Annotated in this window: 49 protein-coding genes (2 of these 49 only partly in view); 32 read left to right on the top strand and 17 right to left on the bottom strand. The window is 64.1% G+C overall.

Annotated features, from left to right (window positions below; all coding sequences use genetic code 11):
• On the bottom strand, positions 1–1,374 hold the 5' portion of the coding sequence (locus tag BTN82_RS04765) for a leucyl aminopeptidase (RefSeq protein WP_075118008.1). It extends 117 nt beyond the left edge of the window; the window shows 1,374 of its 1,491 coding nt (coding positions 1–1,374); its start codon is at positions 1,372–1,374; its stop codon lies beyond the left edge, outside the window.
• Positions 1,375–1,688: 314 nt separating this feature from the next.
• On the opposite strand from BTN82_RS04765, the gene lptF reads away from it, so the two are divergent.
• From lptF to pdxJ, 8 genes are all read left to right on the top strand, one after another.
• Entirely contained in the window at positions 1,689–2,807 is a 1,119-nt protein-coding gene (lptF, locus tag BTN82_RS04770) for an LPS export ABC transporter permease LptF (RefSeq protein WP_075118009.1), read from the top strand.
• On the top strand, positions 2,800–3,861 hold the full coding sequence (gene lptG, locus BTN82_RS04775) for an LPS export ABC transporter permease LptG (RefSeq protein WP_075118010.1): 1,062 nt from the start codon (positions 2,800–2,802) through the stop codon (positions 3,859–3,861). The genes lptF and lptG overlap by 8 nt, the downstream gene beginning before the upstream one ends.
• 168 nt (positions 3,862–4,029) lie before the next feature.
• Positions 4,030–5,829, top strand: a complete 1,800-nt coding sequence (gene lepA, locus BTN82_RS04780) for a translation elongation factor 4 (RefSeq protein ID WP_075118011.1) — start codon at positions 4,030–4,032, stop codon at positions 5,827–5,829.
• 5 nt (positions 5,830–5,834) lie between these two features.
• Positions 5,835–6,689 (top strand): signal peptidase I, encoded by an 855-nt coding sequence (gene lepB, locus BTN82_RS04785; RefSeq protein ID WP_075118012.1) that lies wholly within the window; start codon positions 5,835–5,837, stop codon positions 6,687–6,689.
• Between the two features lie 211 nt (positions 6,690–6,900).
• Complete coding sequence (gene rnc, locus BTN82_RS04790; RefSeq protein ID WP_044461357.1) at positions 6,901–7,590, top strand: ribonuclease III; 690 nt, start codon at positions 6,901–6,903, stop codon at positions 7,588–7,590.
• On the top strand, positions 7,583–8,485 hold the full coding sequence (gene era, locus BTN82_RS04795) for a GTPase Era (protein WP_025806538.1): 903 nt from the start codon (positions 7,583–7,585) through the stop codon (positions 8,483–8,485). The genes rnc and era overlap by 8 nt, the downstream gene beginning before the upstream one ends.
• 153 nt (positions 8,486–8,638) lie before the next feature.
• Positions 8,639–9,328, top strand: coding sequence for a DNA repair protein RecO (gene recO, locus BTN82_RS04800; RefSeq protein WP_075118013.1), 690 nt, complete (start codon positions 8,639–8,641; stop codon positions 9,326–9,328).
• 141 nt (positions 9,329–9,469) lie between these two features.
• Complete coding sequence (gene pdxJ, locus BTN82_RS04805) at positions 9,470–10,210, top strand: pyridoxine 5'-phosphate synthase (protein ID WP_075118014.1); 741 nt, start codon at positions 9,470–9,472, stop codon at positions 10,208–10,210.
• 64 nt (positions 10,211–10,274) lie between these two features.
• On the opposite strand, the gene mltF is transcribed toward pdxJ, so the two are convergent.
• Positions 10,275–11,735 (bottom strand): membrane-bound lytic murein transglycosylase MltF, encoded by a 1,461-nt coding sequence (gene mltF / locus BTN82_RS04810; protein ID WP_075118015.1) that lies wholly within the window; start codon positions 11,733–11,735, stop codon positions 10,275–10,277.
• Positions 11,736–12,021: 286 nt separating this feature from the next.
• On the opposite strand from mltF, the gene purL reads away from it, so the two are divergent.
• Positions 12,022–15,918 (top strand): phosphoribosylformylglycinamidine synthase, encoded by a 3,897-nt coding sequence (gene purL, locus BTN82_RS04815; protein WP_075118016.1) that lies wholly within the window; start codon positions 12,022–12,024, stop codon positions 15,916–15,918.
• A 5-nt stretch (positions 15,919–15,923) separates the two neighbouring features.
• Positions 15,924–16,235: a YqfO family protein gene (gene cutA / locus BTN82_RS04820; protein ID WP_075118017.1), complete on the top strand. Its 312-nt coding sequence runs from the start codon at positions 15,924–15,926 to the stop codon at positions 16,233–16,235.
• Positions 16,236–16,345: 110 nt separating this feature from the next.
• Here cutA and nagE read toward each other — a convergent pair whose 3' ends face one another.
• The 7 genes from nagE to BTN82_RS04855 all read right to left on the bottom strand — a co-directional run bounded on the left by nagE (position 16,346) and on the right by BTN82_RS04855 (position 24,958).
• Complete coding sequence (nagE, locus tag BTN82_RS04825; RefSeq protein ID WP_075118018.1) at positions 16,346–18,073, bottom strand: N-acetylglucosamine-specific PTS transporter subunit IIBC; 1,728 nt, start codon at positions 18,071–18,073, stop codon at positions 16,346–16,348.
• A gap of 29 nt (positions 18,074–18,102) precedes the next feature.
• Positions 18,103–20,625 carry a phosphoenolpyruvate--protein phosphotransferase gene (ptsP, locus tag BTN82_RS04830; protein ID WP_075118019.1) on the bottom strand — a complete coding sequence of 841 codons (2,523 nt, stop codon included), beginning with the start codon at positions 20,623–20,625 and terminating at the stop codon, positions 18,103–18,105.
• A 31-nt stretch (positions 20,626–20,656) separates the two neighbouring features.
• On the bottom strand, positions 20,657–21,679 hold the full coding sequence (locus BTN82_RS04835) for an SIS domain-containing protein (protein ID WP_148169457.1): 1,023 nt from the start codon (positions 21,677–21,679) through the stop codon (positions 20,657–20,659).
• Positions 21,660–22,766: an N-acetylglucosamine-6-phosphate deacetylase gene (nagA, locus tag BTN82_RS04840; protein WP_075118021.1), complete on the bottom strand. Its 1,107-nt coding sequence runs from the start codon at positions 22,764–22,766 to the stop codon at positions 21,660–21,662. Before nagA ends, BTN82_RS04835 begins: the two co-directional genes overlap by 20 nt.
• 70 nt (positions 22,767–22,836) lie before the next feature.
• Positions 22,837–23,568 (bottom strand): GntR family transcriptional regulator, encoded by a 732-nt coding sequence (locus tag BTN82_RS04845; RefSeq protein WP_075118022.1) that lies wholly within the window; start codon positions 23,566–23,568, stop codon positions 22,837–22,839.
• 294 nt (positions 23,569–23,862) lie between these two features.
• Positions 23,863–24,366 (bottom strand): murein L,D-transpeptidase family protein, encoded by a 504-nt coding sequence (locus tag BTN82_RS04850; RefSeq protein WP_075118023.1) that lies wholly within the window; start codon positions 24,364–24,366, stop codon positions 23,863–23,865.
• A gap of 40 nt (positions 24,367–24,406) precedes the next feature.
• Positions 24,407–24,958: an NUDIX hydrolase gene (locus BTN82_RS04855; RefSeq protein WP_075118024.1), complete on the bottom strand. Its 552-nt coding sequence runs from the start codon at positions 24,956–24,958 to the stop codon at positions 24,407–24,409.
• Between the two features lie 147 nt (positions 24,959–25,105).
• Between BTN82_RS04855 and BTN82_RS04860 the strand changes: the two genes are divergently transcribed.
• From BTN82_RS04860 to purT, 5 genes are all read left to right on the top strand, one after another.
• Positions 25,106–25,705: a CoA pyrophosphatase gene (locus BTN82_RS04860; RefSeq protein ID WP_075118025.1), complete on the top strand. Its 600-nt coding sequence runs from the start codon at positions 25,106–25,108 to the stop codon at positions 25,703–25,705.
• Between the two features lie 66 nt (positions 25,706–25,771).
• On the top strand, positions 25,772–26,293 hold the full coding sequence (locus BTN82_RS04865) for a gamma carbonic anhydrase family protein (protein WP_075118026.1): 522 nt from the start codon (positions 25,772–25,774) through the stop codon (positions 26,291–26,293).
• On the top strand, positions 26,293–26,508 hold the full coding sequence (locus BTN82_RS04870) for a DUF1289 domain-containing protein (RefSeq protein WP_075118027.1): 216 nt from the start codon (positions 26,293–26,295) through the stop codon (positions 26,506–26,508). Before BTN82_RS04865 ends, BTN82_RS04870 begins: the two co-directional genes overlap by 1 nt.
• Before the next feature lie 150 nt (positions 26,509–26,658).
• Positions 26,659–27,126, top strand: a complete 468-nt coding sequence (locus BTN82_RS04875; RefSeq protein WP_075118028.1) for a VUT family protein — start codon at positions 26,659–26,661, stop codon at positions 27,124–27,126.
• Between the two features lie 102 nt (positions 27,127–27,228).
• Positions 27,229–28,410: a formate-dependent phosphoribosylglycinamide formyltransferase gene (gene purT, locus BTN82_RS04880; RefSeq protein WP_075118029.1), complete on the top strand. Its 1,182-nt coding sequence runs from the start codon at positions 27,229–27,231 to the stop codon at positions 28,408–28,410.
• 79 nt (positions 28,411–28,489) lie between these two features.
• Here the strand turns inward: purT and BTN82_RS04885 are convergent, their stop codons facing one another.
• The 3 genes from BTN82_RS04885 to BTN82_RS04895 form a co-directional block, all read right to left on the bottom strand.
• The gene (locus tag BTN82_RS04885) at positions 28,490–29,806 is read right to left on the bottom strand and encodes an MFS transporter (protein ID WP_075118030.1); all 1,317 of its coding nucleotides are present in this window, start codon (positions 29,804–29,806) and stop codon (positions 28,490–28,492) included.
• 317 nt (positions 29,807–30,123) lie between these two features.
• Positions 30,124–31,362: a transporter associated domain-containing protein gene (locus BTN82_RS04890; protein WP_075118031.1), complete on the bottom strand. Its 1,239-nt coding sequence runs from the start codon at positions 31,360–31,362 to the stop codon at positions 30,124–30,126.
• A 12-nt stretch (positions 31,363–31,374) separates the two neighbouring features.
• Entirely contained in the window at positions 31,375–32,187 is an 813-nt protein-coding gene (locus BTN82_RS04895) for an inner membrane protein YpjD (protein ID WP_075118032.1), read from the bottom strand.
• A 198-nt stretch (positions 32,188–32,385) separates the two neighbouring features.
• On the opposite strand from BTN82_RS04895, the gene ffh reads away from it, so the two are divergent.
• The 6 genes from ffh (at position 32,386) to BTN82_RS04925 (ending at position 36,460) form a co-directional block, all read left to right on the top strand.
• On the top strand, positions 32,386–33,762 hold the full coding sequence (ffh, locus tag BTN82_RS04900) for a signal recognition particle protein (protein WP_075118033.1): 1,377 nt from the start codon (positions 32,386–32,388) through the stop codon (positions 33,760–33,762).
• A 248-nt stretch (positions 33,763–34,010) separates the two neighbouring features.
• On the top strand, positions 34,011–34,262 hold the full coding sequence (rpsP, locus tag BTN82_RS04905; protein WP_007927680.1) for a 30S ribosomal protein S16: 252 nt from the start codon (positions 34,011–34,013) through the stop codon (positions 34,260–34,262).
• 5 nt (positions 34,263–34,267) lie between these two features.
• Positions 34,268–34,804, top strand: coding sequence for a ribosome maturation factor RimM (rimM, locus tag BTN82_RS04910; RefSeq protein WP_075118034.1), 537 nt, complete (start codon positions 34,268–34,270; stop codon positions 34,802–34,804).
• A complete protein-coding gene (gene trmD / locus BTN82_RS04915; protein ID WP_186828352.1) occupies positions 34,786–35,559 on the top strand; it encodes a tRNA (guanosine(37)-N1)-methyltransferase TrmD in 774 nt (257 codons plus the stop codon). Before rimM ends, trmD begins: the two co-directional genes overlap by 19 nt.
• A gap of 45 nt (positions 35,560–35,604) precedes the next feature.
• Positions 35,605–35,955, top strand: a complete 351-nt coding sequence (gene rplS / locus BTN82_RS04920; RefSeq protein ID WP_009047143.1) for a 50S ribosomal protein L19 — start codon at positions 35,605–35,607, stop codon at positions 35,953–35,955.
• Positions 35,956–36,046: 91 nt separating this feature from the next.
• Positions 36,047–36,460 (top strand): acyl-CoA thioesterase, encoded by a 414-nt coding sequence (locus BTN82_RS04925; RefSeq protein ID WP_075118036.1) that lies wholly within the window; start codon positions 36,047–36,049, stop codon positions 36,458–36,460.
• A 30-nt stretch (positions 36,461–36,490) separates the two neighbouring features.
• On the opposite strand, the gene BTN82_RS04930 is transcribed toward BTN82_RS04925, so the two are convergent.
• Entirely contained in the window at positions 36,491–38,299 is a 1,809-nt protein-coding gene (locus tag BTN82_RS04930) for a cation:proton antiporter (protein WP_075118037.1), read from the bottom strand.
• Positions 38,300–38,405: 106 nt separating this feature from the next.
• Between BTN82_RS04930 and xerD the strand changes: the two genes are divergently transcribed.
• From xerD to BTN82_RS04960, 6 genes are all read left to right on the top strand, one after another.
• Positions 38,406–39,302: a site-specific tyrosine recombinase XerD gene (gene xerD, locus BTN82_RS04935; protein WP_075118038.1), complete on the top strand. Its 897-nt coding sequence runs from the start codon at positions 38,406–38,408 to the stop codon at positions 39,300–39,302.
• A 291-nt stretch (positions 39,303–39,593) separates the two neighbouring features.
• A complete protein-coding gene (locus tag BTN82_RS04940; RefSeq protein WP_075118039.1) occupies positions 39,594–40,325 on the top strand; it encodes a thioredoxin fold domain-containing protein in 732 nt (243 codons plus the stop codon).
• A 127-nt stretch (positions 40,326–40,452) separates the two neighbouring features.
• Positions 40,453–41,757 carry a homoserine dehydrogenase gene (locus tag BTN82_RS04945; RefSeq protein ID WP_075118040.1) on the top strand — a complete coding sequence of 435 codons (1,305 nt, stop codon included), beginning with the start codon at positions 40,453–40,455 and terminating at the stop codon, positions 41,755–41,757.
• 57 nt (positions 41,758–41,814) lie between these two features.
• A complete protein-coding gene (gene thrC, locus BTN82_RS04950; RefSeq protein WP_075118041.1) occupies positions 41,815–43,224 on the top strand; it encodes a threonine synthase in 1,410 nt (469 codons plus the stop codon).
• Positions 43,225–43,351: 127 nt separating this feature from the next.
• On the top strand, positions 43,352–46,924 hold the full coding sequence (locus tag BTN82_RS04955; RefSeq protein ID WP_075118042.1) for an ATP-binding protein: 3,573 nt from the start codon (positions 43,352–43,354) through the stop codon (positions 46,922–46,924).
• An 89-nt stretch (positions 46,925–47,013) separates the two neighbouring features.
• On the top strand, positions 47,014–48,258 hold the full coding sequence (locus BTN82_RS04960) for an EAL domain-containing protein (RefSeq protein WP_075118043.1): 1,245 nt from the start codon (positions 47,014–47,016) through the stop codon (positions 48,256–48,258).
• Positions 48,259–48,266: 8 nt separating this feature from the next.
• Here the strand turns inward: BTN82_RS04960 and BTN82_RS04965 are convergent, their stop codons facing one another.
• Positions 48,267–48,929 carry a response regulator transcription factor gene (locus BTN82_RS04965; protein ID WP_075118044.1) on the bottom strand — a complete coding sequence of 221 codons (663 nt, stop codon included), beginning with the start codon at positions 48,927–48,929 and terminating at the stop codon, positions 48,267–48,269.
• A gap of 396 nt (positions 48,930–49,325) precedes the next feature.
• On the opposite strand from BTN82_RS04965, the gene BTN82_RS04970 reads away from it, so the two are divergent.
• Positions 49,326–49,610: a DUF3509 domain-containing protein gene (locus BTN82_RS04970; RefSeq protein ID WP_075118045.1), complete on the top strand. Its 285-nt coding sequence runs from the start codon at positions 49,326–49,328 to the stop codon at positions 49,608–49,610.
• A 167-nt stretch (positions 49,611–49,777) separates the two neighbouring features.
• On the opposite strand, the gene BTN82_RS04975 is transcribed toward BTN82_RS04970, so the two are convergent.
• Both BTN82_RS04975 and BTN82_RS04980 read right to left on the bottom strand, forming a co-directional pair.
• The gene (locus BTN82_RS04975; RefSeq protein ID WP_075118046.1) at positions 49,778–50,644 is read right to left on the bottom strand and encodes a TIGR02285 family protein; all 867 of its coding nucleotides are present in this window, start codon (positions 50,642–50,644) and stop codon (positions 49,778–49,780) included.
• A 60-nt stretch (positions 50,645–50,704) separates the two neighbouring features.
• The gene (locus tag BTN82_RS04980) at positions 50,705–51,904 is read right to left on the bottom strand and encodes a CaiB/BaiF CoA transferase family protein (RefSeq protein ID WP_075118047.1); all 1,200 of its coding nucleotides are present in this window, start codon (positions 51,902–51,904) and stop codon (positions 50,705–50,707) included.
• A gap of 150 nt (positions 51,905–52,054) precedes the next feature.
• Here BTN82_RS04980 and BTN82_RS04985 point away from each other — a divergent pair, with 150 nt between their 5' ends.
• From BTN82_RS04985 to BTN82_RS04995, 3 genes are all read left to right on the top strand, one after another.
• Complete coding sequence (locus tag BTN82_RS04985; protein WP_075118048.1) at positions 52,055–52,594, top strand: YaeQ family protein; 540 nt, start codon at positions 52,055–52,057, stop codon at positions 52,592–52,594.
• Positions 52,595–52,657: 63 nt separating this feature from the next.
• On the top strand, positions 52,658–54,367 hold the full coding sequence (recJ, locus tag BTN82_RS04990) for a single-stranded-DNA-specific exonuclease RecJ (protein ID WP_075118049.1): 1,710 nt from the start codon (positions 52,658–52,660) through the stop codon (positions 54,365–54,367).
• A 287-nt stretch (positions 54,368–54,654) separates the two neighbouring features.
• Positions 54,655–55,761, top strand: a complete 1,107-nt coding sequence (locus tag BTN82_RS04995; RefSeq protein WP_075118050.1) for an NADH:flavin oxidoreductase/NADH oxidase — start codon at positions 54,655–54,657, stop codon at positions 55,759–55,761.
• 72 nt (positions 55,762–55,833) lie between these two features.
• Here BTN82_RS04995 and BTN82_RS05000 read toward each other — a convergent pair whose 3' ends face one another.
• Entirely contained in the window at positions 55,834–57,453 is a 1,620-nt protein-coding gene (locus BTN82_RS05000) for a glucan biosynthesis protein D (RefSeq protein WP_075118051.1), read from the bottom strand.
• Positions 57,454–57,646: 193 nt separating this feature from the next.
• On the opposite strand from BTN82_RS05000, the gene BTN82_RS05005 reads away from it, so the two are divergent.
• A protein-coding gene (locus BTN82_RS05005) for a GNAT family N-acetyltransferase (protein ID WP_075118052.1) crosses the window boundary here: on the top strand, positions 57,647–57,671 show its beginning. It continues 509 nt past the right edge of the window; only the first 25 of its 534 coding nucleotides appear in the window; it begins with the start codon at positions 57,647–57,649; the stop codon falls past the right edge of the window.

Raw genomic sequence — 57,671 nt, forward strand, 5'->3', positions numbered from 1 at the left:
GTTGTACTGTTTGGCGAAGCGCGACAGGAAGCAGGCCGCGGTGATGGTGCCGGCTTTCGGGCCGCCGATGTTGGCGATGTCGGCGAACGGGCTGTCCAGCTGTTCCTGGTACTCGTCGAACAGCGGCAATTGCCAGGCGCGGTCGTCGGCCTGGACGCCGGCGCTCAGCAGTTGGCCGATCAGCTCGTCGTTGTTGCCCAAGAGGCCCGAGGTGTGGGCGCCCAGGGCGACCACGCAGGCGCCGGTCAGGGTGGCGATGTCGATCACGGCCTGCGGCTTGAAGCGTTCGGCGTAGGTCAGGGCATCGCACAGCACCAGGCGGCCTTCGGCGTCGGTGTTGAGGATTTCCACGGTCTGGCCGCTCATGGTGGTGACGATGTCGCCCGGACGCGAGGCTGTGCCGCTCGGCATGTTCTCGGCGCAGGCCAGGATGCACACCAGGTTGATCGGCAGCTTGAGCTCCAGCACCGCGCGCAGGGTGCCGAACACGCTGGCCGCGCCGCCCATGTCGTATTTCATCTCATCCATGCCGGCGCCCGGCTTGAGGCTGATGCCGCCGGTGTCGAAGGTGATGCCCTTGCCGACCAGGGTGTACGGCTTCTCGGTTTTCTTGCCGCCGTTGTATTGCATGACGATCAGGCGCGGCGGCTGGGCGCTGCCCTGGCCGACGGCATAGAACGAGCCCATGCCCAGTTCCTTGATCTTCTTCTCGTCGAATACTTCGACCTTCAGGCCTTTGAATTCCTTGCCCAGGGCCTTGGCCTGCTCGCCGAGGAAGCTCGGGTGGCAGATGTTCGGCGGCAGGTTGCCCAGGTCGCGGGTGAAGGCCATGCCGTTGGCGATCGCCTTGGCGTGGGTCGCGGCGCGCTCGACTTCGGCTTGCGCGGCCTTGATGGTCAGCAGGGTGACTTTCTTCAGGGCGCGGGGTTCGGCTTTCTGGCTCTTGAACTGGTCGAAGGCGTATTCGCCATCCAGCAGGGTTTCGGCCAGCAGGCGGGTCTTGCCATAGCTGTCGCGGCCCTTGACCACGACTTCGTCCAGCGCCAGCACGGCGTCGCTGCCGCCCAGGCCCTTGAGGGTGCCGAGGATGCCGCTGACGATCTTGCGGAACGGGCGGTCGCCCAGTTCGGCGTCCTTGCCGGTGCCGACCAGCAGCACGCGCTCGGCCTTGAGGTTAGGCAGGCCGTGCAGCAGCAGGCTCTGGCCGACCTTGCCGGCCAGGTCGCCGCGCTTGAGTACCGCGCTGATGGCGCCGGCGCTGAGCTCGTCGAGTTGTTTGGCAACGCTGCCGAGCTTGCGGCCTTCGCCGACGGCGACCACCAGGGTGGCGGTCTTCAACGTTTCCGGGCTAACGCTTTTTACAACCAGTTCCATGTCCGGGTCCCTGAATTAATGGTCAAAGAGCGCAGGGCCGATGCCGTGCGCCGGGCTTGTCGTGTATGCCGCTTTTATTTAAAGGAGAGGCGTCGGCCGCGGGCCGACGACAGGGCCGCCAGTTTGAACCCCGGCAGTCGAGGCTGACAACCCTCGCATGCGCGAACTTCGCCGCTTCAGAGGGCTGCGTGAGCATGCGCAGTGACAGGCGCATGCAATCACAGGATAATGCGCCATCTTTTTCCGCGGCCCGGCTTCATGGGCCGGGTTCGCTTGTTTGGCCGCCTTAGCCTGACAACCCTGGAGTGTCTGGTTTGATCGTCTTCCGTTATCTATCCCGCGAAGTGTTGGTGACCCTGAGCGCCGTGAGCGCCGTGCTGCTGGTCATCATCATGAGCGGACGTTTCGTCAAATACCTCGCGCAAGCGGCCTCGGGCGCAATGGACCCGAGCTCGCTGTTCCTGATCATGGGCGTCCGCATGCCGGGCTTCCTGCAACTGATCCTGCCCCTGGGCCTGTTCCTCGGCATCCTGCTGGCCTACGGTCGTCTCTATCTTGAAAGCGAGATGACCGTGCTTTCGGCCACCGGCATGAGCCAGCAGCGCCTGCTGGGCATGACCATGATCCCGGCGACCCTGATCGCGCTGATCGTCGCCTGGCTGAGCCTGAGCCTGGCGCCCCAGGGGGCCAACCAGTTCCAGCTGATCCTCAACAAACAGGATGCCCTGACCGAATTCGACACCCTGGTGCCGGGGCGCTTCCAGGCGCTCAACGACGGTTCGCGGGTGACTTACACCGAGCAGCTGTCCGACGACCGGACCAACCTCGGCGGTGTGTTCATCTCGGAAAAACGCCTGAACCAGGACAAGAAAGACCAGGGCATTTCGGTGCTGGTGGCGGAGAAGGGGCACCAGGACGTCCGTCCGGACGGCAACCGTTACCTGATCCTGGAAAACGGCTATCGCTACGACGGTAACCCGGGCCAGGCCGACTACCGGATCATCAAGTACGACACCTACGGCGTCTTGCTGGCCAAGCCGGACGTCAGCGACGAGGTTACCGATCGCGACGCCATCCCGACCCGCGACCTGCTCGGCAGCCAGGACCTGCGCGCCAATGCCGAGCTGCAATGGCGCCTTTCCCTGCCGCTGCTGGTATTCATCGTGACCCTGATGGCGGTGCCCCTGTCCCGGGTTAACCCGCGCCAGGGCCGTTTCCTCAAGCTGTTGCCGGCGATCCTCCTTTATATGGCTTACCTGACCATCCTGATCGCGGCCCGCGGCTCGCTGGAAAAAGGCAAGCTGCCGCAGGCCCTGGGCCTGTGGTGGGTGCATGGACTGTTTCTGCTCATCGGCCTCGGATTGCTGTACTGGGAGCCGTTGCGCCTGAAACTGGCGAGTCGCCGCAGCATGAAGGAGGTGGCTCGTGGTTAAGCTCGATCGCTACATCGGCAGCAACGTGCTGCTGTCTATCCTGGCCGTCCTGGGGATCATCCTCGGCCTGGCCTCGCTGTTTGCCTTCATCGACGAGATGGGCAGCGTCAGCGACAGCTACACCGTGCTGGACGTGCTGAGTTTCGTGCTGATGACGGCGCCTCGCCGGCTCTATGAGATGTTGCCGATGTCGGCGCTGATCGGCTGCCTGATCGGCCTGGGCAGCCTGGCCAGCAACAGCGAACTGACCATCATGCGGGCTGCCGGCGTGTCCATCGGGCGGATCGTTTGGGCGGTCATGAAGCCGATGCTGTTCCTGATGGTGGCGGGCTTGCTGATCGGCGAGTACGTCGCTCCCGTCACGGAAAGCCAGGCCCAGGCCAGCCGGGCGCTGGCCCAGGGTTCGGGCGATGCGCAAAGCTCCAAGCACGGCCTGTGGCACCGCCAGGGCGAGGAATTCATTCATATCAACGCCGTGCAGCCCAATGGCCTGCTCTATGGCGTGACTCGCTATCACTTCGACAACGAGCGGCACATGCTGTCCTCGAGCTTTGCCAAGCAGGCGCGGTTCGAAGAGAGCTACTGGCAGCTGACCGACGTCACCACCACCTATTTCCGCGAAGGCCGCACCGAGGTCATCAACACCCCTCAGGAGCGCTGGGACGTGGCCTTGAGCCCGCAACTGCTGAGCACGGTGGTGATGGCGCCGGAATCGCTGTCGATCAGCGGCCTGTGGGGCTACATCCATTACCTGGCCGACCAAGGCCTGAACAACGGCCGCTACTGGCTGGCGTTCTGGGTCAAGGTGCTGCAACCGTTGGTCACCGCGGCCCTGGTATTGATGGCGATCTCTTTCATCTTCGGTCCGTTGCGTTCCGTGACCCTCGGCCAGCGGGTGTTCACCGGCGTGCTGGTGGGGTTCACCTTCCGCATCGCCCAGGACCTGCTGGGCCCGTCGAGCCAGGTGTTCGGCTTCTCGCCGCTGTTTGCGGTGCTGGTGCCCGCCGGTTTCTGTGCTTTGGCCGGGGTCTGGCTGCTGCGCCGGGCCGGCTGACAGGCGCCTGTGACGCCCGTTGTACGAGAAGCGCCCCGGTCGAAAGGCCGGGGCGTTTTGCGTTTGATTGCCGCTGACAGGCGAACGTGACGCTTGCATCGTCTATCAGGTACAATTCCCGGCTATTTTTCGGCGGGCTATGCCTGCAGCCTTTTTGAGTGTTGACCCGTGAGTGATTTGAGTCATATCCGCAATTTCTCCATCATCGCCCACATTGACCATGGCAAGTCGACTCTGGCCGATCGCTTCATCCAGATGTGCGGCGGCCTGGCCGAGCGCGAAATGGAAGCCCAGGTCCTGGATTCCATGGACCTCGAGCGTGAACGCGGGATCACCATCAAGGCCCATAGCGTTACCCTCTATTACAAAGCCCGCGATGGCGTCACCTATCAGCTGAACTTCATCGACACCCCCGGTCACGTCGACTTCACCTATGAAGTCAGCCGCTCGCTGGCGGCCTGCGAAGGCGCCTTGCTGGTGGTCGACGCCGGCCAGGGCGTGGAAGCTCAGTCGGTCGCCAACTGCTACACCGCCATCGAGCAGGGCCTGGAGGTCATGCCGGTCCTGAACAAGATCGACCTGCCGCAGGCCGATCCGGAGCGGGTCAAGGAAGAGATCGAGAAGATCATCGGGATCGACGCCACCGACGCCGTGACCTGCAGCGCCAAGACCGGCCTGGGCGTCGACGAGGTGCTGGAGCGGCTGGTGACCACCATTCCCGCGCCTGTCGGCAACATCGAAGACCCGCTGCAAGCGCTGATCATCGACTCCTGGTTCGACAACTACCTGGGCGTTGTGTCCCTGGTTCGCGTGCGCCACGGCCGCGTGAAGAAAGGCGACAAGATCCTGGTCAAGTCCACCGGCAAGATCCACCTGGTGGACAGCGTCGGCGTATTCAACCCGAAACACACCGCCACCGCCGACCTGAAAGCCGGCGAAGTGGGCTTCATCATCGCCGGTATCAAGGACATCCACGGTGCGCCGGTCGGCGACACCCTGACCTTGAGCTCGACCCCCGACGTCGAAGTGCTGCCAGGTTTCAAACGCATCCAGCCGCAGGTCTACGCCGGCCTGTTCCCGGTCAGCTCCGACGACTTCGAGGACTTCCGCGAAGCCCTGCAAAAGCTCACCCTGAACGACTCGTCGCTGCAGTACACCCCGGAAAGCTCCGACGCGCTGGGCTTCGGCTTCCGTTGCGGGTTCCTCGGCATGCTGCACATGGAAATCATCCAGGAGCGCCTGGAGCGCGAATACGACCTGGACCTGATCACCACCGCGCCGACGGTAATTTTCGAGCTGCTGCTGAAGAACGGCGAAACGATCTACGTCGACAACCCGTCCAAGCTGCCGGACCTGTCGGCCATCGAAGACATGCGCGAGCCGATCGTGCGCGCCAATATTCTTGTGCCGCAAGAGCACCTGGGGAACGTCATTACCCTGTGCATCGAGAAGCGCGGCGTACAGCACGACATGCTGTTCCTCGGCAGCCAGGTCCAGGTGACCTACGACCTGCCGATGAACGAGGTGGTCCTGGACTTCTTCGACCGTCTCAAATCCACCAGTCGTGGCTATGCTTCTCTGGATTATCATTTCGACCGTTATCAGTCGGCTAATCTGGTCAAGCTGGATGTGCTGATCAACAGTGAGAAGGTCGACGCCCTGGCGTTGATCGTGCACCGTGACAACGCCCACTACAAAGGGCGTGCGTTGACCGAAAAAATGAAGGAACTGATTCCTCGGCAGATGTTTGACGTGGCAATCCAGGCCGCCATCGGCGGGCAGATTGTGGCGCGGACAACCGTCAAGGCGCTCAGAAAGAACGTACTGGCTAAATGCTACGGCGGTGACGTTAGCCGTAAGCGCAAGCTGTTGGAAAAGCAGAAAGCCGGTAAGAAACGCATGAAGCAAGTGGGCAACGTGGAAATTCCACAGGAAGCCTTCCTTGCCGTGCTCAGGTTGGATAGTTAGGTCCTATGTCGCTAAATTTCCCGCTGTTGCTGGTCATCGCCGTCGCCGTCTGCGGTTTGTTGGCGTTGCTCGATCTGGTCTTTCTGGCGCCGCGCCGGCGTGCCGCCATTACCAACTATCAGGGCAGCGTCAGCCAGCCGGATGGACTGGTCATCGAGAAGCTGAACAAGGAGCCGATGCTCGTCGAGTACGGCAAGTCGTTCTTTCCGGTGCTGTTCATCGTGTTGGTGCTGCGTTCGTTCCTGGTGGAACCGTTTCAGATTCCCTCGGGATCGATGAAACCGACCCTGGATGTGGGCGACTTCATCCTGGTGAACAAGTTTTCCTACGGGATCCGCCTGCCGGTGATCGACCAGAAGATCATCGAGGTCGGTGATCCGCAGCGTGGCGATGTGATGGTGTTCCGCTACCCGAGCGATCCGAACGTCAACTACATCAAGCGTGTGGTTGGCCTGCCGGGCGACGAAGTGCGCTACACCAGCGACAAGCGCCTGTTGGTCAACGGCCAGTCGGTCGCCGAGCAACTGGTTGGCGCCGAGCCGGGCACCCTGGGCAGCGCGGAGCTCTACAAGGAAAAACTCGGCGCCGCCGAGCACCTGATCCGCAAGGAAATGAGCCGCTACCGGGCGACCCCGGACCGTCAGTGGACCGTGCCCGCCGGGCACTACTTCATGATGGGCGACAACCGCGACAACTCGAACGACAGCCGCTACTGGGATGACCCGAGCATTCCCAAGGACCTGCTGGGCATGGTTCCCGACAAGAACATCGTCGGCAAGGCCTTCGCAGTCTGGATGAGCTGGCCCGAACCGAAACTCAGCCACCTGCCGAATTTCTCGCGGGTTGGCCTGATCAAGTAAATACCCACGGCGCTGTTGAACACAGCGCCGAATGCTTTTCTGGAACCTGTAGAACACCGGCCGCCAGGTTCGGGAACCACGTAGGCGTACCAGAAACAGTATTCAACGATTTTCAGGATGTGGATTTGAACACAGCGTTAATTGCCACAGGCACCTCGTGCCTCGTCTCCAAGGTGGTGAAATTCGACCACGAACTCAGCGTGGGTAAACCGTGAGCGTTTCTTTGAGCCGTCTCGAGCGTCAGCTCGGTTACACCTTCAAGGACCAGGAACTGATGGTCCTGGCCCTCACTCACCGCAGTTTTGCCGGGCGCAACAACGAGCGCCTGGAATTCCTCGGTGACGCCATTCTCAACTTCGTCGCCGGCGAAGCGCTGTTCGAGCGCTTTCCCCAGGCCCGCGAAGGCCAGCTGTCGCGTTTGCGCGCACGCCTGGTGAAAGGTGAAACACTGGCCGTACTGGCCCGTGGTTTCGATCTGGGCGAATACCTGCGCCTGGGTTCCGGCGAGCTGAAGAGCGGCGGTTTCCGCCGTGAATCGATCCTGGCCGATGCCCTGGAAGCGCTGATTGGGGCGATCTACCTGGATGCCGGCATGGAGACCGCGCGCGAGCGCGTGCTGTCCTGGCTGACGTCCGAGTTCGACAGCCTGACGCTGGTCGACACCAACAAGGACCCCAAGACCCGCCTGCAGGAGTTCCTGCAGTCGCGTGCCTGTGAATTGCCCCGCTACGAAGTGGTGGATATCCAGGGTGAGCCCCATTGCCGGACGTTCTTCGTCGAATGCGAAATCACCCTACTGAACGAAAAAAGCCGAGGTCAGGGCGTGAGCCGTCGTATTGCCGAACAGGTAGCGGCCGCCGCAGCACTGATTGCCCTGGGCGTGGAGAATGGCCATGACTGATACAACTGCAACACGCTGTGGCTATGTCGCCATCGTCGGCCGTCCGAACGTGGGCAAGTCCACGCTGCTGAACCATATCCTGGGGCAGAAGCTGGCCATTACCTCGCGCAAGCCGCAAACCACTCGCCACAACATGTTGGGGATCAAGACCGAAGGCGCCGTGCAGGCGATCTACGTCGACACCCCGGGCATGCACAAGAGCAACGAAAAGGCGCTCAACCGCTACATGAACAAGACTGCTTCGGCGGCCTTGAAAGACGTCGACGTGGTGATCTTCGTGGTCGACCGTACTAAGTGGACCGACGAAGACCAGCTGGTGCTGGAGCGCGTCCAGTACGTGCAGGGGCCGGTGATCCTGGCGATCAACAAGACCGATCGCATCGAGGACAAGGCCGAGCTGATGCCGCACCTGACCTGGTTGCAGGAACAGCTGCCCAATGCCGAGATCGTTCCGGTGTCGGCCCAGCAGGGCCACAACCTCGAAGCGCTGGAAGGCCTGATCGCCAAGCACCTGCCGGAAAACGATCACTTCTTCCCGGAAGACCAGATCACCGACCGCAGCAGCCGTTTCCTCGCCGCCGAACTGGTGCGCGAGAAAATCATGCGCCAGCTGGGGGCCGAGCTGCCGTACCAGATCACCGTGGAAATCGAAGAGTTCAAGCAGCAGGGCAAGACCCTGCATATTCATGCGTTGATCCTCGTCGAGCGCGACGGCCAGAAGAAAATCATCATTGGCGACAAGGGTGAGCGCATCAAGCGCATCGGCATGGAAGCGCGCAAGGACATGGAGCTGCTGTTCGACTCCAAGGTCATGCTCAACCTGTGGGTCAAGGTCAAGGGCGGCTGGTCCGACGACGAACGCGCCTTGCGGTCGCTGGGCTACGGCGACCTGTAACCTTTCACGAACGCATTGCGCTCGATCGCGAGCAAGCTCGCTCCTACAAGGTTGAGTGTTCCCATGTAGGAGCGAGCTTGCTCGCGATGAAGGTTTGAAGAACCTTCCCATGGACCTGTCACCTTCTCAATCCCTGAGATCCCTCCGACATCTATGTCCACTAACGCCCCCCTCGGCCAGCCCGCTTACGTCCTGCACAGTCGCGCCTACCGCGAGAGCAGTGCCTTGGTCGACTTCATCACCCCGCAAGGGCGGCTGCGCGCCGTGCTGCGCGGTGCGCGGGGCAAGGCCGGGACCCTGGCGCGACCGTTCGTGCCGCTGGAAGTGGAGTTTCGCGGGCGCGGCGAGCTGAAGAACGTCGGGCGCATGGAGAGTACGGGGATCGCCGCCTGGCTCAGTGGCGAGGCGCTGTTCAGTGGTCTCTACCTCAACGAACTGCTGATCCGCCTGCTGCCTGCCGAAGATCCGCACCCGGCGATCTTCGAGCACTATGCGGCGACCTTGCTGGCGTTGGCCGAAGGTCGTGCCCTGGAGCCCTTGCTGCGGGCGTTCGAGTGGCGCCTGCTGGACGACCTGGGCTACGGCTTCGCCCTGGACACGGATATCCATGGCGCGCCGATTGACGCCCAAGGCATGTATCGCCTGCAGGTGGATGCCGGTCTGGAGCAAGTTCACCTGCTGCAACCAGGACTGTTCAACGGCACCGAGTTGCTGGCTATGGCCGAAGCCGACTGGAGCGCCCCCGGGGCATTGGCGGCGGCCAAGCGCCTGATGCGCCAGGCGCTGGCGGTGCATCTGGGCGGTCGGCCGCTGGTCAGTCGCGAGCTGTTTCGCAAACCCTAGCCAGCCTCGTTGCGCCAACCTGCTCGAAGCCCGGCTCGGCTCGCCATGATCCGAGGGGCGGCGGCCGAACGCCGGCAGTTATTTTCGCGAGCGGACACTATATGCTGTGCACCGAATCTCTAACTCCTCAGGAGCGCTTCCGTGACCACCAGCAACCGCATTCTTCTTGGCGTGAACATCGACCACGTAGCCACCCTGCGCCAGGCCCGGGGCACCCGTTACCCTGATCCGGTCAAGGCGGCGCTGGACGCGGAAGAGGCGGGCGCCGATGGTATTACCGTGCACCTGCGTGAGGATCGCCGGCATATCCAGGAGCGCGATGTGCTGCTGCTCAAGGATGTGCTGCAAACCCGCATGAACTTCGAGATGGGCGTCACCGAGGAAATGATGGCGTTCGCCGAGCGCATCCGTCCGGCGCATATCTGCCTGGTTCCGGAAACCCGCCAGGAACTGACCACCGAAGGCGGCCTGGATGTCGCCGGGCAAGAGGCGCGGATCAAGGCGGCGGTAGAGCGCTTGTCGAAGATCGGCGCCGAGGTGTCGCTGTTCATCGATGCCGACGAGCGGCAGATCGCTGCGTCCCGGCGCGTGGGCGCGCCGGCCATCGAGCTGCACACCGGGCGTTATGCCGATGCGCAAACGCCGAGCGAAGTGGCCGAGGAGCTGCAGCGCGTGGCCGACGGCGTGGCCTTCGGCCTGGCCCAGGGCCTGATCGTCAACGCCGGCCACGGCCTGCATTACCACAACGTCGAGGCAGTCGCGGCGATCAAGGGCATCAACGAGTTGAACATCGGCCATGCGCTGGTGGCGCATGCGCTGTTCGTCGGTTTCAAAGGCGCGGTGGCGGAGATGAAGGCGCTGATTCTGGCAGCGGCCAAGTAAAGGGTTTTGACGTTCATCTCGAGCAAGCTCGCTCCTGCAGGAGCGAGCTTGCTCGCGATGCGGTTTAAAGCGGTGGGGTTTCCTGGGTCGGCTTGGTCTTGTCCACGCCCGGCACATGCAGGTTGCCTTCGGCGACCTGGTCGCCTTCAAGCTGCGGCTGCGTGACCCAGGTCAGGATGTCGTAGTAGCGCCGGATGTTGGCGACGAAATGCACCGGCTCGCCGCCCCGAGCGTAGCCATAGCGGGTCTTGCTGTACCACTGTTTCTGCGAGAGACGCGGCAGCATCTTCTTCACGTCCAGCCACTTGTTCGGGTTCAGCCCTTCCTTTTCCGCCAGCTTGCGGGCGTCGTCCAGATGGCCGCTGCCGACGTTGTAGGCGGCGAGGGCGAACCAGGTGCGATCCGGTTCCTCGATCTTGTCGTCCAGCTGATCCTTCATGTATGCCAGGTACTTGGCGCCGCCCTTGATGCTTTGCTTGGCGTCCAGGCGGTTGGACACGCCCATGGCCTGGGCGGTGTTCTGGGTCAGCATCATCAGGCCGCGCACGCCGGTCTTGGAGGTGACGCTCGGTTGCCACAAAGACTCCTGGTAACCGATGGCGGCCAGCAGGCGCCAGTCGACCTTTTCTTCCTTGGCCGAGGCCTTGAAGTGCTTCTCGTATTTGGGCAGGCGCTGCTGCAGGTGCTGGGCGAAGGTGTAGGCGCCGACATAACCGAGGACGTCCACGTGCCCGTAGTAGCGGTCCTTCAAGCGTTGTAGGGTGCCGTTCTTCTGCACCTTGTCGAGGAACGCATTGATTTCGTTGAGCAGGCTGTTGTCTTCACCGGCGGCCACGGCCCAGCTCTGGTTGCTGGCATCGCCGAGGTCGAAGGCGACGCGGATATTGGCGAAGTACACCTGGTTCATCGCCACTTCGTTGGAGTCCACCAGGGTCAGGTCGATCTGCCCTTCGTCGACCATGCGCAACAGGTCGACCACTTCGACGTCGTCGGACTCTTCATATTGGATGCCGGGGTATTTCAGCTTGAGTTCGGCCAGTTGCTCGGCGTGGGTGCTGCCCTTGAGCACCATGATCTTCTTGCCGACCAGGTCGCTCGCATCGGTGGGGCGGGATTGGCCGTTGCGGTAGATGACTTGTGGGGTGACTTCCAGATACGGGTGGGAAAACCTGACTTGCTGCTTGCGTTTCTCGCTGCTGACCAGACCGGCAGCAGCCAGCACCGGGCCGTTAGGTTTACCCAACTGGTCGAAGAGGTCGTCGAGGTTGTCCGCGGTCTCGATCTTCAGGGTAACCCCCAGATCGTCGGCGAAACGCTTCACCAGCTCGTATTCGAAGCCGGTTTCGCCGTTGCGGTCCTGAAAGTAGGTGGCCGGGCTGTTACGGGTGACCACCCGCAGCACGCCATCCTCCTTTACTCGCTCGAGCGTGCTGGGTTTCTCAACGCAGGCACTGAGCATCAGGAAGAGTCCGGTTGCGATGAGCCATCGGGCACAGCGCGGACGTAAAGCCATAGGGGAAAACATCTGCGCAGTATACGCAAAGCACAACGGCCGCCATATCTCGACAGCGAAGGGCTTGTCTGCTAGAGGTTTCAGGCCCCGGCCAGAGCCCTTGGGAATGGGCCTTCGCACCTGTCGGGCGGGTTGAAATAACCCATCTGAATGGGGTTGATGCGCCTTTGTTATAGAGGGCTGCGCGCGGGCCGACGTCTGGCCGCAGCCAGGCGTAGCGTTTCGGGTGCCGTCGCGGGCGGTTTAGGCTAGAATGCACGGCCTCAAAGCACACCCCCTTCCCGAGGCTGTCCCGAAGATGTTGATCCTGCGCGGCGCTCCTGCCCTTTCTGCCTTTCGCCACAGCAAACTCCTTGAGCAACTGAGCCAGAAGGTTCCGGCTGTCAGTGGCCTGTATGCTGAATTCGCTCACTTCGCCGAAGTTACCGGCGTCCTGACCGGCGACGAACAGCAGGTGCTCGCGCGCCTTCTGAAGTACGGCCCAAGCGTACCGGTGCAAGAACCTGCCGGTCGTCTGTTCCTGGTGCTGCCGCGTTTCGGCACCATCTCGCCCTGGTCGAGCAAGGCCAGCGATATCGCCCGCAACTGTGGCCTGGCCAAGATCCAGCGCCTGGAGCGCGGCATTGCCTTCTATGTGACCGGCGAGTTCGACGACACGCAAGCGCAACTGATTGCCGACGTGCTGCACGACCGCATGACCCAGATCGTGCTGGGCAACCTGGAGCAGGCTGCCGGCCTGTTCAGCCATGCCGCGCCGAAGCCGCTGACCACCATCGACATTCTCGGCGGCGGCCGTGCCGCGCTGGAAAAGGCCAACAGCGAGTTGGGCCTGGCCCTGGCCGAAGATGAAATCGATTACCTGGTCAACGCCTTCCAGGGCCTCAAACGCAACCCGCACGACATCGAACTGATGATGTTCGCCCAGGCCAACTCCGAGCACTGCCGTCACAAGATCTTCAACGCCAGTTGGGATATCGACGGCCAGAGCCAGGAAAAATCCCTGTTCGGCATGATCAAGAACACCTATCAGATGCACAGCGAAGGCGTGCTGTCCGCTTACAAGGACAACGCGTCGGTAATCGTCGGCAGCGTTGCCGGCCGCTTCTTCCCGGACCCGGAGACCCGCCAGTACGGCGCGGTGCAGGAGCCGGTGCACATCCTGATGAAGGTCGAGACCCACAACCACCCGACCGCCATCGCGCCATTCCCGGGGGCCTCCACCGGTTCCGGCGGCGAGATCCGCGACGAAGGCGCCACCGGTCGCGGCGCCAAGCCGAAAGCCGGCCTGACCGGTTTCACCGTATCCAACCTGCAGATCCCGGGCTTCGAACAGCCGTGGGAAAAGCCGTACGGCAAGCCTGAGCGCATCGTCGACGCCCTGGACATCATGATCGAAGGCCCGCTGGGCGGCGCGGCGTTCAACAACGAATTTGGCCGTCCGGCCCTGACCGGCTACTTCCGTACCTTCGAGCAGTCGATCACCACCCCGCGCGGCGAAGAAGTTCGCGGCTACCACAAGCCGATCATGCTGGCCGGCGGCATGGGCAACATCCGCGCCGAACACGTGCAGAAGGGCGAGATCCTCGTCGGTTCCAAGCTGATCGTGCTGGGCGGCCCGGCGATGCTCATCGGCCTGGGCGGCGGCGCCGCTTCCTCGATGGCCACCGGCACCAGCTCGGCCGACCTGGACTTCGCCTCGGTACAGCGCGAAAACCCGGAAATGGAACGCCGTTGCCAGGAAGTCATCGACCGTTGCTGGCAGTTGGGCGACAAGAACCCGATCAGCTTCATCCACGACGTCGGCGCGGGCGGCCTGTCCAACGCCTTCCCGGAACTGGTCAACGACGGCGGCCGCGGCGGTCGCTTCGAGCTGCGCAATATCCCCAACGACGAGCCAGGCATGGCCCCGCACGAAATCTGGTCCAACGAATCCCAGGAACGTTACGTGCTGGCGGTCGGCGCCGCTGATTTCGAGCGCTTCCAGGCCATCTGCGAGCGCGAGCGTTGCCCGTTCGCGGTCGTCGGCGAAGCCACCGCCGAGCCGCAACTGACGGTCACCGACAGCCACTTCGGCAACAGCCCCGTGGACATGCCGCTCGAAGTGCTGCTGGGCAAGGCCCCGCGCATGCACCGTTCGGCCGTTCGCGAAACCGAACTGGGCGACGACTTCGACCCGGCCAACCTGGACATCGCCGACAGCATCGAGCGCGTCCTGCATCACCCGGCCGTGGCCAGCAAGAGCTTCCTGATCACCATCGGCGACCGCACCATCACCGGCCTTGTAGCGCGCGACCAGATGGTCGGCCCGTGGCAGGTTCCGGTGGCCGACGTTGCCGTGACCGCCGCCAGCTTCGACGTCTACACCGGCGAAGCCATGGCCATGGGCGAACGCACCCCGCTGGCGCTGCTGGACGCTCCGGCGTCGGGCCGCATGGCGATCGGCGAGACCCTGACCAACATCGCGGCTTCGCGTATCGGGAAAATCTCCGATATCAAGCTGTCGGCCAACTGGATGTCCGCTGCCGGCCACCCGGGCGAAGACGCCCGTCTGTACGACACCGTCAAGGCCGTGGGCATGGAACTCTGCCCCGAGCTGGGTCTCACCATTCCGGTGGGCAAGGACTCCATGTCCATGGCCACTCGCTGGAACGACAAGGGTCAGGACAAGAGCGTGACCTCGCCGCTGTCGCTGATCGTCACCGGCTTCGCCCCGGTCGTGGACATCCGCCAGACCCTGACTCCGCAACTGCGCATGGACAAGGGCACCACCGACCTGGTGCTGATCGACCTCGGTCGCGGCCAGAACCGCATGGGCGCCTCGATCCTCGCCCAGGTGCACGGCAAGCTCGGCAAGCAGGCGCCGGACGTCGACGACGCCGAAGACCTGAAAGCCTTCTTCGCGGTGATCCAGGGCCTCAACGCCGACGGTCACCTGCTGGCGTACCACGACCGTTCCGACGGCGGCCTGCTGGCCAGCGTGGTGGAAATGGCCTTCGCCGGCCACTGCGGCCTGAACCTGAACCTCGATGCGCTGGCTGAGTCTTCGGCGGAGATCGCCGCCATCCTGTTCAACGAAGAACTGGGCGCGGTGATCCAGGTTCGCCAAGACGCGACGCCGGACGTGCTGGCGCAGTTCAGCGCCGCCGGCCTGGGCGACTGCGTGGCGGTGATCGGCCAGCCGGTCAACAACGGTCACATCAACATCGCCTTCAACGGCGAAAACGTTTTCGCCGGCGAGCGTCGCCTGCTGCAACGCCAGTGGGCTGAAACCAGCTACCAGATCCAGCGTCTGCGGGATAACGCCGACTGCGCCGAGCAGGAGTTCGACGTCCTGCTGGAAGAAGACAACCCGGGCCTGAGCGCCAAGCTGAGCTTCGACGTCAACCAGGACATCGCCGCGCCTTACATCAAGAAAGGCGTGCGTCCCCAGGTGGCGGTGCTGCGCGAGCAGGGCGTCAACGGCCAGGTGGAAATGGCCGCGGCGTTCGACCGTGCGGGCTTCAACGCGATCGACGTGCACATGAGCGACATCCTCGCCGGCCGCGTCGACCTGAACGACTTCAAGGGCATGGTCGCCTGCGGCGGCTTCTCCTACGGCGACGTACTTGGCGCCGGCGAAGGCTGGGCCAAGTCGGCGCTGTTCAACAGCCGTGCCCGCGATGCCTTCCAGGGCTTCTTCGAGCGTAACGACAGCTTCACCCTCGGCGTGTGCAACGGTTGCCAGATGATGTCCAACCTGCACGAACTGATCCCGGGCAGCGAGTTCTGGCCGCACTTCGTGCGCAACCGCTCCGAGCAGTTCGAGGCTCGCGTGGCGATGGTCCAGGTCCAGGAGTCGAATTCGATCTTCCTGCAAGGCATGGCCGGTTCGCGCATGCCGATCGCCATCGCTCACGGCGAAGGCCATGCGGAGTTCGAAAGCGAAGAAGCCCTGCTCGAAGCCGACCTGTCCGGCTGCGTGGCCCTGCGCTTCGTCGACAACCACGGCAAGGTCACCGAACGCTACCCGGCCAACCCGAACGGCTCGCCGCGCGGGATCACCGGCCTGACCAGCCGCGACGGTCGCGTCACCATCATGATGCCGCACCCTGAGCGGGTGTTCCGTGCCGTGCAGAACTCCTGGCGTCCGGAAGAGTGGAACGAAGATGCGGCGTGGATGCGCATGTTCCGTAACGCGCGTGTGTGGGTGAACTAAGGCCTGTGTACAAGCTCAGCTTTTTCGTCCCGCCCAGCCATGTGGAAGGGGTCAAGGACGCCGTATTCGCCGCCGGTGGCGGACGTATCGGCGCCTACGACCACTGCGCGTGGCAGGTGCTGGGCCAGGGCCAGTTTCGCCCGTTGGACGGCAGCCAGCCGTTTATCGGGCAGACCGGCCAGGTCGAGCAGGTGCAGGAATGGAAAGTCGAGCTGGTGGTGGCTGACGAGTTGATCCGTAGCGTGGTGGCGGCCCTCAAGCAGAGCCATCCCTACGAGACGCCGGCTTATGAAGTCTGGCGACTGGAAGACTTCTAAGACCCCGCCATTGAAAAGCCCGCTGAACCGGTAACGGTCAGCGGGCTTTTTTGTGCCTGGGCGCCTTCTTTGCACGCCGCCTACAAAAAGGGCGGCAGTCGTTATTTCCGTCAGACCTTGGCGCTGACCTCGCTGCGGTTGATCAGGGTGTCCAGTGCCAGGCCCAGGCTCGCCGCCTTTTCGCCGACCAGCAGGTGCCAGACGCCGTCGTCCAGCTGGCTCGAGCCCTGGCAGCCGAGGTTCTTCAACTGGCACTCCGACAGCGCTTTGCTGTCGCCCAGTTGCACCCGCAGGCGGGTCATGGCGATGCAGTCCAGTTGCAGCACATTGTCGCTACCACCGAAGGCGTCCAGCCATTTTGAGGCTTCCTGGGGGGCAATGTTCACGGGCACGGGCATCGGCATTTCGCTAGTCGCGACAGCGGGGCTGGCCTGCGCCTGGGCCCTGGCGCTGAAGGGCAGGGCCAGGCGGATCTCGTCGGCGATGCTGTCGGCCAGCGGGCCGACCACCACTTGCAGGCTGCCGCCCTTGCCGGGACGGACCACGGCCATGGCGCCGAGGGCCTTGAGCGCGCTGTCCGATGCCTGGTTGCGGTCGGCCAGCTCCAGGCGCAGGCGGGTGGTGCAGGCCCCGACGGTGAGCAGGTTGCCCGCGCCGCCCAGGGCACGGATATAGGCGTCGGCACGCTGGTTGTCGGTCATGGCGGCTTTTTCGGTGCCCGGGCTGTCTTCGCGGCCCGGGGTTTTCAGGTTGAAGCGCTTGATGCAGAAGTCGAACACCAGGTAGTAGATCGCCGCGTACAGCAGGCCCACGGGGAACACCAGCCAGCCGTTGGTCGAGCGGCCCCAGCCGAGGGCCATGTCGATGGCGCCGCCGGAGAAGGTGAACCCCAGGTGAATGTTCAGCAGGTTGGTCAGGGCCATCGACAACCCGGTCAGCAGCGCGTGCAGCACATACAGCAGCGGGGCGAGGAACATGAAGGCGAACTCGATCGGCTCGGTGACCCCGGTGAGGAACGAGGTCAGGGCCATCGACAGGAAAATCCCGCCCATCACCTTGCGCCGCTCCGGCAACGCGTTGCGGTACATGGCCAGGCAGGCTGCCGGCAGGCCGAACAGCATCACCGGGAACATGCCGGTCATGAACTGGCCGCCCTTGGGATCGCCGGCGAAGTAGCGGGTCAGGTCGCCGGTCACCACCGCGCCGGTGGTCGGGTCGGTGAAGCTGCCGAAAATGAACCAGGCCATGTTGTTCAGGATATGGTGCAGGCCGGTGATGATCAGCAGGCGGTTGAACACGCCGAAGACGAAGGCGCCGAAGCTGCCGCTCTCCATCAGCAACTGGCCGAAGCTGTTGATGCCGTGCTGGATCGGCGGCCAGATCAGGCCGAACACCACGCCCAGGCCGACGGCGCTGAAGCCGGTGACGATCGGCACGAAGCGCCGCCCGCCGAAGAACGCCAGGTACTCCGGCAGCTTGATGTCCTTGAAGCGGTTGTACAGGGCGCCGGCCAGCAAGCCGCTGATGATCCCGGCGAGCATGCCCATGTTGATGCTGGCGTCGAGCACCTTGAGGGTCGCCACCATCACCAGGTAGCCGATGGCGCCCGCCAGGCCGGCGGTGCCGTTGTTGTCCTTGGCGAAGCCCACGGCGATACCGATGGCGAAGATCAGCGCCAGGTTGGCGAAGATGCTCTGCCCGGCATCGTGGATGATCGCGATGTTCAGCAGGTCGGTGTCGCCCAGGCGCAGCAGCAGGCCGGCGATCGGCAGGATTGCGATCGGCAGCATCAGGGCCCGGCCCAGGCGCTGCAAGCCTTCGATGAAGAGTTGGTACATGGCGTGTCTCCCGGTGTTCTTGTTGTTCTTCAGCCCAGGGGCCAGTGTTGGTGGCAGGCATGGCGCACCGCCGAGGCGCTGCTCAGGTTCAGCAGGTCATGGCTGAGGCGGCGGCACTCGCCGGCGTCCAGCTGACGCACCCGGTCCTTTATTTCGCCCACTTGCGGCGGGCTGACCGATAGTTCGCTGACCCCCAGGCCAATCAGCACCGGCGTCGCCAGCGGATCGGAGGCCAGCGCGCCGCACACCCCGACCCAGCGCCCATGCCTGGCCGCGCCGGCGCAGGTCTGGGCGATCAGGCGCAGCAAGGCCGGGTGCAAGGCGTCGACCCGGGCGGCGAGGCCGGCATGGTCACGGTCCATGGCCAGGGTGTACTGCGACAGGTCGTTGGTGCCGATGGAGAGGAAGTCGGCGTATTCGGCCAGTTGCTCGGCCAGCAGCGCGGCGGCCGGGACTTCGATCATCACCCCCAGCTCCGGGCGCTGGCCGATCTCCAGCTCGGCGCACAGGCAATCGATGCGTTCGCGGATATGCAGCAGTTCGTCGAGTTCGCTGACCATCGGCAGCAGAATGCGGCAGCGTTGCAGCGGGCTGACCTGCAACAAGGCCCGCAGTTGCTGGTCCAGCAGTTCCGGGCGGGCCTGGGCCAGGCGAATGCCGCGCAGGCCCAGCACCGGGTTGGCTTCCACCGGCAGCGGCAGGTACTCCAGTTGCTTGTCGCCGCCGACGTCGATGGTGCGGATGATCACCGACTTGTCGCCCATGGCGTCCAGCACGGCCTGATAGGCCTGGCGCTGTTCCTGCTCGTCGGGAGCGGTGTGGCGGTCGACGAAGAGAAACTCGGTGCGCAGCAGGCCGACGCCGTCGGCACCGTTGGCGTGGGCGCCCTGGGCTTCCTGGCTGGAGGCGACATTGGCGGCGACTTCGATCGCCTGGCCGTCGAGGGTCCTGGCCGGCAACTGGGCCTGTTGCTGTTGTTGCTCGCGGCGTTGCTGGCGAAGCAGATGGGTCTGGCGCACCTGCTCGAGGCGCGCGTTGTCCGGCGTCAGTTCCAGGCGGCCGTGATCGGCATTCAGCACCACCCGTTGGTCTTGAGGCACGTCGAGCACTTCCGCGCCCAGGGCCACCAGGCAGGGCAAGCCCTTGCCGCGGGCGAGGATCGCCACATGAGAGGTGGCACCGCCGGCTGCCATGCACAGCCCGGCGGCACCTTGCTCGCTCAGTTGCAGCAGGTCGGAGGGGGTCAGTTCGTGGGCCGCGACTATGGCGCCGGGCGGCAGTTGGTACTGCCAGGCCTCGCCGAGCAGAGCGCGCAGTACCCGCTGTTGCAGGTCGCGCAGGTCGTTGGCGCGTTCGGCGAGCAGGGCGTTGCCCAGTTGCAGCAATATTTCGCACTGCTCGCCGATGGCGTCGCTCCAGGCATGGGTCGCGGCGCGTCCCTGGCCGATGCTCTGGCGGGCGGCGCCCAGCAGGGCAGGGTCTTCGAGCAGGGCCAGGTGGGCGGCGAAGATCGCCTCTTCCTGGCGGTCCTTGCGTTGTCGGGCATGGCTCAGGGTGCCGCGGATGTCGCCGCGAACCTTTTCCAGGGCCTGGTCCAGCGCTTGCAATTGTTCCTGGGGCAGGTGGCCGCCGGTGTCTTCGGGCAGGGTCATGGCGGCCAGGTGGAACAACGGCCCGCAGACCAGCCCGGGAGCGGCGCAGACGCCTTGGATCACCCCGGCTTCGGCGGGGCGCCGGGGCGCGGCGGCTTTCAGGGCGGGCGCCGCGGCGTGGGCGTCTTCGGCCAGCGGCGTGGTCAGGGCGTCGAGCAACGCCAGCAGCGCAGCCTTGCAGTCCTTGCCCTGGCAGCTGACGCGCACTTCGTCTTGCTCGCCGACCCCGAGGCCCATCAGGCTGACCAGGCTGTCGCAGGACGCCGACTTGCCGTTGAAGTGCAGTTGCGCCTTGCTGCTGAAACCTTGCGCCGTCTGGCGGATCAGCGCCGCCGGCCGGGCGTGCAGGCCACCTTGGTGATTGACCCGGGTCTGGCCTTCGGCTTCTTCGCTCGAGGTGTCTTGCGCTTGCGGCGTGCCGCCGTTGCCCGCGCGGGGAACGATGTGCAGCAGCGGTTCGCCGACTTTCACCGATTTCAGGGTGATGGGCAGGGTCTGGAACTGTTCGCCGTTGGTCAGGATCATCAGGCTGATCAGGCTTTTGCTGTGCCGGGCGACCTTGTCGATATCGAAGCGCAGCAAGGCTTGCCCGCTGCTGACCCGGGCGCCTTCCTGCACCAGCATGGAAAAACCCTCGCCCTGCAACTGGACGGTGTCCAGGCCCAGGTGCAACAGCAGCTCCGCGCCGTTGTCGGCGCGCAGGGTCACCGCGTGGCCGGTGCGCGCGGCGTGGATCACCACGCCGGCGCAGGGCGCGTGCAGGGTGTTGTTCAGCGGATCGATGGCGATCCCGTCGCCCATGGCGCCGCTGGAAAACACCAGGTCGGGAACCCTGGCGAGGGTGAGTACCGGGCCGCTCAAGGGAGCGCCGAGCATCAGGTCTTTATTGTTGTTGTACATGGCGCAGTACTCGTCCGTTACAGGAAAAGGCTCAGTGGGTGCGGGTCACTTTGCTCAGGTGGCGCGGCTGGTCCGGGTCCATGCCCCGAGCTTCGGCAAGGCTGGCGGCCATGCGGTAGAAGCTCTGGATCGCCAGGATCGGGTCGAGCGCCGGATGTTCGGCTCGGCTCAGGGTCAGGTCGCGTTCGGCGATGTCGTCCGGCGCGGCCAGCAACACCCGGGCGCCGCGTTGGCGCATGTCCGCGGCCAGGCTCAGCAGGCCACCCTGTTCGGCGCCGCGAGGCGCGAACACCAGCAGTGGATAGTTGTCGCCGATCAGCGCCATCGGGCCGTGGCGAACTTCCGCGCTACTGAAGGCTTCGGCCTGGATCGCCGAGGTTTCCTTGAGCTTCAGCGCCGCTTCCTGGGCGATGGCGAAGCCGGCGCCACGGCCGATCACCATCAGGCGCTGGCAATCGCGCAGGGCCTCGACGGCCAGGCTCCAGTCCTGGCGGGCCGCCTCGCGCAGTCCCTGGGGCAGGGCGAGGCAGGCGTCCAGCAACGGTGCGTCCTGTTTCCAGTGGGCGATCAGGCGGGCGCTGGCGCTGAGGGTGGCGATAAAGCTCTTGGTTGCCGCCACGCTGCGTTCGGCGCCGGCATGCAGCGGCAGGCAGAATTCGCTGGCGGCTTCCAGTGGAGTGTCCAGCGCGTTGACCATGGCCACGCTCAGGGCGCCGCGCTTGCGCAGCAGGCGCACGCTGTTGACCAGGTCGGGGCTCTGCCCGGACTGGGAGAAGGCGAACACTGCCTGGCCGCTGACCCGCAGCGGCGCCTGCTGCATGGTCACCACCGACATCGGCAGCGACGCGACCGGAATCCCCAGTTGCTGCATGGTCAGGTAGGCGAAGTAGCTGGCGGCATGGTCGGAGCTGCCGCGGGCGACGGTCATGACCACTTGCGGTGGCTGGCGGTTGAGGCGCCCGGCGACTTCGAGCAGTTGCGGGTCCAGTTGCGATAACTGGCCTTCGACGACCGCGGCAGAGGACAGCGCCTCTTCAAGCATTTTTGAAGTCAATGTCTTCTCCTTCGACCATGACGGCGGTCAGTGTGAGTGAGCGATCCAGGCACACGCAGTCGGCCCAGCTGCCGACCTGCAAGCGCCCGCGTTCGGTGAGGCCGAGGTAGTCGGCGGGAAACTGCGACAGGCGCTGCGAGGCTTCGGCCAGGGGCAGGCCGATCTTCACCAGGTTGCGCAGCGCCTGGTCCATGGTCAGGGTGCTGCCGGCCAGGGTGCCGTCGGGCAGGCGCACGCCGCCCAGGCATTTGGTCACGGTGTGGCTGCCCAGCTTGTATTCGCCGTCGGGCATGCCGGCGGCCGCGGTGGAGTCGGTGACGCAGTACAGGCACGGGATCGAGCGCAGGGCCACGCGCATGGCGCCGGGGTGCACATGCAGCAGGTCGGGGATCAGTTCGGCGTACTGGGCGTGGGCCAGGGCCGCGCCGACGATGCCTGGCTCGCGGTGATGCAGCGGGCTCATGGCGTTGTACAGGTGGGTGAAGCTGGTGGCGCCGGCGTCGAGCGCGGCCACGCCTTCTTCGTAGCTGCCCAGGGTATGGCCGATCTGCATGCGGACGCCGCGGGCGCTGAGGGCACGGATCAGGGCGTCATGGCCGGCGATCTCCGGGGCGATGGTGATCACCCGGATGGGCGCCAGGCGCAGGTACGCCTCGACTTCGGCCATCAGCGCGGTGTGGGCGAAATTGGGCTGGGCGCCGAGCTTGCCCGGGTTGATGTACGGGCCTTCCAGGTGCACGCCGAGCACCCGGGCGCTGCCGCTGGGGCGCTGTTCGCAGTATTCGCCGATGTCCGCCAGGACCCGGGTAATGTCCTCGGTCGGCGCAGTCATGGTGGTGGCCAGCAGCGAGGTGGTACCGAAGCGCACGTGGGTGCGGGTAATGGTCTCGAACGCCGGGGCGCCTTCCATGATGTCCTTGCCGCCACCGCCGTGTACATGCAGGTCGATGAAACCTGGCAGCAGGTAGGGCAGGTCGTTGCCAGCCGGGTCGCAAGGGCTGCCTTCGATGCCTGTGACCTTGCCGTCCCGGTGGTGCAGGCGGCCGCGGATCCAGCCTTGCGCGGTGAGGATGTTGTGTTCGGACATGGGGTGCTCTCTGGGGCTTGTTCTTGGCGAATCGGCGGCCTGGCTCAGCGACCGGATTCAGCGATCGGGCTTAACGGCGTAGCTCGGCCACGAAGTCGTAGTAATCGTTGCGGCAATAGGTGTCGGTGACTTCGATCGGGGTGTTGTCCTCCAGATAGCCGACGCGGGTCATCAGCAGCATCGCGGTACCGGGGGCGATGCCCACCAGGGCGGCGAACTCGTCGCTGGCGTTGATCGCCTGGATGTGCTGCAGGGCGCGGACCACCGGGCGGCCGATGCCGTCGAGGTATTCGTAGAGCGAGTCGCCCACCGCATTCGGCTGGGCAATGATCGAGGCCGGCAGGGTGCTCATCTCGATCGCCATCACGGTGTCGTCGGCTTTGCGCAGGCGCTTGAGGCGCGCGACCTTGTCGTTCGGCGACAGGCCCAGGCGGATCAGTTCTTCGTGGGTCGGCGTGGTGATTTCCCGCTCCAGCCACTGGGAGCCGGGCACGAAGCCCTTGAGGCGAAGCATTTCGCTGAAGCCGGACAAGCGCGATAGCGGTTGTTCCAGGCGTGGGGTGATGAAGGTGCCGGAGCCTTGGCTGCGACGGATCAGGCCTTGCTCGAACAGTACTTCCAGGGCTTTGCGCGCGGTCACCCGGGAGATGTTCAGCATCTCGCTCAAGTTGCGTTCCGAGGGCAGGGCCTGTTCGGCTTTCCACTGGCCGGCATGGATCGCGGCTTCGAGGTTGCGCGCCAGTTGCAGGTACAGCGGGGTCGGCTGGGTGTCGTCGGGGCGCAGGGCCAGGATGGCGTTCATCTGTTGGTTTCCGATGCGTTATTGGAGTGTTTTTGCCCGGTAATGAGGCAAAAACTAATACCACTTAAATACCATGTCAATCTCGGTATTTCAGGCTTGGCAAGCTAAATAGGGCGGTTTTTTGGCGTTTATGAGGGGTAAGGGAAGAAGTGGTATTAGAGCGGTCTGGTGGGCGGCGAGAAAATTACTGGTGCGGCGACGCTTCGGCGGCGAATTGGTATTCACCTGCCGAAGCCGGAGTGACCTGCAACTTTTTTTGTAACGGGGAGGGTGGAGCGGTTTTTCTACGGGGAATCAGGGGCGGATTTCGATCATCGTGCCGTCCGGGACCAGGCCCCAGACTTCGCGCATATCGACGTTGCGCATGGCGATGCAGCCGTCGGTCCAGTCCAGGGTATGGAAGTACTGCTCCGGGTAGTCTTCGCTGTCCGGAGTGCCGTGGATCATGATCATGCCGCCGGGTTCCACGCCTTCGCGGCGCGAGCGCGCGGCGTCGCTGATATTCGGGTAGGAGATGTGCATGGCCAGGTTGAAGCGGTCGCTGGTCTTGCGCCAGTCCAGCCAGTAGAAGCCTTCCGGCGTGCGTTTGTCGCCTTCCATGAGCTTGGCGCCCCGGGGCTGCTTGCCCAGGGAAATGCGGTAGGTCTTGAGGGGTTTGCCGTCGTTGATCAGTTGCAGCTGATGGGCCGACTTGAGGACCAGGACTTTTTCGATGACCTTGCCGTCCAGGGTTTCCACCGTGGAGGCTTGGGATACGGCGACGACCGAAAAGCAGAAGAGGGCAAGCAACCAGCGCATTGAAACGATATCCCTAAGAGGTCGCGGACGTTTTATGGGGTTAAGTGATGGCAGGCTGAGCCAGGGGCGGAATGGACTCGGAGCGCACAGGGTATTCCTCGTTCCGCCGGTCAGCGAAGAAGCATTCTAAGGTACGCCCGACCGTGCGGAAAGCCAGCTCGGACCAAGGGATGTCGGCTTCCTCGAAAAGCCGCACTTCCAGGCTCTCGGCGCCGGCGGCGAAATCCTGGTCCGCCAGCTCGGCGCGGAAGAACATATGCACCTGGCTGATGTGCGGGACGTCGATCAGGGTATAGAGGCTCAGGTTGCGCACACGGGCGCAGGCTTCCTCGAAGGTCTCGCGAATGGCCGCCTGTTCGACGGTTTCGCCGTTCTCCATGAAACCGGCCGGCAGCGTCCAGTAACCGCGGCGTGGCTCGATGGCACGCCGGCACAGCAGCACCTGGGTGCCCCAGGTGGGCAGGCAGCCGGCGACGATGTTCGGGTTCTGGTAATGGATGGTCTGGCAGTGGTCGCAGACAAAACGCAGGCGCGAATCGCCTTCGGGAATGCGCTGGGTGACCGGGTGACCGCACTGGCTGCAGAATTTCATGCTGGGTATCCGAAAAGGCTGCGCCTATCTTGGCGTGCACGGGGCTTTGTCGGCAAGTTGTCGTTACGCGACATGGCGCGGTTTCGGGGGTTGGGCGGTCAGTTGGTTTGGTGCATGATGCAGGGTAGCCACAGACCGAGAACACTCATGCTGGACGAGCTACTGCACCGGGTAAGCAACCACACGCCGCGAACGCTGGAGACGGACCGCCGTTTCCCCGAGGCTGCGGTACTGGTGCCCATCACCCGCAGTGACGAGCCCGAGCTGGTGCTGACCCTGCGAGCCAGCGGCTTGTCCACCCACGGCGGCGAAGTGGCTTTTCCCGGCGGGCGTCGCGACCCCGAAGACCCCGACCTGATTTTTACTGCCTTACGCGAGGCTGAAGAGGAAATCGGCCTGCCGCCGGGCCTGGTGGAGGTGATCGGCCCCTTGAGCCCGCTGATTTCCCTGCATGGGATCAAGGTCACGCCCTATGTCGGGGTGATTCCCGACTATGTCGAATACCTGGCCAACGATGCCGAGATCGCCGCGGTATTCAGCGTGCCGCTGGAGTTTTTCCGCCAGGACCCGCGTGAACACACCCACCGCATCGACTATCAGGGCCGCAGTTGGTACGTGCCGAGCTACCGCTTCGGCGAGTACAAGATCTGGGGCCTGACGGCGATCATGATCGTCGAGCTGATCAATCTGCTGTATGACGCCAAGATCAGCCTGCACCAACCGCCGAAGAGCTTTATCAATATCTGAGCCATCGCTTCGTATGGCGTGAACCCTGCTGTGTCTGTGAGCCTGCCTGGCCCTGAGGATAAACACATGAAATACCGCTTGGGCGATGCCCGCGTCGAAACCCACCCGCAAAGCTGGGTCGCCCCCAATGCCACGCTGGTGGGCAAGGTCAAGCTGGAAGAGGGTGCCAACGTCTGGTTCAACGCGGTGCTGCGCGGTGACAACGAGCTGATCCTGATCGGCCGCAACAGCAACGTGCAGGACGGCACGGTGATGCACACCGACATGGGCTTTCCGCTGACCATCGGCACCGGCGTGACCATCGGCCACAACGCCATGCTGCATGGCTGCACCGTCGGCGACTACAGCCTGATCGGCATCAACGCGGTGATTCTCAACGGCGCGAAGATCGGCAAGAACTGCATCATTGGCGCCAACTCGCTGATCGGCGAAGGTAAGGAAATTCCCGACGGTTCGCTGGTGATGGGCTCGCCGGGCAAGGTGGTGCGCGAATTGACCGAGCAACAGAAGAAAATGCTCGAGGCCAGCGCCGCGCACTATGTGCACAACTCCCAGCGCTATGCCCGCGACCTGGCCGAGCAAGAATAATGACCGAACCCGAAAAGCCCGTGCGTTCGCCCTGCGTGAGCATTTGCGCGCTGGACGATGACGACATCTGCACCGGCTGCCAGCGCACGGTCGACGAGATCACCCGCTGGAGCCGCATGGACAACGCCGAGCGCCGCGCGGTGCTGGCGTTGTGTCATGAGCGGGCCAAGGCCAGCGGGGTGTTGTGGATGATCGGTACCCAGTCCGGTCATTGAGGTTTATCGCGAGCCATCGAGCGTCGACCGGCTGCTCCTGCAGGTTCGGCGCAATCCCTGTAGGAGCGAGCTTGCTCGCGATAGCGATATCTGGTCCGACGCACCCACCTGAAGTACCCTGTGCGCCTTACTGACAGGTACTTTCGCCCCATGCTCTTCCTGATTGCCTACATCGGCAGTGTCGTGCTGATCAACTACGCCTTTTCCACCGCTCCGCACCTGGACATCATCTGGTCGGCCTGGGGCGGGTTGGTGTTCGTCCTGCGCGACATGGTGCAGACCCGTTTCGGCCACGGCGCGATCATCGCCATGCTGGTGGCGCTGGTGCTGTCCTACGTGACCTCCGACCCTGCCATCGCCCTGGCCAGCGCCACGGCGTTCGCGGTGTCCGAGTGCATCGACTGGCTGGTGTTCAGTATCACCAAACGCCCGCTGCACGACCGCCTGTGGATAAGTTCGGCACTGAGCATTCCCCTGGACACCTTTATCTTTTTTGGCCTGATCGATGCCCTGACCCCAGGCGTGATCCTCACGGCGCTGGGCTCCAAGTTCGCCGGCGTGACGGTGGTCTGGCTGGCCATGGCCTGGCGTTTGCGCAAGGCGGCGTGCGCGAGCTGAGGCCAACGGGCGCGGTTCATGTAAAATGCCGCGCTTTCTTCCCCATGGGCCGTCCGCCTGTTGCGCGGCCCTCGACGATCCGCTCCTTTTGAGGACCTTCAGATGACCCGTATCGGAACTCCATTGTCGCCAACCGCGACCCGCGTCTTGCTGTGTGGCTGTGGTGAGTTGGGCAAGGAAGTGGTGATCGAGCTGCAACGCCTGGGCGTCGAAGTGATCGCCGTGGATCGCTACGCCAATGCGCCGGCCATGCAGGTCGCCCATCGCAGCCATGTGATCAACATGCTCGACGGCGCCGCCCTGCGTGCGGTGATCGAAGCCGAGAAGCCGCACTTCATCGTGCCGGAAATCGAAGCCATCGCCACCGCCACCCTGGTGGAGCTGGAGTCCGAAGGTTTCACCGTGATCCCCACCGCTCGCGCCGCGCAGTTGACCATGAACCGCGAGGGCATCCGTCGCCTGGCGGCCGAAGAGCTGGACCTGCCGACCTCGCCGTACCACTTTGCCGACACCTTCGAGGACTACCGCAAAGCCGTCGAGGACCTGGGTTTCCCGTGCGTGGTCAAGCCGGTGATGAGTTCCTCGGGCAAAGGCCAGAGCCTGCTACGCAGCGTCGACGACGTGCAAAAGGCCTGGGATTACGCCCAGGAGGGCGGGCGTGCCGGCAAGGGCCGGGTGATCATCGAGGGGTTCATCGATTTCGACTACGAAATCACCCTGCTGACCGTGCGTCATGTGGGCGGTACCACCTTCTGCGCGCCGGTCGGCCATCGTCAGGAGAAGGGCGATTACCAGGAATCCTGGCAGCCGCAGGCCATGAGCCCGAAAGCCCTGGCCGAATCCGAGCGCGTGGCCAAGGCGGTCACCGAAGCCTTGGGCGGTCGCGGCCTGTTCGGCGTCGAACTGTTCGTCAAGGGCGATCAGGTGTGGTTCAGCGAAGTGTCGCCGCGCCCGCACGACACTGGCCTGGTGACCCTGATTTCCCAGGACCTGTCGCAGTTCGCCCTGCATGCGCGGGCGATTCTCGGCTTGCCGATCCCATTGATCCGTCAGTTCGGCCCATCGGCCTCGGCGGTGATCCTGGTGGAAGGCCAGTCGACCCAGACCGCCTTCGCCAACCTGGGCGCGGCCCTGAGCGAGCCGGATACCGCCCTGCGCCTGTTCGGCAAGCCTGAAGTCAACGGCCAGCGCCGCATGGGCGTGGCCCTGGCGCGGGACGAATCGATCGAGGCCGCCCGGGCCAAGGCGACCCGCGCTTCCCAGGCGGTGGTTGTCGAGCTGTAAAAAAAGCATCGCGAGCAAGCTCGCTTCTACAAGGGGTATACCGAACCTGTAGGAGCGAGCTTGCTCGCGAAGCCACCTTTCAAACGACCTGGTTCAGGTCGTTATTGCGCGTTTCCTTCAGGCACAGCACAGCGATCAGGCTGAGCACCGCTGCCGCCGACACATACCCGCCAACCCAGCTCAATCCACCCATCGCCACCAGTTTCTGGGCGAAGAACGGTGCCGCCGAAGCGCCGACGATACCGCCCAGGTTGTAGGCCGCCGACGCGCCGGTGTAACGCACGTGGGTCGGAAACAACTCCGGCAGCAGGGCGCCCATCGGGGCGAAAGTCACCCCCATCAGAAACAGCTCGATGCACAGGAACAGCGCTACGCCCCAGGTCGAGCCCTGGGTCAGCAGCGGCTCCATGGTGAAACCGGAGAGAATCGCCAGCACGCCGCCGACCAGCAGCACCGGCTTGCGCCCGTAGCGGTCGCTGGCCCAGGCCGACAGCGGCGTGGCCGCGGCCATGAACAGCACGGCGAAGCACAGCAGGCCGAGGAAGGTTTCGCGGCTGTAGCCGAGGGTTGCGACGCCGTAGCTCAGGGAGAACACCGTCGAGATGTAAAACAGCGCATAACACACCACCATCGCCGTGGCGCCTAGCAGCACCGGCTGCCAATACTGGCTGAACAGCTCGACCAGCGGCATCTTGACCCGCTCCTGGCGGGCGACGGCATTGGCGAACACTGGGGTTTCGTGCAGCTTCAGGCGCACATACAGGCCGACCAACACCAGCGCGGCGCTGAGCAGGAACGGAATGCGCCAGCCCCAGGAACGGAACTGCTCGTCGCTCAGGCTCAGGGCCAGGGTCAGGAACAGGCCGTTGGCCGCCAGAAAACCGATCGATGGGCCCAGTTGCGGGAACATGCCGAACCAGGCGCGTTTGCCTTGCGGCGCGTTTTCGGTAGCCAGCAGCGCGGCCCCGCCCCATTCGCCGCCCAGCCCCAGGCCCTGGCCGAAGCGCAGCAGGCACAGGAGGATCGGCGCCCAGGCACCGATGCTGTCGTAACCGGGCAGCACGCCGATCAGCGTGGTGCACACGCCCATCAGCAGCAACGAGGCCACCAGGGTCGATTTACGCCCGATACGGTCACCGAAATGGCCGAACAGCGCCGAGCCCAGGGGGCGGGCGAGGAAGGCGATGCCGAAGGTCAGGAAGGCCGAGAGCATCTGGGCGGTGCCGGAGGTCTGGGGGAAGAACACCGGGCCGATCACCAGTGCCGCGGCGGTGGCGTACACATAGAAGTCGTAGAACTCGATGGCGGTGCCGATAAAGCTGGCGGTGGCCACGCGGCTGGCGGAGTTGGTCGGCTGGGCAGGCGCGGAGGCGCTGTAGGTGGTGCTGGTCGTCATGCGGTTATCCCTGACAGTCATGTGCTCCATGGGAGCAAATTATTATGGTCGAGCACCCAGGGATGTGGGTTTGGTGCGGGCGCGGCTCGGGGTGGGAGCGGGCGCCGGACAGAGCGGGTGGAGCGGGGCAAAAGCCGCTGGGTGCGGGTAGCACGCGGGTCCTGCGGGGCTTGGGTAAGCGAATCGATTATAGGAAGGCCCCTAACGATTCAACAAGCATGACGTGAGGCTTGTGGTCGTGTGGCCGCTGCCGAGCCCGCGAGGCGGCGTACGAGCGCGAAGCGCTCGCAAACCCTGCCTCAGCAAGCGGCTACAGGTTACAGCGCTGGGGCGGTGACCGGCTTGGTGTGCCAGATCAGCACACGGCTGACGCGGTTGTCCTCGGTTTCGAGGATCTCCAGGCGATAACGGCCGATTTTCAGGCACACCGCGCTGTCGGGAATGGTCTCCAGCGCTTCGGTGACCAGGCCGTTGAGGGTTTTCGGGCCGTCGCTGGGCAGGTGCCAGCCCAGGCTCTTGTTCAGCTCGCGAATCGAGGCAGCGCCTTCGATCACATAGCGCCCGTCGGCCTGGGGGTGGATATGCGGGTTGTCGAGGCTGTGTTCGCTTTCGAATTCGCCGACGATTTCTTCGAGGATGTCTTCCAGGGTGACGATACCCAGCACTTCGCCGTACTCGTCCACCACCATGCCCAGGCGGCGCTGCTGCTTGTGGAAGTTCAGCAGTTGCAGCTGCAGTGGGGTGCTTTCCGGTACGAAGTAGGGCTCGTGGCAGGCCGCGAGGAGCGCTTCCTGGGTCAGGCTGGCGTCCGGCAGCAGGTGGCGGATCTGGCGCGTGTTGAGCACCGCCTCGACCTGGTTGATGTCGCTGTGGAACACCGGCAGGCGCGTGCGCTTGGACAGGCGCAGTTGCTCGATGATCTCGCCGATAGGGTCGTCCAGGTTGATCCCGTCGACTTCGCTGCGCGGCACCAGGATGTCGTTGACGGTGATGTTGTCCAGGGCGTGGATGCCCGACACCGGGTGCGGGCGGCAGTGGTTATGTTCCTCGACGTCGTCCGGGTCGTCGACCAGCTCGTCCTCGCTCTGCTTGACCGCGCCGGCCTTGCGGCTGAAGGGGCGCAGTAGCAACTGGCTGACGGCGTCGAGCAGCCAGGCCGCGGGGTAGATGATCTTCAGCGGAACCCCCAGCAGGGTATTGCCCAGGCTGAGAATGGCGTCCGGATAACGCGTGGCGAGGGTGCGTGGCAGGTAGTCGGCCAGCACCAGCAACACGCTGGTGGCAATCAGGCAGGCCAGCCAGGGACCGTTTTGCGCCCACTGCGCGAGCGCCAGCAAGGTGGTGATGATGACTGCCAATACCCGGCACAGGGTGTTGCAGAGGATCAGGCTGTTACGCGGGAAGCTCAGGCGTGCCACAGGCTTGTCGCCGGAGCGCGAGGCGGTGCGCAGGGTCAGCAGGTGTTGCTGGGCGGTTTCGATGGCGGTGAACAGCCCCGACCACAGTACCAGCAGGGCCAGGACCACGAGCATCGGCTCGACGGGCAGGTTGTCCATTATCGCCGCTCGTCAGATATGCAGGATGTATTCACGGACCAGCTTGCTGCCGAAGTACGCCAGCATCAGCAGGCAGAAGCCGGCCAGGGTCCAGCGAATCGCCTTGTGCCCGCGCCAGCCGAGGCGGTTGCGGCCCCACAGCAGCACGCTGAACACCACCCAGGCCAGGCAGGCCAGCAGGGTCTTGTGCACCAGGTGCTGGGCGAACAGGTTCTCGACGAACAGCCAGCCGGAGATCAGCGACAGCGACAGCAGGGTCCAGCCGGCCCAGAGGAAGCCGAACAGCAGGCTTTCCATGGTTTGCAGCGGCGGGAAGTTCTTGATCAGCCCGGACGGGTGCTTGTGCTTGAGCTGGTGGTCCTGCACCAGCAGCAGCAGGGCCTGGAACACGGCAATGGTGAACATGCCGTAGGCGAGGATCGACAGCAGGATATGGGCGAGGATGCCGGGCTCTTCGTCGATCACCGGCACCGTGCCGGTGGGCACGAACTGCGCCAGCAGCACGGTCAGCGCGCCCAGCGGAAACAGCAGTACCAGCAGGTTCTCCACCGGAATGCGCGAGCAGGCCAGCAGGGTCAGGGCGATCACCGCGGCGGCGATCAGGCTGGCTGCGCTGAAGAAGTCCAGGCCCAGGCCCACCGGCGTCATCAGGTGAGTCACGAGGCTGGCGGCATGGGCGAGCAGGGCGAGGATGCCGAGCGAAACCAGCAGGCGCTTGTTCGTCTTGGCGGCTTGGGCCAGGCGAGAGCCTTGATAGAAGGTCGCAGCGGCATATAAACAGGCGGCGGCGAGAGTGGTTAGCAAGCTGGGTGACAAGGGGAGCATAAATCCTGTTAGGCAAGCCCGAAAGTCGTTGAGTTTGGCATAGAACCGCCACCACACGAAAGACCGTGCGAGCCGACGGCGGCTGTGCGTCGCGCGCAGTCTTCGCTATAATCCGCGACCTGCCCACGGAGCGCCTCTTTATATAAAGGCTCCGAGCCGCCATTACCTCGGTCTACTTAGGGCCTGAAAGGATCGCGCATGTTTGAAAACCTAACCGACCGTCTCTCGCAGACGCTGCGCCATGTCACCGGCAAGGCCAAGCTGACCGAGGACAATATCAAAGACACCCTGCGCGAAGTGCGTATGGCGTTGCTCGAAGCCGACGTCGCCCTGCCGGTGGTCAAGGACTTCGTCAACTCGGTGAAGGAACGTGCCGTCGGTACCGAGGTATCGCGCAGCCTGACCCCGGGCCAGGCGTTCGTGAAGATCGTCCAGGCCGAACTCGAAAGCCTGATGGGCGCGGCCAACGAAGACCTGAACCTGAGCGCCGTGCCGCCGGCCGTCGTACTGATGGCCGGTTTGCAGGGCGCCGGTAAGACCACCACCGCCGGCAAGCTCGCGCGCTTCCTTAAAGAGCGCAAGAAAAAGAGCGTGATGGTGGTCTCCGCCGACGTTTATCGTCCGGCGGCGATCAAGCAGCTCGAAACCCTGGCCAATGACATCGGCGTGACATTCTTCCCGTCCGACCTGAGCCAGAAGCCGGTGGCGATCGCCGAAGCGGCTATTAAAGAAGCCAAGCTCAAGTTCATCGACGTGGTCATCGTCGATACCGCCGGTCGTCTGCACATCGACGCCGACATGATGCAAGAGATCCAGGCGCTGCACGCGGCGGTCAAGCCGGTGGAAACCCTGTTCGTGGTCGACGCCATGACCGGCCAGGACGCCGCCAACACGGCCAAGGCCTTTGGCGATGCGTTGCCGCTCACCGGCGTGGTCCTGACCAAGGTCGACGGCGATGCCCGCGGCGGTGCCGCGCTGTCGGTGCGTGCGATTACCGGCAAGCCGATCAAGTTCATCGGCATGGGCGAGAAGACCGAAGCGCTCGAGCCTTTCCACCCGGAGCGTATCGCTTCGCGCATCCTCGGCATGGGCGACGTGCTCAGCCTGATCGAGCAGGCCGAACAGACCCTCGACAAGGAAAAAGCCGACAAGCTGGCGAAGAAGCTGAAGAAAGGCAAAGGCTTCGACCTCGAAGACTTCCGCGACCAGTTGCAACAGATGAAGAACATGGGCGGCCTCGGCGGCCTGATGGACAAGCTGCCGAACATCGGCGGGGTGAACCTGGCGCAGATGGGCAATGCCCAGGGCGCGGCCGAGAAGCAGTTCAAGCAGATGGAAGCCATCATCAACTCCATGACCCCGGCCGAGCGCCGCGACCCTGAGCTGATCAGCGGTTCGCGCAAGCGTCGGATCGCCATGGGTTCCGGCACCCAGGTGCAGGACATCGGTCGCTTGATCAAGCAGCACAAGCAGATGCAGAAGATGATGAAGAAATTCTCCGCCAAGGGCGGAATGGCGAAAATGATGCGCGGCATGGGCGGAATGCTGCCCGGCGGCGGCATGCCGAAGATCTGAAGAATCCACGCCGGCAGCCATGCCGGCGTTTCCCGCGGGGACGCGGGACCTCCAGCAAACCCGCGTTTGGCGGGAGCTGACCCGCCGTTGTTGCCAACGGCCCTATAGCAAATCTGAGTGGCAGCCGATAGGCGCCGGAAAAAGTCATTTGCAAAAGTCCGGATATTCCTTAGAATATGCGGCCTTTCGGGCACCCATGCCCGCTGTGCATTTAGATTTGCAGCACCGACTACAGGAACGATGTTCACATGCTAACAATCCGTCTTGCCCTTGGCGGCTCCAAAAAGCGCCCGTTTTACCACTTGACCGTGACCGACAGCCGCAACCCACGCGACGGTTCGCACAAGGAACAAGTTGGCTTCTTCAACCCGATCGCTCGTGGTCAAGAAGTCCGCCTGTCCGTGAACCAAGAGCGCGTAGCCTACTGGCTGAGCGTTGGTGCACAACCATCTGAGCGTGTTGCTCAGCTGTTGAAGGAATCGGCCAAGGCTGCAGCCTGAAGCCTATGAACGCGACGCCTGCTCCTGCTGATGATTTGATCGTTATCGGCAAAATCTATTCTGTTCACGGCGTTCGCGGCGAAGTGAAGGTTTATTCCTTTACTGATCCGATTAAAAACCTGTTGGATTACAAAACCTGGACGCTCAAGCGCGAAGGTAGCGTGAAACAGGTTGAGCTGGTCAGCGGACGCGGGAATGAAAAATTCCTGGTCGCAAAGCTCAAGGGTCTCGACGATCGTGAAGAAGCGCGTCTTCTGGCCGGTTATGAGATCTGCGTGCCGCGCAACCTGTTCCCTGAACTGACCGACGGCGAGTACTACTGGTACCAGCTGCAAGGTCTCAAGGTCATCGACACTCACGGACAATTGTTCGGGAAGATCGATCACCTGCTGGAGACCGGCTCGAACGATGTAATGGTGGTCAAGCCTTGCGCTGGCAGCCTGGATGATCGCGAACGCCTGTTGCCCTATACCGAGCAATGCGTGTTGGCCGTCGACTTGGCCGCGGGCGAGATGAAGGTGGAATGGGATGCGGACTTCTAAGCGTGGCTAACTTGCGCGTAGAAGTGATCAGTTTGTTTCCCGAGATGTTTTCCGCCATCAGCGACTACGGCATAACCAGCCGCGCGGTGAAGCAGGGGCTGTTGCAGCTGACCTGTTGGAATCCGCGAGACTACACCACGGATCGACATCACACTGTGGACGATCGCCCATTTGGCGGTGGCCCGGGCATGGTGATGAAGATCAAGCCCCTGGAAGATGCTCTGGTTCAGGCCAGGCAGGCAGCCGGGGAGGGCGCGAAGGTGATCTACCTGTCGCCCCAGGGCCGCAAACTGACTCAGTCGGCGGTTCGCGAGTTGGCGAATGAGGATGCATTGATCCTGATTGCCGGTCGTTATGAAGGCATTGACGAGCGTTTTATTGATGCTCATGTCGATGAAGAGTGGTCGATTGGCGACTATGTACTCTCCGGTGGCGAGCTGCCGGCGATGGTCCTGATCGATGCGGTTACGCGACTGCTGCCTGGAGCTTTAGGGCATGCAGATTCCGCGGAGGAAGATTCCTTCACGGATGGTCTGCTGGATTGCCCGCACTACACCCGACCGGAGGTGTATGCGGATCAGCGTGTTCCCGACGTGTTGCTAAGTGGCAACCATGCACACATCCGGCGTTGGCGTTTGCAGCAGTCCCTTGGTCGGACCTACGAACGACGCGCCGATCTTCTGGAAAGCCGCTCGCTTTCTGGAGAAGAGAAGAAGCTGCTCGAGGAATACATCCGCGAGCGGGACGATAGTTAACAACGTATCGATGGTAGATCCGACGATTTACCTTAGGAGCACAGCATGACCAACAAAATCATCCTTGCACTCGAAGCAGAGCAGATGACCAAAGAGATCCCAGCCTTTGCCCCGGGCGACACCATTGTCGTTCAGGTGAAAGTGAAGGAAGGCGATCGTTCCCGTCTGCAAGCGTTCGAAGGCGTTGTCATCGCCAAGCGTAACCGCGGCGTGAACAGTGCATTCACCGTTCGTAAAATCTCCAACGGTGTTGGCGTAGAGCGTACTTTCCAGACCTACAGCCCGCAAATCGACAGCATGGCTGTCAAGCGTCGCGGCGACGTACGTAAAGCCAAGCTGTACTACCTGCGCGACCTGTCGGGTAAAGCAGCTCGCATCAAGGAAAAACTGGCTTAAGTCCAGCTTCCGATGCAGAAAAAAGCAGCCTACGGGCTGCTTTTTTGTTGTCCGTCATTTATCCCCGAAGTGTGTTTCAGGCAGTAGAACCATGAATTCCCGCGAGCAAGAAATCCAGCGCCGCACCGAGCTCTCGGTGACCCGCGTGACCAAGGCGGTATTCCCGTCGACCACCAATCATCACAACACCCTGTTCGGCGGCACGGCGCTGGCCTGGATGGACGAAGTGTCGTTCATCGCCGCCACGCGTTTCTGCCGGTTGCCGCTGGTGACCGTGTCCACCGACCGGATCGACTTCAACCACCCGATTGCCGCGGGCTCCATCGTCGAGCTGGTGGGAAGGGTGGTGAAGGTCGGCAACACCAGCCTCAAGGTCGAGGTCGAGGTGTTCGTCGAAAGCATGAGCTGCGACGGGCGGGAGAAGGCCATTCACGGCCTATTCAGCTTTGTCGCCATCGACGGCGACAAGCGCCCGGTGCCAGTGCTACCGGGCTTCGCCGACTGATTGTAGGGGCGAGCTTGCTGGCGATGCCCTTCAACCCGCCGCCGTGTCCTTCTGAATCAACGCCACCAGGGTCCAGCCCGCTCCGGGTTTGAAGGCGCTATCCGACGTCACCACATGCACCCAGCCGCTGTTGTCGCGGGCGAACAGCAGGGTCGCTCGTTCGCCATGCAGCGCCTGGTAGTCCTCCCAGCTAAAACCTTCGGTCAGGTTGGTGCTGTACAGCTCCGCGCCCTGGCCCAGCAGGCTGGCCAGCTTGCTATAGGACAGGGTCTCGTTGCCCAGCAGGTGCCCGCGGTGTTCGTGGCTGGTGCGGTGTTTGTCGGTACGCCGGCTTTCCTGGCTGTTGGCCAGGGCAAACAGGCGCTGATGGCCGAAGTCGTGGCGAAAACGCATGGAGGCCAGGGTGTTCAGCTCGCCGGAGGGCGATAGCGCCAGCAGATGGCCAAGCCCCACGAGGTCCAGATGGGCGTCGGCGTGCTGCGACGCCGGGTTGCCGAAGTAGGTCGGCAGGCCGTCCATGCGCGCGGCGCGAATGTTTTCCCAGCTGGAGTCGGTCAACAGCACGCGGCTACCCAACTGTTGCAGCGCCTTGCCGATGGCGCGGGCCGGGGCGTTGGCGCCGACGATCAGGAAGCCGCTCGGCGCCGGTTCCGCGACCTTCAGCAAGCGTGCCAGGGGGCGGGCGGTGGCGCTTTGCAGCACCACGGTGCCGATGATCACCGCAAAGGTCAGCGGCACCAGCAGCAGCGCGCCTTCGTGGCCGGCCTGGTCCAGGCGGATGGCGAAGATCGCCGAGACGGCGGCGGCGACAATGCCCCGCGGCGCGATCCAGGCCAGCAAGGCGCGCTCGCGCCAGCTCAGGTTGGAACCGGCGGTGGACAACAGCACGTTCAACGGCCGGGCGACGAATTGGATCACCAGCAACAGGATCAGCACCAGCGGCCCGAGGGCAATCAGGGCGACCAGGTCCAGGCGTGCCGCCAGCAGGATGAACAGGCCGGAAATCAGCAGCACGCTGAGGTTTTCCTTGAAGTGCAGGATATGCCGTACGTCGACGTCCTTCATGTTGGCCATCCACATGCCCATCAAGGTCACTGCCAGCAGGCCGGACTCATGCATCACCTGGTTGGCGCCGATGAAAATGCCCAATACCGAGGCCAGGGTGGCCAGGTTATGCAGGTACTCCGGCAGCCACTGGCGACGCATGACGCTGCCCAGCAGCCAGCCGCCGACAATGCCGAACAGGCTGCCGCACAGGATCACCCCGCCGAAGGTCAGCAGGCTGTGCTGCAGGCCCTGGCCCTCGGCGCTGGCGATGATGAAGCTGTAGACCACCACCGCCAGCAGGGCGCCGATCGGGTCGATGACGATGCCTTCCCAGCGCAGGATGTTGGCGATCGATGCCTTGGGTCGCACCACGCGCAGCATGGGCACGATCACCGTGGGCCCGGTGACCAGGGTCAGGGTGCCGAACAGCAGTGCCAGCAGCCAGTCGAAGCCCAGCAGCCAATGGGTGGCCAGGGTGATCACGGCCCAGGTCGAAAGCGCGCCGACGGTCACCAGCCGGTGCACCACCTTGCCGATCTCGCGCCATTCCGAGAGGTGCAGGGTCAGGCTGCCCTCGAACAGGATCAAGGCCACGGCCAGCGATACCAGGGGCATCAGCAGCGGTCCGAACAGCTCCTGAGGGTCGAGCCAGCCGAGCACCGGGCCGGCGAGAATCCCGCTCAACAGCAGGAACAGAATGGCCGGCAATTTCAGGCGCCAGGCCAGCCATTGGCAGCCCACAGCCGCCACGCCGATGCCGCCAAAGGCCAACAGAATCTGTTGTTCGTTCATTGAAGCTCCCTGTTCCTTGAAATTGCGGGCTATGAAAGACTAACGACCCTGCGCACAGTTCACTATTTTTTCTTGCGTCGCCCATGGCGGCGCTTTTCGAGTATTTATGCCCGCCATCGACCACCCTCTGATCGACCGTTTCCTCGATGCGCTCTGGCTGGAAAAGGGCCTCTCGGACAACACCCGGGAGGCGTATCGCAGCGATCTGGCGTTGTTCAACGGTTGGCTGCAGGAGCGGGGGCTGGAGCTGCCGAACGCGGGCCGCGAGCTGATTCTCGACCACCTCGCCTGGCGCCTGGAACAAGCCTACAAGCCGCGTTCGACGGCGCGCTTTCTCTCCGGCGCGCGCGGGTTCTATCGTTATCTGCTGCGGGAAAAACTGATTGCCGTCGACCCCACCCTGCAAGTCGATATGCCGCAACTGGGGCGGCCGTTGCCCAAGTCCCTGTCGGAGGCCGATGTCGAGGCCCTGCTGGCGGCGCCCGACCTGAGCGAGGCCATCGGCCAGCGCGACCGGGCCATGCTCGAAGTGCTGTATGCCTGCGGCCTGCGGGTCACCGAACTGGTCAGCCTGACCCTGGAGCAGGTCAACTTGCGCCAGGGCGTGCTGCGGGTGATGGGCAAGGGCAGCAAGGAGCGCCTGGTGCCAATGGGCGAGGAGGCGATTGTCTGGGTCGAGCGCTATATGCGCGACGGCCGCGGCGAGCTGCTCGGCGGGCGCCCCAGCGATGTGCTGTTCCCCAGCCTGCGCGGCGAGCAGATGACCCGCCAGACGTTCTGGCACCGGATCAAGCACCAGGCCAAGGTCGCCGGGATCGGCAAGTCGCTGTCGCCGCATACGTTGCGTCACGCCTTCGCCACCCATCTGCTGAACCATGGCGCCGACCTGCGGGTGGTGCAGATGCTGCTCGGCCACAGCGATCTGTCGACCACCCAGATCTACACCCATGTCGCTCGCGCCCGCTTGCAGGACCTGCACGCCAAGCACCATCCGCGCGGCTGAGCCGTAGCCGCTGCCGAAGGCTGCGTTCGACTGTGCAGCAAGCGCGAGGCCTCGCAGACACTCCGTCATACCTGTTTACGACAGCTGCGCCGCCTCGCGGGCTCGGCAGCGGCGACCAATGGCGAGGCTGGGAGGGCGACGTTGATCGGCCAATGGCCGGCTTGCGCGAGCCGGAGCCCGCCAGGCGGGCCTTATGTGGTAGGCTTTGCCGGTTTCTAAAGTGGGCGGTCATGACCCGGTATCCCATACGGGCGTTCTGACCGTCCCATTTGTCCGCCTCCAGGAGTTCCCATGCGCGTGACCCAGATTTTCGCCGCCGCAGCCATTGCGTTGGTCAGCACCTTTGTCATGGCCGATGACGCCGCCGAAAAAGCCATTCGTAAAAGCCTTCAGGGCCTGCAGCTCGAGGTGCCGGTGGAAAGCATCAGCGCCAGCCCGCTGGCCGGCCTGTACGAAGTCAAACTCAAGGGCAGCCGCGTGCTGTACGCCAGCGCCGACGGCCAGTTCGTGATGCAGGGCTACCTGTTCCAGCTCAAGGACGGCAAGCCGGTCAACCTGACCGAAAAGACCGAGCGCCTGGGCGTTGCCAAGCTGATCAACGGCATTCCGGTCACGGAAACCGTGGTTTATCCGGCCATTGGCGAAACCAAGACCCACATCACCGTCTTCACCGACACCACCTGCCCGTACTGCCACAAGCTGCACGCCGAAGTGCCCGAGCTGAACAAGATGGGCGTGGAAGTGCGTTATGTCGCCTTCCCGCGCCAGGGCCTGGGTTCGCCGGGCGACGAGCAGTTGCAGGCGGTCTGGTGTTCGGCCGACAAGAAAGCGGCGATGGACAAGATGGTCGACGGCAAGGAAATCAAGGCCGCCAAATGCGCCAACCCGGTTTCCAAGCAATTCGCCCTGGGCCAGTCGATCGGGGTGAACGGTACGCCGGCCATCGTTTTGGCCGACGGCCAAGTGATTCCGGGCTACCAGCCTGCGCCGCAAGTCGCCAAACTGGCGCTGGGCGCGAAATAATCCTGCGTCGTCCTTGACGATGCATGGCGCGGCGGTTGTGGCCGCCTCGCCATTAATAGAGAGCCGCGCGGTTTGCGGCTGTTTTCCACGGCCGACCTAGTGTCGGCCGTTTCATGGGGAGTTCAGAGTGAATCCGGTCAAAGTGGGCATCTGTGGGCTGGGTACCGTCGGTGGCGGTACCTTCAATGTACTTCAGCGCAACGCCGAGGAAATCGCTCGTCGTGCCGGGCGTGGAATCGAAGTGGCACAAATTGCCATGCGCACGCCGAAGCCTCAGTTCCAAACGACCGGTATTGCGATTACCAACGATGTGTTCGAAGTGGCCACGAACCCTGAGATCGACATCGTGATAGAGCTGATGGGCGGCTATACCGTTGCCCGCGAGCTGGTACTCAAGGCCATCGAGAATGGCAAGCATGTGGTCACCGCCAACAAGGCGCTTATCGCCGTACACGGCAACGAAATTTTCGCCAAGGCCCGCGAGAAAGGCGTGATCGTGGCGTTCGAGGCGGCCGTGGCGGGCGGTATTCCGGTCATCAAGGCGATCCGCGAAGGCCTGTCGGCCAACCGTATCAACTGGGTGGCGGGCATCATCAACGGCACCGGTAACTTCATCCTTACCGAAATGCGCGAGAAGGGTCGCACCTTCGAAGACGTGCTGGCCGAAGCCCAGGCCCTGGGTTACGCCGAAGCCGATCCGACCTTCGACGTCGAAGGCATCGACGCGGCGCACAAGCTGACCATCCTGGCGTCCATCGCCTTCGGTATTCCGCTGCAGTTCGACAAGGCCTACACCGAAGGCATCACCAAGCTGACCACCGCCGATGTGAACTACGCCGAGGCCCTGGGCTATCGCATCAAGCACCTGGGCGTCGCCCGCCGTACCGAGGCCGGTATCGAGCTGCGCGTGCACCCGACGCTGATCCCGGCCGACCGCCTGATCGCCAACGTCAACGGGGTGATGAACGCGGTGATGGTCAACGGCGACGCCGCGGGCTCGACCCTGTTCTACGGCGCTGGCGCCGGCATGGAGCCAACCGCGTCGTCGGTGATCGCCGACCTGGTGGACGTGGTTCGCGCCATGACCAGCGACCCGGAAAACCGCGTGCCGCACCTGGCTTTCCAGCCGGACTCGCTGTCGGCGCACCCGATCCTGCCGATCGAAGCCTGTGAAAGCGCCTACTACCTGCGCATCCAGGCCAAGGATCACCCGGGCGTGCTGGCCCAGGTGGCGAGCATCCTTTCGGAGCGCGGCATCAATATCGAGTCGATCATGCAGAAAGAGGTCGAGGAGCACGACGGCCTGGTGCCGATGATCCTGCTGACTCACCGGGTGGTGGAACAACGCATCAACGATGCGATCACCGCGCTGGAAGCCCTGCAGGGCGTGGTCGGTCCCGTCATGCGGATCCGCGTCGAGCACCTGAACTAATTTTTCGTTGCGGGGGCCTCGTCCCCTGCTTGAGAACCCTTTTTAGAGGAGCCAGTCATGCGTTACATCAGCACCCGCGGCCAGGCGCCGGCCCTGAATTTCGAAGACGTCCTGCTGGCCGGCCTGGCCAGCGACGGCGGCCTGTACGTGCCGGAAAACCTGCCACGCTTCACCCAGGAGGAAATCGCCTCCTGGGCTGGCCTGCCGTACCACGAGCTGGCGTTCCGGGTCATGCGTCCGTTCGTCACCGGCAGCATTCCGGACGCCGACTTCAAGAAGATCCTTGAAGAGACCTACGGCGTCTTCTCCCACAACGCCATCGCCCCGCTGCGCCAGCTGAACGGCAACGAGTGGGTCCTGGAGCTGTTCCACGGCCCGACCCTGGCGTTCAAGGACTTCGCCCTGCAACTGCTGGGTCGCCTGCTGGACTACGTGCTGGAGAAGCGCGGCGAGCGTGTGGTGATCATCGGCGCCACCTCCGGCGACACCGGTTCGGCGGCCATCGAAGGCTGCAAGCGTTGCGACAACGTCGATATCTTCATCCTGCACCCGCACAATCGTGTGTCCGAAGTGCAGCGCCGGCAGATGACCACCATCCTGGGCGAGAACATCCACAACATCGCCATCGAAGGCAACTTCGACGACTGCCAGGAAATGGTCAAGGCCAGCTTCGCCGACCAGGGGTTCCTCAAGGGCACGCGCCTGGTGGCGGTGAACTCGATCAACTGGGCGCGGATCATGGCCCAGATCGTCTACTACTTCCACGCGGCCCTGCAGCTGGGCGGCCCGGCGCGTTCGGTGGCGTTCTCGGTACCGACCGGCAACTTCGGCGATATCTTCGCCGGCTACCTGGCACGCAACATGGGCCTGCCGATCAACCAGTTGATCGTCGCCACCAACCGCAACGACATCCTGCACCGCTTCATGAGCGGCAACCAGTACGTCAAGGAAACCCTGCACGCCACCCTGTCGCCGTCGATGGACATCATGGTCTCGTCGAACTTCGAGCGCCTGCTGTTCGACCTGCACGGCCGCAACGGCGCCGCGCTGGCCGGGCTGATGGATTCCTTCAAGCAAGGCGGCGGTTTCAGCGTCGAACAGGAACGCTGGACCGAAGCGCGCAAGCTGTTCGACTCCCTGGCCGTGGACGACGCGCAGACCTGCGAGACCATCGCCGAAGTCTTCGCCCAGACCGGCGAGGTGCTCGATCCGCACACCGCGATCGGCGTGAAAGCCGCCCGCGAGTGCCGCCGCAGCCTGGATATCCCGATGGTGGTGCTGGGTACCGCGCATCCGGTGAAATTCCCCGATGCGGTGGAGCAGGCCGGGGTCGGCAAGGCCCTGGAATTGCCGGCGCACCTGGCCGACCTGTTCCAGCGCGAGGAGCGCTGCACCGTCCTGGCCAACGACCTGAAGGCGGTCCAGGCCTTCGTCGGCCAGCACGGCAATCGCGGCAAACCGCTTTGATCGAGTGACCTCGATCGAGTACAAAGCCCGTCTCTGACGGGCTTTATTTTTTATATTCAGGCTGTTCATGGCGACGCTCCTTCAAGGACAGGGCAGCGCTGCGCCGAGGATCACTCACAGGATGGTTATGCTGCCGCACCCGGTTTTGCGCACATTGATGGTTTTGGCGATGCTGTTTGCGGCCCCGTGCCTCATGGCGGCGCAGAACCTGCCGTTCAAGCTGGCACCGGCCTTCGTCGAACTGTCGCCGCTGGTACTGACGGCGACCGAGCGGCAATGGCTGGCAGGCCGCGGCACCTTGAAGGTGGGTATTTCCACCGACGACTATCAGCCGATCGACATCACCCGCGACCGCAATCGCTACCAGGGCATCAGCGCCGATTACTTGAGCCTGGTCGGCGAGCGCCTGGGCGTGCCCCTGGAGGTCCTGGGGTTCTCCGAACGCGAGCAGGCGGTCGAGGCGCTGCGCAACGGGACGATCGACATTCTCACCAGCGCCAACGGCTACGAGCGTGGCGTCGCGGGGCTGCACTTTTCCAGCGACTACATGCCCGATCGCACGGTGGTGGTGGTTCGTCGGGACGACGCCAACGTGGCGGAGGACCTGGCTGGCAAGAAAGTGGTACTGCTGGAAGGCTATGCGGACGCCAAGGTCGCCCACGAGGCCTATCCGCACAGCCAGATCATGCTCTCGCCGAACCTCTACAGTGGCCTGGAAGCCCTGAAACAGGGAGATGTCGACGCCTTTATCGGCAACGAGGTGATCGTCCGCGCCTACGAGGCGCTGCGGCCTTACCTGGGGTTGCAGGTTCGTACCGGCAGCCGGTTGCCGCCGACCGGTTTTTCCTTCGCCACGCGACGGACCGACCCGCTGCTGGGCCGAGTGATCGAGCAGGCGCTGGCGAGCATCGATGACTCCACGCGGCGCGAGATCCTGGCTCGCTGGACCACCGGGCTGGGCGCCAGCACCAGTGGCGAGCGGATCAAGCTGAGCAAGGAGGAGCGCGCCTGGCTGCTCGAACATCAGCACGTGGTGGTTGCCTCCAAACAGCTTCCGCCCTACATCTTCAAGGATAAGGACGGCCAGTGGGCCGGGCTGAACATCGACCTGCTCAATCGCATATCGCGCATGACCGGTCTGCATTTCGTCCAGGAGGAAAGCTTTTCCACGGCCCACACCCTGGACATGTTGCTCAAGGGGCAGGCGCAGATGAACACCACGTTGTCGGCCAACGACGAGCGCTGCGGCTTCCTCGATTTCACCCATCCCTTTGGCGGTTCGGCCTGGGTGTTCGTGGTCCGCGGCGACGACGTCCAGCTGCATACCTTCAAGCAGCTGGCGGGCCAGGTGCTCGCGCTGCCGGCCCGGCACGCGCTGGAGAGTTACGTGCGGGAGAACTACCCGAAGATCCGCCTGCGTTCGGTCGGCACCTACGAAGAGGCGCGGGCCCTGGTGGCCAGCGGCGAAGCCGACGCGACCATCCAGAACGAAGTCGAGGTGCAGGGTTATCCGGAGGACGGGTTGCGCATCGGCCGCAGCGTCGAGGGCAAATGGTCAGCCGACGAGTTGTCGGTGCGCCGCGACCAGCCCGAGTTGCTGAGTATCCTCAACAAGGCCCTGGAAGCGTTCCCGGTGGCCGAGCTGAGCGCCATCCGCCTGAAATGGCTGGGGGCGACGCCGGTGCCGGTTCCCATGTGGCAGCGGGTGCCGATGTGGATCTACTGGGCCACCTTCACCGCCATTCTGTTCGGCCTGCTGTCCCTGGCCTGGAGCAGCCGGCTCAAGGGGCAGATCCGCCAGCGTCTGCAAGCCGAGCAACGGCTCAATGACCAACTGGCGTTCAAGCGCGCCTTGCTCGACGGGATTCCCAACCCGATCTTCGTCCGCGACCTGGCCGGGCGCCTGATCACTTGCAACCGAAGTTACGAAGTCCAGACCGGCATGCGCCTGGAAGAGCTCAAGGGGCGCTGCCTGACCGAGTTGGATGTGTTGCCCGAGGCCACGGCCAGGCAGTTGCACCTCGAGTTCCTCACGCAGCTGGAATCGCAAGAGTCGGTGTTCGTCGACCGTCAGATCGAGTCCAGGAGCGGCCCGGTGCAGGTCTATCAATGGACGGTGCCGTTCTACAGCGCCGAGGGCGAATTGCAGGGGCTGCTGGGCGGCTGGATCGATATCACCGAGCGCAAGCGCCTGGAGGAACAACTGCTGGAAGCGCGCCGCGCGGCGGACCAGGCGAACTACGCCAAAAGTGCCTTCCTTTCGACCATGAGCCATGAGATCCGCACCCCGATGAACGCGATCATCGGGTTGCTGGAGCTGGAAAAGGAACAGGCGCACCTGCGCGGCCTGCCGTTTTCGGAAGCGTTGCGCGTGGCCTATCAATCGGCGCAGGAACTGGTCGGCCTGGTGGGCGACAACCTCGACCTGGCCAAGATCGAGGCCGGGCACATGCAACTGGCGCCGCAGACCGTGGTCCTGCGCGACTTCTTCGAAGACATCCAGCAATTGTTCGAGGTCACCGCGCGCAGCAAGGGCTTGCACTTGACGCTGGCCTTCGACACGGCCGCGCAAGGTTCCTACTGGCTCGACCCGCTGCGCTTGCGCCAGGTGCTGCACAACCTGCTGAGCAATGCCCTGAAGTTCACCCAGGCCGGCGAGGTGCGGATGTCGGTCGAGCGCCAGGCCGACGAGCATGGCGCCGACCGTCTGTGCGTCAGCGTCGCCGACACCGGCCCGGGCATCAGCCCGGAAAAGCAGGCGAGCCTGTTCGACCCGTTCATCCAGGCCCATGTGCAGACGGCGGCGGAGCAGGGCGGAACCGGGCTGGGCCTGAGCATCTGCAAGCAGCTGGTGGAGCTGATGGGCGGGCGCATCCTGGTGCAGAGCGAGCCCGGCGTGGGGACCACGGTGACCCTGGAACTCTACCCGGAGCAGGTCGTAGAGGACTTCGGCCAGGCGTCGCAGGCCAGTGTCGAGCGTCCGCAGAGCCGGCGCATGTCGGTGCTGGTGGTCGACGACTTGCGGGCCAATCGCATGGTGCTCAGCCAGCAATTGATGTTCCTCGGGCATAAGGTGGTGGCGCTCGACAGCGCCGAGGCGGCGCTGGCGCGCTGGCAGGTCGAGGCGTTCGACCTGGTGATGACCGATTGCCACATGCCCGGTATGAACGGCTACCAGCTGAGCGAGGCGATACGCCGGATCGAGGAGCGGGAAGGGCGCGACGCCTGCCCGCTGATCGGCTGCACGGCCAATGCCTTCGAGGACGAGCAACAGCGCTGCGAACAGGCCGGCATGGACGAGCTGCTGGTCAAGCCGGTGACCCTGGACCGGCTGGCGCAGGTATTGGCGCGGTTCCTGCCGCCACCGTCCTTCGATATCCAAACCCTGCGCTCCATGACCCAGGCCGACGGACCGGTCCTGCAACGCATGCTGCGCGAGCTGTGGAACAACCTGGCCCAGGAGCGGACGGCCCTGGAGGCGGCGGTGCAGGACCAGGACTGGGGCCGTATCGCCACCTCCACCCACCGCCTGAAAGGGGTGTGCTGCCTGATCGACGCGCTGCCGCTGGCCCAGGTCTGTATCGAGCTGGAGGCCGCTGTGCGCAGCCGCTCGACGTCGGCGCTGGCGGGGCACTGGGCGCGCCTGAAAGACGCCATTGGGTGTTTGCGCAGCGATATCGAGCCGTACCTGGGGGATTAGGACTTGTCCTATGGGGCGTAGGACTTTTCCCGATTAACGTATGCCCCGCTGCGGATTCTCGCTGCGCTTGCCGTATCGGAGGCCGTTCCATGCACAGATTGAAAGTGCTCGTTCTTGAAGACAATTCGTTCCAGCTGATGGCTCTGCACCAGATGCTCAATGCCAATGGCGTGTTCAACGTCTTGAATGCCGAAAGCGTGGCCGCTGCCCGGCAATCCCTGGACAGCAAGGGGCCGGTGGACATCGCCATCTGCGATCTGTACCTGGAGCAGGCCGACGGCCTGGAGCTGATCCGTTACCTGGCGCAGGAGCAACGGGCGAAGGCGCTGATCATCCTCAGCGATGCGCAGGCGGATGTCCGCGAAGGCGCCGCGGCCATGGCCCGGCAGCAAGGCCTGAAGGTGCTCGGCTGCCTGCCCAAGCCAGCCTCGGTGACCCTGGTCAACGAGTTGCTGGGCCTCTACCAGCAATGTTTCGAGCCGGGCCCGCAGGCCTTGTCCCTGGCCCAGGTGCGCGACACCCTGGCGTTGGATGTGTTCCAGCCGCAGGCCCCGACCGCCGAGGAAGGGCAGGCGGCCGTCCTGCGCCATGGGCTGGCGCACTTCCAGCCGGTGGTCGGCCATGACGGCGAAGTCCTGGGCGTCGAGGCGCTGGCGCGCTGGCAGCACCCGGAACATGGCGTGATGCTGCCCGCCGAGTTTTTGCCGGTCATCGAGTTCGCCGGCCTGGAAGAAACCTTCACCTGGCTCATGCTGGAGCAGGCCATGCAGTTGTCGGCCGGGGTGCGCCTGGTCATGGGCCGCTCGCTGGCCATCGCGGTGAACATCCCGGTGGGCATGCTGGAGTTGCCGAACTTCCCGCGCCAGCTGGAAGCCTTGCTGCGGCGTTTCGAGGTGCCGGCCCGGCTGCTGACGCTGGAGGTGATCGAGACCACTGAGTTGCAGACCGATACCGCCCATGTCGAGGCACTGTTGCGCCTGCGCATGATCGGTTGCAAGTTGTCGATCGGCGACTTCGGCACCGGCGGCACCAGCTTGCAGCGCCTGCTGGAGTTGCCGTTCACCGAGCTGAAGATTCCTCCGGCGTTCGTCTGCGGGCTGGCCAGCGACGAGCGCAAGGCGGCGGTGGTGGCCGGTGCCATGAGCATGGCGCGGCGCATGTCGCTGGGCCTGGTGCTGGCCGGTATCGAGAGCGCCGCCGATTATCAGGCGGCGAAAAAACTGGGGCAGGCGCGCCTGCAAGGCTGTTTCATCGCCGAGCCCATGAGCGCGGTCGCCGTGCGCCAGTGGATCGCCCGGCGCCGGCGCGACGATTTCGCGCAAGAGGCTAGCTGAACCGGCCTTCAGGCCAGCCCGTGTTCCTGGACATAGATGTACAGCGCCGCGGCGCTGGCCAGGCCGAGTTTGCGCATGGCGCTGACCTTCTGCGTGCTGACGGTCTTTTTGCTGCGGTTGAGCTTGGCGGCGATTTCCCCGACCGTCAGCCCGGCCGCCAGCAGCCGGATGACTTCGAGCTCGCGGGGCGACAGCTGTTCCCCGGACAGCAGCCGATCCGGTCCGACCTCGCCCGCTAGGCTAAGGAGTTGCTGGATGGCCCGGGCGACAAACACTTTGTCGCGGCGCACATGGCTGATCGCCGCGGGCAACTCGTCGGCCAGGCTGGCCTTGCTCAGCAGGCCCATGACGCCAAGGTCGAGAATCGAGCGGAACAGCCCGGCATTGTTGAGCATGGTCACCACCACGACCGGCAACTGCGGGTGATGCCGACGCAGGTGTTCGATCAGCCGCAGGCCGTCGTTCTGCTGTTCGCTGGGCATCATGAAGTCGGTGATCAGCACTTCGCAGGGACAGCGTTGCAGCAGCTCGCAAAGGGCTGTCGGGGAGCTGGCTTCGCCGACGATCTCCAGGTTGTCGTCGCGCTCCAGGACGGCCCGCAGGCCGATGAGGAAGATCGGGTGATCGTCGGCCAGGACGATCCGCAGTTTTTTATTGGACGTTTGGTTCAAAACTCACTCCGGTGAGAAGGCCGCATTGCGCACACGCCCCGTCGCCATACCCCGGGGGCTTTGAAAACCGATCGCGAAGAGGGCTGGATGGCCCTCGTCTGTCAAAGAAACCTGCCCGAAACCTGGAAATTTACCCGGTCCGGACGCGCGGTACGCTGCTTGAGGCGCTGCTCGCGCGCTCGGCGGCACCCGCCGGTTTTGCTTCGATGTGCCGATTCTAGTCTGATCCGGGCTGTTTTTTATCTGTCATGTTTTGCGGGCATGCTGGATCAACTCAGGTCGACAGCCCTCGGCGGCTGCGAACTTTCTTCTCCGGGCGATGGTCACTTGAATGTCAGAAAGCTACCGGCATCTGTGTATTCGAGCCTTAATTCGAGCTATTGAGTGGTGATCGAGATGGAAAGTATCAGCCTATTGTTGGGTGAAGCTTTGAGCCCGTACCAGGTAACTCTGACCCCGGGCACACAAGGCGAATGCCTGGTGACGTTGAAGAATGCCTTGGGGGCCATCGTGCTCGAACGTGAGTTCAATCAGGCCCAGTTGACCGACAAGCACCTGTTGACCGATGTCGTCGACGGCCTGCATCGCGACATTCTGATTGCCGAGGGCCGCCTGGAGCCCTGTGTCATTGCGGCCTTGCGCAATGTGGCCCGGGAAAAGGCATTCGATAGCGCGCGCTGATCGATTATTTCGGGAACCTTCGCGCCAGGCCATCAGTCAGACCCTTGGCAACAGGATCAAGCATTGTGCTCCGGTGCTTGTCGCTTGTTGTACGGGTCTGGTTTCAGACCACGTTTAACCCCGAGTCGTCTCCCCACTGCTCGGGGTTTCTTTTTGTCCGGATTTTTTCAGGGCTGCGCCGGTTCGTGGAAAAACGCCAGGGCGTCGCTGCGGTATTGCTCGCGCAGCGCCGGTTCCAGCCATTGGGCGTAGAGCTCGAGCAAGGTGCCTTCGCGCAATCCGATCAGGGCCTGGTTGATGTGTTCCACCGCCTGCCGGCCTTGCGGGGTATTCGAGCAACCGACATTCACTGACTGATACTTGGGCATGCCCTGGATCGGGTAGAACTCCAGGCCGCCGGGGTCGATGCCTTGGCGCTGGGCCTGGAAACGGATCTCCGGCTGATAGCCGAGCAGGGTTTCCAGGCGTCCGTGCTGCTGCATCTGCAGCAGGTTGCCGACCGCGCTGTTGCCGTAGTGGGCCACCAGTGCATGGGCCGGCGCCTGTTTGAGCAGGCTGTCGATCTGCTCGCCGTAACTGCGCTCGGCGACCACCCCCACGCTGTGCTCGGTGCTGGCCAGGAGCGCGGGCAGGTCGATCTGTTCTTCATGGATGAACGCTTGCAGGCCGGGGCGGTCCTGGCGGCGCGCGGCCAGGCTGTTGCTGAGCATGCGCAGGCTGGGGATGGAAAACGCGATCCACTGGGCCCGCTGGCTGTTGAACAGCAAGGCCGGGTCGCAGACGAAGGGCAGTTCCCGCAGCATCTGCAGGCCCCGGGCACGGTTGACGTGCACCACCTGGTGGTCGTACTCGGGCAGGCTGGCCATCAGCGCGGGCAGCGCCTGATCGATGACCCCGAGGCCCTTTTGCGGGCCCTCGAAAATCGTCATCGGCGGCAGGTCGCGCAGGATCCAGAGCAGGGTGTCCCGGGCGTGGCTGAGTTGCGGCAAGGTGCCGAGCGTCAGCAGGATCGATAACTGCAGGGCGCGAAGCATTCGCTTGCCGCGCAGGCTCGCTCGGCCGTCGGTTCTATGTGGCAACACACTCATCAAGGTTCAGATCGCACCACTGTCGCGCAGCTCCTTTATCTGTCCGGCGTCGTAGCCCAGGGCTTCCAGTACCTGGGCCGTGTGTTCGCCCAGCGCGGGGCCAACCCATTCGGACGAACCCGGCGTTTGCGAGAGTTTCGGCACGATGCCCGGCATCTTGAATGCCTTGCCGTCCGGCAGCTTGGCCTGGAGGAACATTTCCCGGGCCAGGAACTGCGGATCGCTGAACATGTCCTCGGCGCTGAAAATCCGGCTGGCGGGGACTTGTGCCTGGTTGAGCTGTTCGAGCACACGGTCCAGCGGTAGCGAATTGACCCAGCGATCGATGACTCCGTACAGCTCGTCGCGGCGGCTATCGCGCCCGTCGTTGCTGGCGAGCGTCGGGTCGTCGGCCAGGTCGTCGCGGCCGATGATTTGCATGAAACGCTTGAAGATCGCATCGCCGTTGGCGCCGATCTGCACATGCTTGCCATCGGCGCTGGTGTGGATGGAGGAGGGCGTGATGCCGGGCATGATGTTGCCGGTGCGTTCGCGGATAAAACCGAAGACGTCGAACTCCGGGACCATGCTCTCCATCATGGCGAAGATCGCCTCGTACAAAGCCACGTCCACCACCTGGCCCTGGCCGCCGTTGACCTCGCGATGGCGCAGCGCCATGAGCGCGCCGATCACACCCCAGAGGGCGGCAATCGAGTCGCCGATGGAAATGCCGGTGCGGACCGGCGGACGGTCCTCGAAACCGGTGATATAGCGCAGCCCGCCCATGGACTCGCCGACCGCGCCGAAACCGGGCTGGTCCTTCATCGGCCCGGTCTGGCCGAAGCCGGACAGGCGCACCATCACCAGCTTGGGGTTCAGCGCGTGCAGGGTGTCCCAGCCCAGGCCGAGTTTTTCCAGGACCCCGGGGCGGAAGTTCTCGATCAGGATGTCGGCCTCGGCCAACAGCTTCTTCAGCACCTCGAGGCCGTCCGGGTGCTTGAGGTTCAGGGTCAGGGATTTCTTGTTGCGCGCCTGGACGAACCACCACAGCGACGTGCCTTCATACAGCTTGCGCCACTTGCGCAGCGGGTCGCCGCCGTCCGGCGATTCGACCTTGACCACCTCGGCGCCGAATTCGGCGCAGATGCGCGAAGCGAACGGGCCGGCGATCAGGGTGCCGAGTTCGACGACTTTCAGGCCGGCAAGGGGTTTGGCGGTAAGCGGCATGGAGGATCCTTTGTAGGACAAAGACGGGACGGTAGAGCCTTTTAACATAGGCCGACGCTTCGTCGCCAAAGGATGATGGCCGGGGATTCGTGGAATGCCTCGCGCATCGGTTAGACTTGCCGCCTTTCCTCGTATCAAGAAGCCCCGTTCATGGCCCAGCCGTCTACTACCTACAAGTTTGAATTGAACCTGACTGACCTCGATCGCGGGGTCTATGAGAGCGTCAAGCAAACCATCGCTCGCCATCCGTCGGAAACCGAAGAACGCATGACCGTGCGCCTGCTGGCCTACGCCCTCTGGTACAACGAACAGCTGTCGTTCGGCCGCGGCCTGTCGGAAGTGGACGAGCCGGCCCTGTGGGAAAAGAGCCTGGACGACCGTGTGCTGCACTGGATCGAAGTCGGCCAGCCGGACGCCGAGCGCCTGACCTGGTGCTCGCGCCGCACCGAGCGCACCAGCCTCCTGGCCTACGGCAGCCTGCGCGTCTGGCAGACCCGGGTGGTGGACGCGGTGAAGAACCTGAAAAACCTGAACATCGCCGCCGTGCCCCAGGACGTCCTGGAAATCCTCGCCAAGGACATGCCACGCGTCATCAAGTGGGACGTGATGATCAGCGAAGGCACGATCTTCGTCACCGACGATCGCGGCCAGCACGAAGTCCAGTTGGAATGGCTGCTGGGCGAACGCTGAGTTCACCGCGCCGCGCGCCGTTTCGCCGTATTCCCCGTATCGAAGAGAAGCTTCTGTCGCCCCATGCGTATTGAACCCCGTGAGTTGCCCGCCACCCTGCCGTTTCTCGGCGATCTGCCGCCGTTGCTGACCCGCCTGTACGCCGCCCGTGGCGTGCAGTCCGAGGCCGAGCTGGACAAGAGCCTGGCGCGCTTGATCCCGTTCCAGCAGCTCAAGGGCATTGAGGCGGCGGTGGACCTCTTGGTCGCGGCGCTGGAGCAGGGCGAACGCATCCTGATCGTCGGCGACTTTGACGCCGACGGCGCCACCGCCAGCACCGTGGGCCTGCTCGGCCTGCGTCTGCTGGGCGCGGCCCATGTCGACTACCTGGTGCCCAACCGTTTCGAATACGGCTACGGCCTGACCCCGGAAATCGTCGCCGTGGCGCTGCAACGCCAGCCCCAGTTGCTGATCACCGTGGACAACGGCATCTCCAGCGTCGAGGGCGTGGCAGCGGCCAAGGCGGCGGGGTTGAAAGTGCTGGTCACCGACCACCACTTGCCGGGCCACGAACTGCCGGCGGCCGACGCCATCGTCAACCCGAACCAGCCCGGCTGCGAGTTTCCGAGCAAGGCGCTGGCCGGGGTCGGGGTGATCTTTTACGTGCTGATGGCGCTGCGCGCGCGTCTGCGCAGCCTGGGTTGGTACGAGAGCAAGCCGCAGCCGAACATCGGCGAGCTGCTGGACCTGGTGGCGCTGGGCAGCGTCGCCGACGTGGTGCCGCTGGACGCCAACAACCGCATCCTGGTGCACCAGGGGCTGGAGCGGATTCGCGCCGGGCGTGCGCGGCCGGGGATCAAGGCGATCCTCGAAGTGGCCAAGCGCGAGGCGTCGCGCATCACCTCCACCGACCTCGGTTTTATCCTCGGCCCGCGGTTGAATGCCGCCGGGCGCCTGGACGACATGAGCCTGGGCATCGAATGCCTGCTCAGCAGCGACATGGCCCTGGCGCGGGAAATGGCCGGCCAGCTGGACGAGTTGAACCAGGACCGCAAATCCATCGAGCAGGGCATGCAGCGCGAGGCCCTGGCCCAGCTCAAGGACTTGCCGGTGGAGTCGATGCCGTTCGGCCTGTGCCTGTTCGAGCCCGACTGGCACCAGGGGGTGATCGGTATCCTCGCCTCGCGGATGAAGGAGCGTTACCACCGGCCGACCATTGCCTTCGCCGATGCCGGCGACGGCATGCTCAAGGGCTCGGCGCGCTCGGTGCCGGGGTTCCATATCCGCGACGCCCTCGACGCCGTGGCGGCTCGGCATCCGGACCTGATCAGCAAGTTCGGCGGTCACGCCATGGCTGCCGGCCTGTCGCTGCCGGAGCAGAACTTCCCGGCTTTCGCCGAGGCCTTCGATGCCGAGGTGCGGCGCCAGCTGCGCGAGGAGGACCTGACCGGGCGCCTGCTCTCGGACGGCACCCTGGCGGTGGAAGAGTTCCACCTCGAACTGGCCCGCGCCCTGCGCCATGCCGGGCCCTGGGGCCAGCACTTTCCCGAGCCGCTGTTCCATGGCGTGTTCCAGCTGGTGGAGCAGCGCGTGGTCGGCGAGCGTCACCTCAAGGTGGTGCTGCGCAGCGAATGCGGCTCGGTGAAGCTCGACGGCATTGCCTTCGGCATCGACCGCGACATCTGGCCGAACCCGACCATCCGCTGGGTGGAACTGGCCTACAAGCTGGACCTCAACGAGTTCCGCGGCCAGGAAACGGTGCAGTTGATGATTGCCCATATCGAACCGCGTTAAGGCTGCTGACGCTATCGCGAGCAAGCTCGCTCCTGCAGGGATCGCGTCGTACCTGTAGGAGCGAGCTTGCTCGCGAAAAAACGTCAGGCCAGCACTATCTTCCCCAGCAAAATAGGTCGGAACCCTGCTCCTTGCGCCGTTGTCGACTAGGCTCTAAGCACTGCTTGATTGGCCTTGTGACGTCTTGTCCTTTTTCTCCCCGCGGGGGCGGGCGCTGTTCCTTTCCAGTCACTCGTCGACTTTTCAAACAGAACCCTGGAGCCTGACCACTGATCGAGAGGTGCCCCATGAGTCTGCTGCTTGAGCCCTATACCCTTCGTCAATTGACCTTACTCAACCGCATCGCGGTGTCGCCCATGTGCCAGTACTCCAGCGTAGATGGACTGGCCAACGACTGGCACCTGGTGCACCTCGGCAGCCGCGCCGTGGGCGGCGCCGGGTTGATCTTCACCGAGGCCACGGCGATCACCGCCGACGGCCGTATCACCGCCCAGGACCTGGGCCTGTGGAACGACGAGCAGATCGCGCCCTTGCAGCGCATCACCCGTTTCATCGCCGCCCAGGGCGCGGTCGCCGGCATCCAGCTGGCCCACGCCGGGCGCAAGGCCAGCACCCATCGCCCCTGGCTGGGCAAGCACGGCAGCGTCAAGCCCGAAGACGGCGGCTGGGTGCCGGTCGGGCCTTCGCCGATCGCCTTCGACCCGCAACACACGCCGCCGGTCCAGCTCGACGAAGGGCAGATCGCGGCGATCGTCCAGGACTTCGTCGCCGCCGCCAGGCGCGCCCTGGTGGCCGGTTTCAAGGTGGTCGAGGTGCACGCCGCCCATGGTTACCTGTTGCATCAATTCCTCTCGCCGCTGAGCAACCAGCGCCGCGATCAGTACGGCGGCTCTTTCGAGAACCGCATCCGCCTGGTGTTGCAGGTGAGCGAGGCGGTGCGGGCGGTGTGGCCGCAGGAACTGCCGTTGTTCGTCCGGGTGTCGGCCACCGACTGGGTGGAGGACGGCTGGAATCCGGACGAAACCGTCGAACTGGCCCGCCGCCTGAAAGCCCTGGGCGTGGACCTGATCGACGTCTCCTCGGGCGGTACCGCGGCCAATGCCGAGATCCCCACCGGCCCGGGCTACCAGACCCGTTTCGCCGAGCGGGTACGCAAGGAGTCGGGGATCGCCACCGGCACCGTCGGCATGATCACCGAGCCGGCCCAGGCCGAGCACATCCTGCGCACTTGCCAGGCCGACATCATCTTCCTGGCCCGGGAACTGCTGCGCGACCCGTACTGGCCGCTGCACGCCGACGACGACCTGAACGGACACAAGGCCGTCTGGCCGGCGCAATACCAGCGCGCGACCCATCGCGACCAGCCGATCCACGAGTCGGATCTGCGCGAGTGAGGGGAAAGGAGCCTAAAAAAACCGGCCTGCGAGGGCCGGTTTTTTGTGGGGTGGCCGAAAGAGCGCAGGGCCTCAGCTGTACTTGCGCTTGTCCGGTGCCGGCGGGAAGTACTGGTACAGCCAGGTTTCGCTCAGGGTGCGGTCGTTGGTGCGGATGAACAGCCGCAGCTCCACCGGGTCGACGCTGTCGTTGGTCGGGTACCAGTCGAACAGCACGCGATAACCCTGGATCTCGTCCAGCTTCAGCACATGGAAGTCCTTGACCTGGCCGTTCGAGGCGGTGACCACCGGCTCGATGCCGGTGCCGGCCTCCAGCCGCTCCAGGCCGCCGCCGTTGAAGTCCACGGCAAAGCGCCGGGCCCAGACCGGCGGGTAATGCTCGCCCGGGGCCCAGCCTTCGACGAAGCCGCCCATGCCCGAACGGGTGGCGTTGACCCGGGCCAGCGGCGTGCCCACCGGGGGCAGGGCGCTCCAGTACAGCTTGTAGCCGTAGTTCAGCGACTCGCCGGCGGCCACCGGTTTTTTCGGGGTCCAGAAGGCCACGATATTGTCCAGGGTCTCGCCGGTGGTCGGGATCTCCAGCAGGTCGACCGAGCCTTCGCCCCAGGCGGTGGTCGGTTCGACCCACAGGCTCGGGCGCCGGCTGTACCAGTCCACGGTGTCCTGGTAGTTGGCGAACTCGTGGTCGGTCTGCACCAGGCCGAAACCCTTGGGGTCCTTGTCGGCGAAGGCGTTGAATTGCAGGGTCGCCGGGTTGTTCAGCGGCCGGCAGACCCATTCGCCGTTGCCGCGCCACATGGCCAGGCGGTCCGAGTCGTGGATCTGCGGGTGGATGGTGTCGCACATGCGCCGTTCGTGGGTGCCGCAGCTGAACATGCTGGTCATCGGCGCGATGCCCAATTGCTCGATGGCGGTGCGGGCGTTGACGTGGGCGTCGACGTCCATCACCACGCGCTCGGCCTGGCAGTCGATGTCGAAGCGGTAGGCGCCGGTGGCGCTCGGCGAGTCGAGCAGGGCATAGACCACGAAACGGGTGCTGTCCTTGTCCGGCGTCTCGAACCAGAACTTGGTGAAGTCGGGAAACTCTTCACGCTTCTTGGCGTAGGTGTCGATGGCCAGGCCGCGGGCCGACAGGCCGTACTGGCCGGTCTTGTCCACCGCGCGGAAATAACTGGCGCCGAGGAACGACACCACATCGTGCTTGTCCAGCTCCGGAGCCTTGAACAGCTTGAAGCCGGCAAAACCCAGGTCGCCCTTGAGCTGCGCGGTGTCGACGCTGGTGCCTTGGTAGTTGAACAGCGACGGGCGGAAATGCACCTCCCGCGCCTGACGGCTCTTGGCGTCGACGCTGTACATGCGCACCGGCTGCTTGAAGCCCATGCCGACGTGGAAGAACTGCACGTCCAGCTGGCCGTTCAGCTCTTTCCACAGCGAGTGGTCGCCGTCGTAGCGGATCGCGTTGAAGTTCTGCGGGGTCATGGTCGCCAGGGTCGGCGGCAGCACCTGCTTGGTGTCGGTGTAGGCGCTGCCGGCCAGCGTCTTCGCTTGGACCTTGAGCCAGTCGAAATCGAAGTTCTGGGCGTCGCCGTCGGCCGCGCCCGCCCAGGCCCGGGCCGCGAGCAGGCCACTGGCCGAGAGGCCGGTATAGGCCGCGAGGGCCATCGAGGCTTTCAGTAGATTCCTGCGGTGCATGGGTAAACCTTGTCGGGGCGATCCGGAGCCCTTCCTGGCTGCGCACTGGATCGGCAATGGGAATTGGCGGTCGGGCCTTGTCGGGCACGACGGACTGTTAACAGATGGCCAACAGAATAAACGGTTCACTTGAAGGGCAAAAATGATTAGCTGTGTCGATACGTAAACAATCGGCCCTTGGGAAACCGCCAGCATGATGCACGAACGTCTTTTGCAGG

It is taken from the genome of Pseudomonas chlororaphis (assembly GCF_001921865.1).
GTDB classification, from domain to species: Bacteria; Pseudomonadota; Gammaproteobacteria; order Pseudomonadales; family Pseudomonadaceae; genus Aquipseudomonas; species Aquipseudomonas chlororaphis_D.

What these genes read in the sequence shown, in the direction of transcription:
- BTN82_RS04870 (WP_075118027.1), top strand. Translation starts at nt 26,293, where the DNA reads ATGACCGAACCCGAAAAGCCCGTGCGTTCGCCCTGCGTGAGCATTTGC.
- BTN82_RS04925 (WP_075118036.1), top strand. Translation starts at nt 36,047, where the DNA reads ATGAATTCCCGCGAGCAAGAAATCCAGCGCCGCACCGAGCTCTCGGTG.
- BTN82_RS04865 (WP_075118026.1), top strand. Translation starts at nt 25,772, where the DNA reads ATGAAATACCGCTTGGGCGATGCCCGCGTCGAAACCCACCCGCAAAGC.
- BTN82_RS04970 (WP_075118045.1), top strand. Translation starts at nt 49,326, where the DNA reads ATGGAAAGTATCAGCCTATTGTTGGGTGAAGCTTTGAGCCCGTACCAG.
- rimM (WP_075118034.1), top strand. Translation starts at nt 34,268, where the DNA reads ATGAACGCGACGCCTGCTCCTGCTGATGATTTGATCGTTATCGGCAAA.
- era (WP_025806538.1), top strand. Translation starts at nt 7,583, where the DNA reads ATGACTGATACAACTGCAACACGCTGTGGCTATGTCGCCATCGTCGGC.
- rplS (WP_009047143.1), top strand. Translation starts at nt 35,605, where the DNA reads ATGACCAACAAAATCATCCTTGCACTCGAAGCAGAGCAGATGACCAAA.
- BTN82_RS04875 (WP_075118028.1), top strand. Translation starts at nt 26,659, where the DNA reads ATGCTCTTCCTGATTGCCTACATCGGCAGTGTCGTGCTGATCAACTAC.
- BTN82_RS04930 (WP_075118037.1), bottom strand. Translation starts at nt 38,299, where the DNA reads ATGAACGAACAACAGATTCTGTTGGCCTTTGGCGGCATCGGCGTGGCG.
- BTN82_RS04975 (WP_075118046.1), bottom strand. Translation starts at nt 50,644, where the DNA reads ATGCTTCGCGCCCTGCAGTTATCGATCCTGCTGACGCTCGGCACCTTG.
- BTN82_RS04850 (WP_075118023.1), bottom strand. Translation starts at nt 24,366, where the DNA reads ATGCGCTGGTTGCTTGCCCTCTTCTGCTTTTCGGTCGTCGCCGTATCC.
- BTN82_RS04855 (WP_075118024.1), bottom strand. Translation starts at nt 24,958, where the DNA reads ATGAAATTCTGCAGCCAGTGCGGTCACCCGGTCACCCAGCGCATTCCC.
- BTN82_RS04940 (WP_075118039.1), top strand. Translation starts at nt 39,594, where the DNA reads ATGCGCGTGACCCAGATTTTCGCCGCCGCAGCCATTGCGTTGGTCAGC.
- BTN82_RS05000 (WP_075118051.1), bottom strand. Translation starts at nt 57,453, where the DNA reads ATGCACCGCAGGAATCTACTGAAAGCCTCGATGGCCCTCGCGGCCTAT.
- BTN82_RS04960 (WP_075118043.1), top strand. Translation starts at nt 47,014, where the DNA reads ATGCACAGATTGAAAGTGCTCGTTCTTGAAGACAATTCGTTCCAGCTG.
- ffh (WP_075118033.1), top strand. Translation starts at nt 32,386, where the DNA reads ATGTTTGAAAACCTAACCGACCGTCTCTCGCAGACGCTGCGCCATGTC.
- BTN82_RS04885 (WP_075118030.1), bottom strand. Translation starts at nt 29,806, where the DNA reads ATGACGACCAGCACCACCTACAGCGCCTCCGCGCCTGCCCAGCCGACC.
- recO (WP_075118013.1), top strand. Translation starts at nt 8,639, where the DNA reads ATGTCCACTAACGCCCCCCTCGGCCAGCCCGCTTACGTCCTGCACAGT.
- BTN82_RS04980 (WP_075118047.1), bottom strand. Translation starts at nt 51,904, where the DNA reads ATGCCGCTTACCGCCAAACCCCTTGCCGGCCTGAAAGTCGTCGAACTC.
- purL (WP_075118016.1), top strand. Translation starts at nt 12,022, where the DNA reads ATGTTGATCCTGCGCGGCGCTCCTGCCCTTTCTGCCTTTCGCCACAGC.
- mltF (WP_075118015.1), bottom strand. Translation starts at nt 11,735, where the DNA reads ATGTTTTCCCCTATGGCTTTACGTCCGCGCTGTGCCCGATGGCTCATC.
- ptsP (WP_075118019.1), bottom strand. Translation starts at nt 20,625, where the DNA reads ATGTACAACAACAATAAAGACCTGATGCTCGGCGCTCCCTTGAGCGGC.
- lepB (WP_075118012.1), top strand. Translation starts at nt 5,835, where the DNA reads ATGTCGCTAAATTTCCCGCTGTTGCTGGTCATCGCCGTCGCCGTCTGC.
- BTN82_RS04860 (WP_075118025.1), top strand. Translation starts at nt 25,106, where the DNA reads ATGCTGGACGAGCTACTGCACCGGGTAAGCAACCACACGCCGCGAACG.
- trmD (WP_186828352.1), top strand. Translation starts at nt 34,786, where the DNA reads ATGGGATGCGGACTTCTAAGCGTGGCTAACTTGCGCGTAGAAGTGATC.
- thrC (WP_075118041.1), top strand. Translation starts at nt 41,815, where the DNA reads ATGCGTTACATCAGCACCCGCGGCCAGGCGCCGGCCCTGAATTTCGAA.
- nagE (WP_075118018.1), bottom strand. Translation starts at nt 18,073, where the DNA reads ATGTACCAACTCTTCATCGAAGGCTTGCAGCGCCTGGGCCGGGCCCTG.
- BTN82_RS04955 (WP_075118042.1), top strand. Translation starts at nt 43,352, where the DNA reads ATGCTGCCGCACCCGGTTTTGCGCACATTGATGGTTTTGGCGATGCTG.
- BTN82_RS04995 (WP_075118050.1), top strand. Translation starts at nt 54,655, where the DNA reads ATGAGTCTGCTGCTTGAGCCCTATACCCTTCGTCAATTGACCTTACTC.
- BTN82_RS04985 (WP_075118048.1), top strand. Translation starts at nt 52,055, where the DNA reads ATGGCCCAGCCGTCTACTACCTACAAGTTTGAATTGAACCTGACTGAC.
- recJ (WP_075118049.1), top strand. Translation starts at nt 52,658, where the DNA reads ATGCGTATTGAACCCCGTGAGTTGCCCGCCACCCTGCCGTTTCTCGGC.
- BTN82_RS04895 (WP_075118032.1), bottom strand. Translation starts at nt 32,187, where the DNA reads ATGCTCCCCTTGTCACCCAGCTTGCTAACCACTCTCGCCGCCGCCTGT.
- xerD (WP_075118038.1), top strand. Translation starts at nt 38,406, where the DNA reads ATGCCCGCCATCGACCACCCTCTGATCGACCGTTTCCTCGATGCGCTC.
- purT (WP_075118029.1), top strand. Translation starts at nt 27,229, where the DNA reads ATGACCCGTATCGGAACTCCATTGTCGCCAACCGCGACCCGCGTCTTG.
- BTN82_RS04845 (WP_075118022.1), bottom strand. Translation starts at nt 23,568, where the DNA reads ATGAACGCCATCCTGGCCCTGCGCCCCGACGACACCCAGCCGACCCCG.
- BTN82_RS04890 (WP_075118031.1), bottom strand. Translation starts at nt 31,362, where the DNA reads ATGGACAACCTGCCCGTCGAGCCGATGCTCGTGGTCCTGGCCCTGCTG.
- rpsP (WP_007927680.1), top strand. Translation starts at nt 34,011, where the DNA reads ATGCTAACAATCCGTCTTGCCCTTGGCGGCTCCAAAAAGCGCCCGTTT.
- nagA (WP_075118021.1), bottom strand. Translation starts at nt 22,766, where the DNA reads ATGTCCGAACACAACATCCTCACCGCGCAAGGCTGGATCCGCGGCCGC.